We start from the raw sequence: 55554 nt of genomic DNA, 5'->3' as shown, positions 1-55554 counted from the left end.
GCGTCACCAGTGGTATTGACGAACGTCGACGCATCCTCGCTCAACAACACCTGATTGGCCTGAACGCCGTTCGTCCCGCCACCGACCAGCGGAATCAACCGTGACTGCTGCTCACTCGTAATCGGCAACGCACGACCAGAAACCACCGACAACTGCGCCTGACGCTCACTGATCCCCCACCGGTACGCCATGCACGTCACCGGCTGGCTTGCCGAATCAACGATCCGCAGCGGCGACTTCGGGTAGTAATCAACATCGAGCAAGTGCCGCACCGGAATATGCGCCAGCCGATCGGGCGACACCTTCGGCGGCACCGCGAACCCGAACGAGTTCGTCTGCCGCAGCATCGAAGCAACCACCGGCGAAATCTCCTGCACCCCATCACCGATCGCCACATAAAACTTGTCAGTGTTGGAGGACACATCGTGGCTAGCCACCACCGCCCCCACCACAACACCCGGCCCGAGCTCCGGCCGCCCTGGCGCACCAGCATTCGGCACCACCGGCACCACCACCGGCCCCCCGGCGGGCAACGCATCAAACAGCGCCCGCGACATCGGCACCGGCTGAGCCGTCGACGCGATCCCCAACGCCGAGGTGATCACACCGTTGCCCAAATCCACCGGCATACGCATCCCGCCATTAACGAGATAGGCCTGATGGTCATACGACAACAGCACCCCGTCACCCACGCCGACCGGAGCGGCCACCGACCCGAACGTCAACGCCCCGTCGATACCGGTAATCACCGGTTCGCCACCAATCGTGCCCGATGCCGTGTCACACACCGCCCACCGCACCACATCAGGGGACTGCACAGCGGGCCGCTCCACCGGGGCACCGATGATCCCCACCGCCGGACCCATCGGCTGCTTGGCAATATCGTCCGACGATACGAACACCGGCGCGTCAGGCTGGCCCGCGATCAACTGTGCCGACACCAAATTCAGCGCAGGATGCAGGCGGTCGCCGACCTTGACATACAGGGTGCCCAACTTGCGGTCCGCGACGATCTTCGACTCACCAACCGTCCCGGTCGGCCGCAGCCACCCCAAAGCCAACGCCCCGACAACGGCCGTGGCACCGATAATCGCCGAGACCACCAACAAGGTGCGCTGCATCTGCGCAGGGTTGAAATCCATCCGCACCGAACGCCGCGCCAGCGCGAAAGCCAGCCGCCGCCGCACGAAAAAATGCCCACTCACTTGGGTCTTCGACGCTAATTTTAGTGGCACAACCGCACCGTACCCGCGACCACAACGCAGAAGCCAGCATCGCGTCCAAATCCGAACGAAACGAATTCACGCTAAGTTCGCAGACGCCAGAAAGACTGCACCAGAAGCAATTTCCCGACACGCCCATCACACAACGCGCGGTAATCCTATGCCAACCACAGGCACCACGCTCGATCACCAAACACAGGTGCCACACCCGAGAGTGCGCAGTGCTACACTTGGCGGTATGCCCACCGCGCGGCCACGCCACCCCATCACCGAGACCGAGGACATTGCCCGAGCCCTCGACACCGCGCGCCGCGTCTGGCCCGAAATGTCCGACAAACCTGCCGCACTCCTGCGCCTACTGATCCTCGCCGGACAACAGAGCGTCGAAGACCGCGCAGCCCACCGGCGGCACGCCATCCAGGCCACCGCCGGCTCGCTAGCCGGCAGCTTCGGCCCCGACTACCTCCACGAACTGCGCGAAGACTGGCCAGCATGATCGTCCTCGACGCCAGCGTCCTGATCGCTCACTTCGAGCCCAGCGACGCACACCACGCCCGAGCCGGCAAGCTACTGCTCGACAACGCGGAACACGAATTCTGGGCTAACACAATCACTCTCGCAGAATTCCTCGTCGGCCCAACCAGATCAGGACTTGCCGACACCGCCCGCAAAGGAATCGCCGACCTGCAGATCACCGCGCACGAGATCAGCGCCGACAGCTGGCCATCGCTAGCGCTCCTGAGGACAAGCACCGGCCGCAAGATGCCAGACTGCTGCGTGCTGTATACGGCCGTCGAACTGGGCCCTGACGTCGCCAAGGTCGCCACCTTCGACGACGCACTGGCAGCGTCGGCGAAAAAACTGGGTATCGGCGTTGCCCGCTGACCGTCGTCCGCAACGCCTATAGATCCGATCCCCACCTCACCTGGGACCGCTGAGCTTCAAGCATCGCCCGCTCCCGCAACGGTTTGTCATGGTCATCGGGAAGCAGCAATGTGAATTCAAACGAACTGACCACTTCACGACCGTTGTACGCATCAGGTCCAACGCGCCACTCCCGGTATCCCGTACCGATAACGTCACCATCTGGCCGCACGTCCGGCGAGACCAGCGATTGACACCGTCCGCCCGACCGCTTCTTCTCCTGCTCGGCCCGAGCCGCAATCCACTCGCGGGCAACCTTATTCGCCGCACGCCGATCCAGGCCAACGCCACCCGCCACCACCTCCGGTTTGCCCTGGTCCACCTTGACAACAAGCACACCCACCGGAACCGGAGCAACGGACTCCCACACCCCCGCCGCGTAATAGGCTCGCTCAACCACTGAGCCGACTTCCTTACGAGACTCCGACCCACCGCTTGTCGGCGCATACACCGGGCAAACCAACTCGGCTAACAACCGGTCGTCAGAAAGAAACCGCACCCTCGAAAACTGAGCGACACCGCCATCTACGAAGCGCACCACAGCATCCGGCACCCAGTCCTGATCAACGTTGCCAAACAGTTGCGGCACGTTGTCTTCAAGAACCCCCATGGACCCCACTCAATTCTCTCAACACGCGACCATCCGGTCGTGCGGCACAACAAGATTCAGCTACCCGTGACTACGCTGCCATTTCGATCTGCCGGAGCGCCGGACCAACCCGCTGCGTGAAATCGCCATCGAAGGCCACAGCGATCGGATACAGCATGTCGGCCACCGACACCGGCCGGTACTGGAAACTGCGCAGCAACTCCATCGACCGAGCAATCAACCAGTGATGCTCGTAAACTTCCCGCGACGTTGGATCATCCTCAGGCGCAACATCTTTGAACCCCGGACGATACGCAGCCGCGCTGAAGTACTGCCTATTGGTGGCATCATTGAACGCCTGCCAATCCCCTGGACTCACCGCCCCGTTACCGGTGATCTGCTCCCACATCGCCCGCAGCTCCGGCGGATACGGCATCGTCGCACCAGAAACCCGAGTCATCATCTCCAACGACAACGGCTTAACCAACTCTTCAATCAGATCACGCCCCCGGTCGGCCAACAGCCGATCCACGCGCGCCGACACATCAGGAAAAGCAATCTCGAACCGGTCCACATGCACCGCATCGAGCGCCGGAGGCGTCAACACCACCGGAGTGTTATCACGCGGGCACAGAACATATTCCACACCTGCGGTCCGGAACGGCTCCACCCGATTCGTCGCGGCAGCGGCAACCAAACTCCCGCCCCCACGCTCCTGACGCAACGCCGCATACTCAGCCAAGACCCGCGCCGGATCGGACCAACCAGTCCACCGATTCTCAAAACCGCTGTGAACCAAAGGATCAGACGACAACAACCGAACACCACGAGGCAGATACACCCCACGCGGAATGTACCCGAAGCCCTCATTCGACATCACCACCGTCTCCGGCGCGACCGAACTATCGGAACGGAAAACACCGACCGCCCACTCAATGATCGGATAATTCACCGCATCCGAATCCCGCCGCAGCTGCGCAGCCAACGTCCGCGCCATCCGCAGCTCCGAAGACTCACTACGCCCCCCAGCGCCGACCGACGGAGTCGCCACCGGAGTAGGCACCATCGTCGTAGAACCAGAACCCGGCACCACACCAGAACCCGGGCCCGGGCCACCAGCGGCGCCAGCGGCGCCACTCGTGGAGGCCGGAACCACCGGCGCCCCACCAGAACCCGCCGCCGCGGCAGGGGCACCCATACCAGGTGGCGGAACCATCATCGCTGGCGCAGCCGCACCCGCAGCCGACGCCACACCAGCACCCGAAGGACTCGCCGCCGCGGCCGCAGGCGGAACATGCGCGCCCGCCGCACCAAGGCCCGACGACGGCGCAACGCTCGATGCGCCCGCGGCGGGCACTGCCTCCGCCGCGCCCATCGTCGACGCAGCCGAACTCACCCCCGTCGTCGTCGCAGGCGACACCGGAGCCACAGGCGCCCCACCACCACCAGCGCCCGAGGCAACCGACTTCGCGATCGCAGCGGCCGGAGACTGACCGATCTGCGCGGCCGCATTCTGCACACCGGCACTATTGGCCAAACTACTCAACCCAGCCGGAGCGCTACCCGGCTGCCCAAGACCAGAAGTCAACGAAGACAACGGATTCGACGAACCCAACCCACCAAGACCACCGCCACCAGAACCCAAACCACCACCAGGCATCCCACCACCGCCCGGAATACCCCCGAGCCCAGCCTCCCGGAAAAGGCCTCCGCTCGTGGACGGGGCGACCGGCTCTCGAGTACCGGGCATCGGAGTTATCGGCGTCTGTGGAGCAGCGGCGGCCGCCGCATTATCGGCGGCGGATCGCTCCGCTCCTCCTTCTAGGCCCGTGTGAGCACCTGACTTCGCCCCTGACTGAGCCGCAGCATCTTTGGCTGTGTTCGTCGGGTCGGTGCTCTTGTCGGGACCGTCTCCCTGGTCTAGATCATCGACTTTTCGCGTTGAAGCCGGCACCGCGATGCCGTCGCCTTTCTGGGGGCTTGCCGGCGGCATCACGGGGGCTTGTGGCGCTGTCGCTATCTTCGAGCTGAACTCCACGACCGTCGGGCCGTACTCGCTATGGAACCTCGTCATCTTGGCCATCGCCGAGGCGACACCGGACGTGGCCAGCCCTCGCGCCCAGGCGTGGTGCGTCGCGGCAATCGCGGGATGCCCAACAGGGGGTGTCGACTCCATCTCGCGGTCAGCGGAGTTCATGACATTGTCATGTCCCGCACTCACATCGCGGTACACCCCGGCAACCGAGGTATACGTCTCGGACAGGGCGCTGTACCACCCGCCGGCACGTGCAACCATGCTGGCGTATTCCAGGTTGGCTTGGAAGGCTGCCTCGAAGCCGACGGACTTAGCGCTGTACTGGCGCTGCATGTTGGCGCTCATCAATTCCCGAGAGGCCTGCTGGAGCTCTTCGCCGCGCGCCTTGTAGATCTTCGCCTTCGCTTCCATGGGCGCAGGATCGGGCGGAACGATATCGGGCGTGATGATGTGAGAACGCCACCCACCACCCGCCGGTGTCACAGCCGACATGGTCGCCCCTCCCCGATTGCTTTGAAATCCCCTCTACGCGCCGGCTAGGTGCACGCTGCGTCCACCTTGTTGGCGGCGATGTTGCTGCGGCCGATTGCTTCGTGTCGGTTCGGCCCGTTGCGTCGCATAGTCCAGTGCTCCATGTCGAAGCTGGCCACGAGGTAGTCGTGGATCGGACCTGTCAGCTCCAATGGGGTGGCGTCACCAATTTGGGACCGCAGGTACGCACTCTCCGCAAGAGTTGTCCGCGCTTCCGCTGCGAGAGCGTTTTTAGTGTCAGGGTTGCTCCAGTTCGGCGGCGCATCAGCTGCGGCGTTACTCGCCCCGGCCATCTGTGCGGACGCGGTCTTCCACGCGGCGCAGGTCTGTTGCTTAGCGGCAGCGACCTGGTCGGTGGTGTAGGTGGCCGGACCGGCGGGCACGACGGTGGTGTGCACGGGCGCGGCCTGAGGCGTAGACAGGTTCACAGCGCTCACCGCCACCGCGGCCGCCGCAGCGGCGACCGCTACCCAGGCAGCGACAACACCACGACGCCGACCGCCAGTTCGCAGCGGACGCGGCGGCAGGCCGCCACCCGGCGGGGTGGTCTGCCAGTACGCCGGGGTCTGGTCGGGAGCGAGAACCGGGGGCGGCGCATAGGTGGTCATAGGTCGATCACCTCCGGGTGCGACGTAAGAGCTTGGCGGTTCTGTTCGTTGGTGTTGATCACGCTGGTCAGCGCTTGGTGGTTGGCGCCGCTGAGCTTCGCGCCCGCGGACGCGAGCACGGTTTCGATCGTCGGCACCTGCCCGTCGGCCATCGCGCTCGACCCGCCAACGGGAGCCCACACCGAAGCCGCCGTCTGTACCGCGTGTGCGGCACCGGCGGCGGTCGCTGTCGCGGAAGCGGTTGCACCCGTAGCCATTTCAGCCACCGCCGACGACGTGCGGGTGTTGGCTGTGGCCGTACCGATGTGGTCGACTTCAAGAAGGTCTGTGGACGGCATCGTGATTACTCCTCGCAGACCTTGGTTACCTGGGCGCCGGTGGCCTTGTACTTGTCGATCAAAATGTTGGCTTGATCGTCGGAGACGCCACGGGTGTTGCCGTCGACAAGCGCGGCGAGCGCGCCGAGGTCAGCATTGATAGCGTCCGCGACCGCAGGAGGGGTCGCCGGGGTCAGATGTCCCCTGGTGTACTCGGCCTCCACGGCACTTACCGTCTGCCAATTCGACAGCATCTGCTGATACTGCGGCGAATTCCGATCAAGGCGGGCAGCATAAAAATCTCGCTGCGACGATGTGATCGGCCCGTCCGCAGTGTCCACGGCATCGCATGCCTGCTTCTTGGCCGCCGCCACCTGATCCGGTGTAAATGTCGGCCCGACGGGTGCGGCGGTCACGGTCGTTGTCGTGGCCACGGGTGCCGGCTCGGCGAGCTTGACCACGCTCATGACCACCGCTGCTGTCGCCAGCACGAGCGCCAGGCTGATCGGTGCGATCAGTTTCCAATCCAGACCGCGGCGCTGGTTGTCGGCGGGCGGTGGTGGTGGCGGCGGTGCGGGTGCCTGTAGGGACTGTGGCGGCGTCAGGAGCGCCTGCGGGGGTGGGCCGGTGGTTGCGCCTGTACGCGCCCATGCCACATCAGGGGGTGTCATTGTGACGCCCCCCGGCTGCTGCTGCGGCTGCCCCATGCATCAACACTAACTCTGGCCACCGACATCGGGCCAGCACAGCGGGCAAATCACGCTGATTTCCAGATGTACGAATTTGGGTCGGACAGGGCGGCGACGACGTTATCGAGATCGGCTTCGTCCTGTGCACCGGTGAGCTCGGCGGTTGCTGCGGTGACAGAGTCCACCGCTTTGGCCACGGTCTCGTTGATTTCTGTCTCAAAAGCGAGGTTGTCGTAGGTAGCCAAGCAGCCGTGCGCGATGATCAATTCGCGCAGGGAGCCTTCGTGATTGACTCGCACCTTGACGTCGCCGTTGTCGTTTTCGGCGAACCCTTCGAGGTCTTTGAGTTCGTCGACGAATTTGTTGAGCATGGCCTGCACTCGCTCAACTCGGGCAATGACCGACTGGGTGCGGTCGACGTCCTCTTGATACGTCGGGTACTCGTAGACGGTCATTTGTCACCTTTCAGTTGTTGGCGTAGCCGGCGCGAGCCCACGCCTACGGTCGGTTTCGGCTTGTCGTTTTCGTCGTTGTCGAGCGGATCGTCGGCGGTGGCGACCACCTGGCGGCGCAGCACCTCACCCTTGACTGGCTCGCTGTTGGCCGCCTTGAGCGCCTTGATCAACTTGTCGGGTTCTTTCATCGGCCGCGCGCCCGACCCGGCGGCGCCCATGCCGCCACCGGCGCCCATGGGAGGCATCATCATCGGCGCCCCGCCTGGGCCGGCGGACACCGGCTCCACCCGCGCCCCGGAAGTCATCGCCGGGCCGGCGGCTGGGCTGCTGCTCGCGCTGGACAACATGCTGGTGCCCGACCCGGCCGGGGGAAGATCGGAGGCGCTGGCCGCAGGTGCGGTACTCGGTTCGCCTCCCCCGCCTCCGCCACCGCCCAGTCCGCTGGGGTCAAAGCCAGGCAAGGACGGTCCGTCACCGAGGGACGGGGTGTCCAGTCCGTCTTTGCCGGCCAGGCCCTTGCTGAGGCCTGACATGCCCTCCATCGCTTGCGATGCCAAACTTTGCGCTTGCTGGGCAGCGCCCTGCGGTATCGCGGTGACCGCGCCGACGAGCCCGCCGAGCACCCCGGTCAATAGGGCGGGCATGGTCGAGGCCATTTCGGACGCGCCGCCCCCGGCGCCCAGAGGGCTGGCGCCGAGCTGGTCGAGCCCGTCGCCGCCGGTTCCGAGTTCTGCCCCGGCATCGTCCGCCGCTGCGGCGGCGTCATCGGCCGGCGCTCCCGGATGCTTCTCTTCGGCCACGTGACGGCCAGGTGCCGGTTGGCCAGCAGACGCCGAATCATTCTGTGCCGGAGCCGGTTCCACAATGTGCACCGCCGGTGGCGGTGGCGGCGGGGCCTGCGGAAACTCCCCGGTGTGATAGCCCGCCATCGACACCGTGGTGCGTTGATTCAAATCCATGTAGTCGTTTTGCGCTTGCACCATCGCCGGCACACCCATGCCCGGATGGGAGGCGTTAATCGCCTGCGCTTTGGCGAACCTCTGTTGCACGGACTCGTAATCCGTTGGCGTGGGTGTGGCGCGCTGGACTTGGGTGAACCTCGTGGCATGGCTGCTGGCCGACTGGGCCACTGTGTCGGCGTGCGTACCCATGTGAGTGGACCAGTCCCCAAAGCTCATGAGCGCCTGGTGGATTCGAGGCCCGGCCGCGCCGGTCAGGTGATCGTTGACCAGCCCGGCGGCCGAGTGCGCCGACGATGCGGCGTCGCGGAACGATCCGCCAATAGCGTTGCAGTTCTTGATGAATGCTTGCCCGGAGCTAGGTGTGCCCGCCTTCATCATGGCGGCGGTGACCTCACCGGGTCGCGGCGCAGACGGCAGCACCGGGACGTCGATCGGCTGCACGTTGGCGGTCACCGCCGGCGGCGCTGTCGGGGTCGGCGCGATCGGGTTACCGGTCAGCGCGACGACCGAGACGTTGGCCGTGTCCACGGCCGTGTAGGTGCCCGTGGCCTGATAGAGCGCTGCTGCGGCTGCTTGCAGGACCGCGGCCCCGTCTCCGGCCCGCGAGGCCAGGACCGCGCCGTGTTCGGTGAGCCGTGCGGCCGCACTCACCGAGGTCTCGTCGTTACCCAACGGCGGGTGCGCGACCGGCACCGCGTGCGCGGCCAGTTTGGTGGCCGCAGCTTCGAGCATCCCTGCGACCGCGTGAATGCCGCCGACGTTGACATGCAGCGTCGGCCCAGCGCCGCCGTTTCCCCCGTGTGTTGTCCCCCTGCTGTCCACTGTCCAGTCCTAGAACTCAATCATCTCTTCGTAGGCCGCGACCTGCTCAGCGGTCGGCAACGACCGTGACACCGTGAACCCGGCCGCCTCCATCTCCTGACGGCGAGCCAGCTGAGACCGCAAGTGCGCCAACGTGTTCAACTTGATCACCCGATACGCCAGATCAGCCTCGGTCAGCTTCATCGCCGCATCCTCCAGCTGCACACCGAGGGTCTGTCCACGCCGGCCCACCACCGCGATGATCGACTCATCGCGGCTGGCGGCCTCGTAGACCTCCACCTCCACGGTGTCGGCGGTCTCCTGATCAACCATGTCCACGCTCAACTTTGCGACAGCCGCAAGTTACGGGCGTTTTCATCATTTGTGGCCTGCATTACCGCAGCGCCACGCTTCAACGTGAGCGCCATTTCCCGATGCCGGTTCTCCTGCTCGATCAACGCGGCCTCACGTGCATTGACCGCATCGACGGCCGCCTTGCGGGCGTCGGCGAACATCGGCCCCCACGACGCGGCGGCCGCGATCGTGCGGGGATGTTCTTTGCGGGCGGCAGCGCAACGCTCAGCAGCCAGCTCGTGCTGCCGTGCCCACTCCACCATCTTGGTGGGGTCGACCTGCGTGACGTCGTTACTCATAGCCATGACGGTACTCCCTGTCTTTGCCGGTTGTCGCAGCTCAATGCGGCTGCTGGGGGGTTGTGGACGAGGTCAGCGTCGCGCTCGAAACGGGCTGCGGCGCGGCAACCGGCGGCGCCGCCACCGGGGCGACCGGTTGCTGGGCAGGAGTCGTCAACCGATGCCAGCCCAGGAAATTCGGGCCGGTCTGCAGATGACTCAACGGCACAACCTGGCCGTCGTTCCACACCGTGCCTTGCCCGAGAGCCATGACCCGGTGATCGGTGAACTCGCCCATGTCGCCGAACTGCAGGCTGCCCGGCGACACCTGGTTGTTGGTGACCGGCGACCCGATCGGCGGCAGCACGATGCCGTGCGACGGAAACGCCTCGTCGATCGACTTGCCGGCCAGCACGTCGCGGCCCGCGCCGTTCAGCGCCTGGTCGTTCACCGTGCGCGTGGTGTCCCCCGGCAGCTTGACCGTGGGATCAAACGGCGGCGGAGCCGGGACCTGTCCTGGAGCACCTGGAGCGCCCGCTGGGGGTGCTCCAGGACCGGCCGCAGCAGGCCCCTGGTTGTTGTTGCCCGCAGGTTCAGTCTGCGGACTCTTCGGGCCAGTCGGGTCCTGCGGCTTGTTCTCCTGGCCAGGGTCTTTGAGCGGGTCGGGATGCTGTTTCTCGGTCGGATCAGGATTGTCCGAATGACTGTTCGCGTCATGGATAGCCCCGCCGATCGCCGAACCAAGATCACCCAACCCACCGCCACCGCCACCGAGACCGCCGCCGGGCATCATCGAGCCCAGCGCGCCCGGCAGCCCGCCGAGAGCGCCCATGGCCGGGCCCAATGCACCCAGACCCGCCATCATCGGGTCAGAGGGCAGTCCACCGTCGAGCAGCGGGTCGCTCCCCGGCAGCCCGCCAGTGCCGGCGGGGCCTGCCGGCGGAGCATCAGGGGCCGGAGCGGCCGGGCCGCCCGGAGCCGGCGCTCCCGGCGCCGCCGGGGCCTGCGGATCGTCCTTGCCGCCCTTGCCGTCGTCAGGTCCGGAGCCCTTGCCGTCTTTGACCGCTTTGTACTGCGCGGCCAGCGCATCCAGAATCGCCGAATGGGCCTGCGAATCCAGGCCGGTGTCCTTGAGCACCTTGCTGATGTCGTCGGCCTTGCCCTGCAGAAATTCGGCCAACTGCTGCTGGCCCGCCGGAGTATCCAACGTCGGCTTGAGCTTGTCGACCTTGTCGATGATGTCCTGCTGCAACGCCTTGAGCTTCTGCTGCCCATCCTGGCTGGACGTCGTGGCCTTCAAAATCGCCTCGGACAGCTGATCATCGGCATCATTGATCGCCGAATGCTGCTTCTGCAACGCCGAATTCAGCGCCTTGGCCGCATCAGCAGCAGGGCCGCTCATCCCGTCCGGGGGCGGTGTACCCGGGGCGGGCGGAGTCGCCGGCCCGGGCGGAGGCGGAGGCGGCGCAGCGGCCGGAACCGTCGGAGCCTTGGGACCGAGCTCGAGAACCCGGTTGATCTCATCGAGAGACGCAGTATCAGGGTCGACACCCATGTACTTCAACGCGGCACGCTGAGACATCGACAGATCACCCCGGTCAGTGATCGCCGCCCCGGGACCCTGCCCGCCGTTGGGCGACAACGGAATCGGCTTGCCCAGCACTTCGGACACGCCGCCCAGCAATCCGCCAATGGCCACGTCAGCCCAAGTAGTCATGCTGCGCACGTTAGGACCGAAACGGCTCCGACTTCCAGCAACGTAGCCACATTCGTTTGAGACGGAATGCAACGGGATGCAACCACTGAGACGCAGTGAAACGCCGGAGACAGATATCGCCGGGTTTCACGCGCGGCGCTAGGAGGGGTCGGGGTCGTCGTCGGGAATATCGAAGTGTCCGACTTCTTGTTGAGCGGTCGCCGCCATCAGCAACCAATTCGCGGCAGACACCTCCGGATAGGTGTGCCCCTCGTTGGTGTACTGCACAACTTTGATTTCCCAAGCCTTCTGCGCGTTCTCCCACGTCCGCGCGGTCACGTTGAGTGGCCCGCCGGCCATGGTCGCCAGGAGCTGCCGCACGAATCGCCGCTCTGCCGGGTCCCGGCTATCCCAATAGTCCCTTAATCGGCGCACGGTGCCCTGCCTATTTTCCGAACAGCTTGGCGAGCAGGCCCGGCTCAGGAAGTCCTTTGAGCTTGCGTAGCGCAGCCTCATCCGCGCGGCGCTTCGCCCGCGGCGAGACACTGCTGTGGGCGACGTAGGCTGCCGCCGCCAGGGCACCCAGGGTTGGCGGAGCCAGGAAGTATCCGAAGATCGACAGCAGTAGCTCAGCGGTACCCAAGTTCGGCCCGATGGGCGACTGGCGTTGGGTGAGCGTGTCGTAGGCGAATCCCGCGTTGTGGCGGCTCGTCACCCACAGGTAGAGGCCAACGCCTACGCCGCCGACGAGGATCACCCACAGCGCGAACACGAGCTCGCCACGGGTCAGCCCACTGACGCGGGCACGCAGACCTTGCTTCGAACGTGTAGCCGGGCCTGCCATGCCCGCGTAGGGATCGTCGGCACTTGCGGAAGTCGTGGATGCGGTTTCGGTGGTGACTGTTTGATCGTCTGGTGGCTGTGGGGATGCTTGCGCCGGGTGGTCTTGGCCCGAATCATGTTGTGGGCGTGGTCGTTCCGGTTCAGGCGTAGAAGGTGGGAGGCTCATGCTCGCCGCCGTGCCGAAGTCCCGGCAAAACCTTCCGCAGCAGATGACTGATCGGCCCGCCGACGAGTCCGCCGGAACTAGAGCCACCCGGGACGGGCGCCGGACCAACCAGATGCGCGACGGCGACGCCGGTCACCATGGCGTTGAGGAGCATGTCGTCTGTGAGCGTCGGCTTATCGCCGGACAACTCGAGTCCCCCATGAACCAGCTCCGCGGCAGCGTGCAGCTTCGAATCGGGCGCCCACGGGAACAATGCAGCTAAGTCCCGCTCAACGGCGTCCGGTTCGGAAAGGTCGTACCGACCAGGCATGGCGTCAACGGTACCCAAAATGCGCGGTTGGCGAGCGCCGTTGAGAAAGTGCGGCCCTTACCAGCTGCCGTCAGACTCGATGGCCTCGATTACCGCGCCGATCGCCTCCCATAGAGCGATCGTCGTGCGGACGTAGTACACGCGCCGCGAATCCGGTGGCCGCTCGATGTCGAGCATCCCCAGCTGCACCAGACGCTGAAACTCATCGGTGATGTTGCTTTGGGAGGCGTGTTCGATCTGACCCGCGGCCTCGGATTGAAAGAACCGTCCTTTGGGGTGCTGCAGGACCCATGCGGCGACCGCCAGTCGGCACTTGCGGCCGAACAGCAGCTCACTGACCTCACTGAGGCGTGTCGGATCCATTGTCTCTACTATCCAGTATCTACTATCTAGAATCTAGATAGTAGGTATTGACGTCCTCTCCCGGGTTAGGCCAGGGGATTCCAACCCGCAATCCTACGTGGCAGGAGTGCTGAGTTGAGGTTCACGGTTCACAGACCGACTGATGTCGAGGTCTCCCCGTGCGGTCACCGCCCGTCCGGCGGCGATGTTGCGTGCGGCGTTCACGTCGGCATTGCACGGCCCGGCCTTGCAGGCGACGCACCTGAAAACCGCTTGGCTCTTGCGATTCTCAGGTGCAACATGCCCGCATGCAGAGCATCGTTGCGACGTGTACGCGGCCGGGACCTGTTCGACCCGGCCAAATGCCTTGTGTTGCAGTCTCGTGACGAGTTTGCCCCACCCGCTGCCAAGGATCGCACGGTTGAGTCCCCGCTTCTGAGCGACCCTGCGACCTGGACGTTCGGCCGTTCCTCGTGCACTGCGGGTCATACACCGAATATCGAGAGCTTCGATTCGAATCGTGTCGAATCGACCGGCGATGTCGGTGCTGGTCTTTTCCACCCAGTCCTTCCGACGGTCGGTCTCGCGCGCCCGCAGTTTAGCGATGGCCAGCTTCGTTCTGGCACGACGGTTCGACCCCTTCTTGGCGCGAGAAAGTCCACGCTGCAGCACTTTCAACCGGCGTGCCTCCCCGGCACTCAAATGCGGTACGTGCATCAGTTCGCCCGTCGACAGCGCCGCCGAAACAGCAACGCCACGGTCTATGCCTACGACGCTTCCGTCACCGGGGCCGGGGATCGTCTCGGGTATGTGCGCGAAGGAAATATGCCAGCGGCCGGACCGGTCAAGGGTCACCCTGTAAGACTTCACCGATTCGGGCACGTCCCGGGTGAGCCGGAATCGCACCCACCCAACCTTGGGTACAAGAACCTGGCCGTAGCGCCGGTTCAACCTTTGTACGTGTGCGGATTTGACCCCTACCTGGCGGAATCCTTCATGAACGCCGGCTTTGCGCCACGTAGGTCGTCGGTGGGTGCCGTTGAAGAAGTTGCGCATCGCCTGGGCGAAATCCCTAAGCGCTTGCTGCTGCAGAGTCGCAGAACCGGCGGCGAGCCAGTCGAATTCGGTGCGCGCATCGGTCAGCTGAGCACATTGCTCGGCAAAGCTCGGCGATCGACGGCCTGGACGCCAGTAATTCTGCTGCTCAACAGCCAAATTCCATACGTATCGGGCTTGTCGGCAGTGCCCACGCAGCGCAACGGCCTGTTCCTGGGACGGAAGGAGGCGGTATCGGGACACACCCGCAACATAGCGTCAACCACCGACAACAACGCCGAACGGAGATGCGTGGCGTTGCCGCGCTCGGGTTGCATCAATGACCGGCACGGCGTGCCAACATCATGGAGATCGCAGACATGACTGAACGTCGCAAGAACACATCCGGGTCCGAAACACGGCAGCGCGACAAGCGGATTGACGTCCGCTGCGACGATCCCGAACGCGATCTGGTGCTGCGCGCCGCCGCCCGACTTGGAGTTAAACCGGCGACGTTCCTGCGTGACGCCGGTCTGGAAAGGGCTGCCGCGGTTCTCGCGAGCTGACCTTTACGCGGTCCCACCGCGTGTCGGTCACGGCTACAGCGCCGCGACCGTGCCACGATCGCCACATGAGTCACACGAGTGACAACAAACTTTTCGCCCGATCGCGGCGTGTTGATGGCTTTTTCTGTAAAGAGCCCGGCAGGATCGCCGTATGACTGGAACCACCCGTGGGCGACCATCGCTCGGCCGCCGCGCCGCAGTGACCGCCAAACTGCCGGTCACTGTCCGCGACGTCGCCGCAGCCCGCGCCAAAGAGCACGGCACCGATCTCTCGCCGTTCCTCTCTGACGTGCTGTGCTTCCACTACGGCCGGCCCGACCTGATGCGTCACCTGACCCAAGGGCTGCTCGACGAGCACTACCCCGTGTCCCCGCTGCGCACCGACGCGCTCGGACCTCACCAGATGATCCGTGTCCCCCAGCCTGTGGGTGACCTCATCGAAGACGACTTCCGCGACCGCAACATCGACAACAGATCAACGATGCTGGCCGACATCATCTGTCTGCACCTGGGATTTCCCGGCCTGATTCGCGCCCTGGACATGGAGGTGATGCCGCTAGCGATGTGACCTCCCCGCCCCACCGATCGGGGCGCCAGGCCAACTCAATAGCGCAGAAGCACACCTAGTCCGAAAATGCGGAAACCCCCGGCTACCCGAGGGTTTCCGAGGGCTGGTCTGAGGTCGAGCGGCAACTCGCCTCGCCGTGCTTTCCGCACATTCAGGTCCCTCGAAAGGAACCCGTGTTGCTCACAACCAACAGGGTTCACGGTAACTCATCACTGGCTGCAGGTCTACCCAGTACGCACCGTGTTCCCCACAATTCGCCACCCCATGTGGACACCCCGGCGGCCCTGCCCAGCGCACCACGATGCGTGCAGACGAGCCCACGCCGGCACTCACCCTTGCTCGCCGCCACCTGGCGCGCGATCCCACCCCGGCACGTATTCGCTGGAGGTGATGCCTAAACCCCTTGCGCCGCAACAACTCCATACCCGTTGTGCGTAGGACCGTCCGGCCCCAGAAACGCGAAACCCCCGGTAGCAGCCGGGGGAAATCGCTTCTGAAGTTGGACCCGAGGTTTCAGCTCGGGCGTATCGGCGCTTACGCACCACCCCACGAAAGGGTTTTGCTCCTGTGCCAACAGGCAAGACTCACGGTAGCGCACACCCTCAAGCAGGTCCAGAGGGGCGCGCTCATCGTGATCAACACGTTTCCACACCCCATGGAGACATTCACCGGGCAGGACTGCACCCGCAGACCAGCAGCCCCGCACCGGCCCTCGCCACCACCGGCGACACCCACGCCCGCACCCGCGGTGCGCGCTCATGACCGGCACCCTCGCCGCGCCGACGGCCTCGATTTCCGAGCGCCCCGAACGGGTCTGGAAAGCCTTAGCCCCGTTGCTGAGCGCGCCCGGGCGGCGGACGATGCGCGTCTACAACGCCGACACCGGAAAATTCAGCGACAACGCCCGGCTGACCATGTCTCTGCCGTCCCGGCCCGCAGCGCCCTACCTGTACACCACAGCCGGCCGCACCCACATGATCGGCCTCGACTTCGACGACAAGCGCGGCGGTCGCGCCGCCGTTGATGCCGACCTGGCCACGGCGGCCGAATGGATCGTCCGGTGCGGTGGGGTCATCGTGACCGACCATTCCCCCACCGGCCGTCACCTGCTAGTGCCCCTGGCGATCGGCACCACCGCGTCTGCGACCGAAATGACCCACCTGGTGCGGCTCTTGGGTGCCCGATTGCCCACCCTCGACATCACCCCGAACACCAACGCCGCGTCGGGCTGCCTCAGCGCCCCCGGAACACCCCTGAAAACCGGTGTGGGCTACCGACAACTGGACGGCCCGCTCGCGGCCGCCGTCAATGCGTTCACCACCCGCTCGGCACCGAGTCTGCTGCCCCGGCTCTACGAGCTGCTCGGCGCACTCAAACCCCGCACCCGGACCGACGACGTCCCTGCACAGGATGGTCAGTCACCCCAGATCGGCGCCGGCGCATTCTGCACAGGCCAGGGCGATCAGCAGTGCCTGGCGCCGGCGTACGTGCGCGATGACCCCATGCACCCCGACATCACGGCCTACGCCCAGCGCGGCGTCATGCCCACCGGACAGCGCCAGTGGGCGTCGCATTCGGAAGCCCGTCAGTCGGTGCTCACCGCCGCGATTGCGCGCGGGCACAGCCTGGCCACCATCACCACGCTCATGGCCCCTGGCGGCCCCTGGCAGCACGGACTCGGACAGGCCTACAGCCGCTACGGACACGCCGCCGGAAAAGCCCTCCACCGGGACTTTCACCGCGCGCTGGACTGGCTCTGCACCAACACCCTCCAATGCCGTCCCCCGCAGCACGAGAGTAAGTACACACAGGGGGGAAATAACCCCACCGGGTTTCGCGGCCCGGAAAGTCTGCGGGTGTGGCTGACGAACGCCCTGGCCTGGGCCGACCGCGAATACGCCGGCAAGCGCTACAGATGGACGGTCCACGCGGTGCTCCAGACCCTCGCCTGGCATGCCTACACAGCCGGAGAACAGATCACCGGAACGTGGGTGGTGGCAGTAGGCGGGCGCAGCCTTTCGTTGGGCACAGGGCTACTGAGCGAGGACGCGGTATGGCGAGTGCTGCGCGACCTTCGGGACCGCCCGGGCGCACCGCTGATCCTGACCCGACGCGGCGCAGGAGTCGAGGCAGACGCCTACGCCCTGACCGTGCAGAACACCGTTGCCGGGACCGCGATCACAGCCGATCGCGTCCGGGTCGAGCCGGTACACGATGCCTGGTCTGTCGCCGGCCATCACCTGCGCAGAATCTACGAATTGATTGCCTACCACGGGTTGACCAGCAGATCCGATGTGTACGCGGCCGCGGCCGTCTCGCGCACCGCCGGCGATGAAGCCGTGATCGCCCTGGAAGTGCTCGGCCTCATCCGCCGCACCGGACGCGGCACCGTAGCCGTCGGCGCTGTCACCCTCGCCGACCTGGCCACCGCCCACCAGACCGACGACGTCCGCGAAGAACGCATCACGCGCTACCGCACCGAACGCAGCCAATGGCGCCAATGGCTCGACAGCCGCGACCAGGCCCGCACCGAGGCCGAGATGACCGCTCTCGACCAGCTCAAACCGTTCGAGCACGCCGACGTCGATCGCACGTTCTGGGACGCCGTCATGGCCAACGGCCCACCGCCCAGCAATGAGATTGACCCCGAGCGCGAAGCGATCGACCTTGTCGCAGACCTGCTCGGCGGCCGGATCATCACCGCCGGTTGACCGCGCCAATGTGGAGACTTCCGGCGCTATTCCGGCGGCTCGTAGCGAACGATTACAGGCACGCGAAGAATGCGGCGAATTCTTGCTAATATGATGCTACACAATGGCTTTCGTACGTCCTTTGTTCTCGTTTTTGGTATAGTTGGCAACGTGACGCGCAGATATGCGGTAATGGTCGACTTCGACGGTCTGCTCATCGACATGTCGTCGTACGAGCACGAGTTGGACGACCCGCAGCCGCGCAAATGGCGCCGGTTTCTCGCCCACACACCCACCGCGCCACCGATGGCTACCGGTATCACGCTCCTGGAGCAGCTCGCCGGCCTCGGGTGGCCCTACAGCGTGTCCACAACACGGCCGGGCTGGGCACTCGATGGCGTACAAAACTGGCTTGCCCACCACGCACCGGAAGCCCCGCAGGCGACCTACGCGCGGCTCTCCCCCACCGTGGACCCGGTCACTTGTAAGCGCACCCACTATTTCAGCGCCCGGTATCACCGCGACAGCCCCGCGATCTGCACACTGTTCGTCGACGACGAACTGCCGGTCGTGCACGAGCTCGCCGCGGCGACGGTCCCGGCCATGCACATCAGCGAATTCGCCACGCTCACCGAACGCGACATCCTCACCATGCTCCGGCGCAGCCGCCGCGCACTGTACGGCCAGGCGACGGACAGCCCGGCCGCCAATCTGATTGGCATGCGGAGATAGTGGCGCTTCTGGCGTGGCGTTGGGTGCGCTGGCGCAGCCGATCAGGAAAAGTGCATGACCATGACCGCCGCCACCACTTCCGCTGCGATGCTGATCCGACCGAGGGCCCGGTACACCAGTACCGACGCTCAGTTTGGCGCCATGACGAGGTGGCGTGCTGAGCTGGAGCTGAGCTACCTCGACGAGTACGGCGACGAGGTGGAAGAGAACCCGGACGTCGTCGGCGGGTGCGCCGAGTTTGTGGTCATCAACGTCGGGCAGCACCCGATCGCCGACCTGCTGGACGCGCTCCCGCAGGACACCGCGCAATTCGTGGGCCTGTTCGAGGGCGATGACGTCGCCCCGGCGGTACAGGCACAGTTCGAGGATGCGCCGATCAACCGGATTCTGCTGGTCACGCTGGTCGAGGTTGCCGCCCCACTACGCGGCAACGGCCTCGGTGCGTGGATCGTGTCCGAACTCGTCGACCGGATGGCCAGCCCGACCGACACCCTGGTCCTGCTGCACCCGTCCCCTGCAGCACCGCAACCCAGCAAGAGCGCCGAGCTCGCCGCGCGCACGGCGCTGTCGCAGTACTGGCAGAGGTTCGGGCTGGCGCCGATCGAGCATGAGCCCGAGATTCTTGGCGCAGCCACCGCCTACGGTCATCTGTCGCGGGCGCGCGCTGCGCTGCGTTCGCTTGAGAATGTCGTACTGCCGGTGCCGCAGTCGCTGATCCGCGTCGAACCGCCGACAGAACTTCGACACACCGTCACCTCGGACGAGCCGGAACCCGTGGGCTTGAGATTGGTCCGCAGTTAGATTGCCGGCTCAACGTCGGGCTCGGGCTTGGCCAGCTGGTTTTCGATTTCGGTGAGAAACGTTGGGAACGCGCTGTTTTCGAGCGCATCCGGCTGAAACACAAGCTTATGCGGCGCGGCGCCCTGCTCCTGGTATTTGTAGACGCGGCCATCGGACTGGCGGCGGTAATCCGAGATGACATCGATGAGCCCTAGGTACTCGAGGACGCGATGGGCCTCGAAGGCATCCGGGCCCACGCCATAGTGAACGGTCCGGACGCCACCGGAGAACGTGAGTTCCTCATCGCCATGCAAGTATCGGCTGCGCATGGTGATCAGTAGCAGCACGAGCTCGGTGTCCTCGAGCACGTAAATCCAGCCGTTCGTGAACAACGTCAAGGGCACGGTGAAGTACGACCCGTCGTGCTCGGGGACCCGATACAGATCGTTGGTACGCCGTCTGCGCTCGTCCTCCATCGTCAGCAGGAAGCCCTCGAACTTCCCGCGTGGCGCAGCGGCATTCGGGCAGTCAATCAGGTTCTCGTACCGGAGCCGCTTCAATGCGGAATGGATTTGCCGGAGCTTTTTGTCCACCACGCTCGACCGAGACCGGCCGCTGCCAGAGCTCTCCGCGCTAGTGGCCACCAGATGGGTCCAGCCCGGCTTTTTGGAACCAAGCCCCTTGAGCGGCAAGGGGCTCGGCCCCGGCTTCATGCCGGGTTTCGTGCGGGCCTGCGCCTCCAGCAGTGCGATGAGATGGAACGGCAGGGCGATACCGTTCGGCGACAGCAGGCGGGTCGCGGACGGTCGATGCTCGCGCGGAGGGGCCGACCGATCCGAGGCGTTGTCGGCGGCCGGTGATGTTTCCTGCCGTACGAACCCGTGCCGCAGCCGGAGCGCGTCGATGCTGCCGGCCGCGATGAGTTCCTGGAGCTGCTCGGTTGCCTCGTCCGCAGAGGCTTGCATCTGTCGCAGACGTTCAACTCGGTTGGCGAGGACGGTCCGCTCACGGCCCCTCGGTGGTCGGGAAATGCTCGGCCGGAACAGGTGGTAGCGGTGACCACTCAGCTCCATGATGTGATCTCCATCACTTCGGCCCAAAAACTTCTACGTCTTTTCCTGTACGCCTTAACCCGTCAGAAAAACGGGTCGCTCGACGTATCACGCTGTCTTTCCGCCGGGTTAAGGCGTGAAACCACGGTACCAGATTCGTCGCCACGAACGGCGTACAACTGAATTACCGCAGGTCAGAACGGTTCACACAATCTGGGCTGATCGCCGGTGAACACGGCCCGCGGGGATTCCCGCCCCCGCAGGCCGCATCGTTGCCATCAGTTACTCGTGGAGAGGAACGACAGTGCCCAAAGTAGCGCGTCGTAACAACAACCGCCCGCCCAACCGGTCCACCCCCGATCGCCTGCCGCTGCGGTGGGTGCTCATCGGCATGCTCACGGCGGCAGGTGGCGCCGCAGGATTCGTGTCGTCCGGTCCGGTTGCAGGCCCGGTGACCGCCATCGTGACCGGCTGCGCCGTCGCTACCGCGGCGCACCGGCTCATCGCCTGATGGCCGGGTTGGCGGGGGCTGTCGGCGCGCGGCGGCCCCCATCACCCCCGCTGGGCGGATTCGTCCGGGACGTGAGAGCTGAGTTCTTCGAGGGCATACCGCAGTTCGTGACCGCCCACCGTGACAACCAACTCCGCTTCGGCGCCGGCGGCATGGATATAGCTGGCGAGAGTCGACAGCAACAAATCGTGCTGGCGCTCCAGCTTGGACACGGCCGCTTGCCCCTTGCCCAAACGGGCTGCCAGGTCCTCCTGTGTGAGTTGAGCCGCCTTGCGGATCATCGCCAAATTCATGGCGTACGAGCGGTCCATTTCGCGCATGCCCTCGCGAATGTCGCCGATCTGCTCGGCGTAGGCCGGATCGGCGAGCTTACGGCGCAGCCGCTGGCCACCCTTGTCTTCAAGTTTCATCGTCGGCGCCCCTCTCCTGTAGCCACTGGTCGATCGCCGCATCTGCGCGGGATGCAGCGCTCAGATAGAAGGCGTCGCCGATCTTCTTCTTGTCGCCGCCGAACGCCACGATCACACCAGCGGACTGCCCCTCGGGGAACCAGACGATCAGGCGCACAGCGACGTCGTTGTCGAACGGATGCGACACCCGCCAGATCGGATAGCGGCCGCGTTGCCGCACCCGCATCAGAACCGCACTGTCCTCGGTGGGCGGTTCCGTCAAGCCGGTCAGCACCGATATGCCCGCATCGGCATACGCCACCCGCTTACGTGCGACCTCATCGCCGGCGTCCGCTTTCGCGTCCAGACCGTCCAGCCACCGCTGGAACTCCCCGGTCCAGTCCGTGATCACACCAGCAATACTACTCCAAATGCATATTCACTGGAAGTAGTATTGCGTATTCGGCGCGGCGGCAGCGCATCCGCCCCCGGGTGGCGCATGTCTGGATTTGTCCGGGAGCTCTACGTCGGCCAATGGCGTCGACGACCGCGGGCGACGAAGCTACCACCGCGCTGCGACATTTCCGAGGGGAAACAAAGCGCACACCCACCTGGTTTGACCTGGGGATAGACGCTGATCGCCACGCTGGCGGCCAAATAGGGCCCTGGTCGATAGCCGGTGCCCGGGAAGGGCCTCGGGGCGCCACGATTGAGCTGAGTGCCGTTTCCTGGCGTTGGTCCACTCCCCCGCTGCCGCAGCAGTCGCATTTCCGCAGGTCAGCGCTTGCCGCCGCCCCGTTTCCAAGCCTTGCGGCGGACCTGTCCACGCGGGCGCGATGGGCCCCAACACGGCCGGAAAAGTCCGCAATAAACCGGCGGCTGGGCATGTGCGGCCGCCCCGGGTGTTTGCCACGTCGGCGCTGAAGGCCTCAGTGCCCCAACCGGTTCGGGCCGTGATGCGCCGATTTCGCCTCACCGGGTTCGAGGCGGATGCCGTTCCGTGAGTCTCGAACCGCGGTGTCACCGACATGTCGCGGATTCGTGGCCGACAGACCAATCAAAGCCATAACCCCACGTGAGATGAAAAACGCGGCATCGCCGTGCAAGTCCCGGGTGAGATGAGCTGATTCCGCTACGTTGGCTGTCCTGTCATCGGTGGTCAACCAACTACGATTTGGAACGCGCACTATAGCCAGCCCTCTAAGCGGAGAGCTACCGACTAGCCTTCCGATTGGGATCGCGAGCCCCCACCGGGCCGGTGCACTCTGCTACAGGAGGCGACGCTGTTTGATCCAGGTGGCCTGTCCTTCCAGTGCTGCGAACACCCGCAAAATCGCGGCCGCCGGTGTAGCCAAACCCTGGTGGATCGACCGGCCCAATCTCAACCGCAGAGCCTGGCACCGGCGCGTCACGCGCGGGCAGCTACTTTTGCGACATTGAGCGTCATCTGTCGATCAATCACTAGCCGTTCGTCACTGAATTGTGGCTCGCGAAGAGAAGCGAAGTAGCGGGGGAGTGCCTTCTCCATGGGATACCATTTCGGGTATGTCCTGGATTGGCGATGACACGAAGATGACGAGGAATCAGCGCTCGTCTATCGCCGCGCATGGAACCGCCGTTGATTATGAACTAAAAGCTGCATATGCGCAGGTAGCCGAGCTCAGTCGCGCTTGCATGCGCGTGTATGATTGCGCTCTATTGCGCGTTGGTAGCTACGCCAAACTGAGCGTGGCTGTCGGGCCTAATGGAGCGCCCAAGAGTGCGCATGACATGACGCCGCGATCGCGCACTAACAGCGTTCTGCAACGCGCACCTAAGACCGCGCGATCATGCGCGCGTCACTCGCTTGAGACAGCGCGCGTATGCAGCCCGCAAAGGGGCGAGATGACGGGCGTAGCAGCATGCGCGGGTATCAGCGCCAATACGCGCGCAGTACTGAGCCCGCGACAGCGCGTATTACAACGCGGAAGCATGCGCCCGTATAGGTGCTGTGGTGCACGCGTATCACAGGGCGGGGCTGCACGCGGAGCACGTGGCGGACGCCAAGGCGCAGTAAGGCGCGTGCTGACACGCGGAAACACTGGCGTGGCACAGGGCGGGGTAGAGCGCGGAGTACAGCGCGCAGCAGACAGCGTTGTCAGACGCGGAGTAGCGCGCGCTGGCGGGGGCGGATATGAGCGCCCTGTCATACGCGAACAGTCGCGCGGGCCTTTGCGTGTGGCGACACGCCCGACTAGCGCGACGAGTCGCGCGGATATTTCAGCGGGATGCGCGCGCATGTTCGGGCGTTGAACTGCGCCTTCATCGCGCGTATGACAACGCGTTATCAAGGCGTGACGTGGCGCGCGCTGCGGGGCGCGTAGCGGGGCGGTAATCTCAACGCCAATCGCGCGCTCATGCAAGCGCGACATCGCGCGATACCAAGCGCCCCCTCGCGGGCGTAATGCCTTGGGAGGGTACAGAAATGACGACTGAGACGACGGCACTCGCTTACGCACTTTCGCCGGCTGTCCGCACGCCACAGCGGGTGATCGCATTCGTCAATGGCAAGGGCGGAGTCGGAAAGACCAGCTGCACTGCAAACCTGTCCGGCCTGTACGGCCTGGCTGGCTATCGCGTACTGCTGGTGGAGCTGGACCCGCAAGGCAACTGCGCGCGCGACTTCGGACTCCCAGTCGAAGAGTACGAGTCGATCAAGGACCTGATCGACTCCAATGGCGAGCAACACGCCGCGTCGCTGATGCTGAAGTCCGACAGCGCAAAGCCGCCGCTGTACGAAAATGTTCGGCCCGGCGTCGACTTGATCGCTGGAGGCGGCGCCTTGCAGCGGATTTACAACTATTTCGCGGTCAACAACAAAGACAAACTCGACGAGGCGATCCAGCGCGAAATCCTCGGACTCGGCAAAACGTACGACTTGATCCTGATTGACGCACCGCCCATCGATCTCACAGCCCTCGACGCGGTCCTACGGGTAGCCGGCACGATCGTGATTCCGGTGCGGGCGGATGAAGGAAGCATCGACGGACTGTCGATCATCGCCGACCTGTTTGGACCTGCGATGGCAGTCAACCCGGCATTGCGCCTCGGGGGAGTCGTACGGTTCGGTGTCGGCAGCTCGGCGACCCGTATCAGTAAGAACGTGCGCGACACCATCGACGAGATCCTTGGTGGGGCAGCTCCAATCTTCGACGCCGTGATCCGGCACTCGGATGCCGCGGCCTACGAGACCCGTCGGCACGGCCTGCTCGCACATGAACTCGAATCAGCCAGTAGCGCCGAGGGCCGAAGTATTCTCGCGGCGCTGCGCAGCGGCATAAAGCTCGGCAGCGACGAGATCGGTACGGGGGCCAAGACAAGCAAGGGGCTGGCCGAGGACTACGAGAACCTGTCCGCCGAAATCCTTGTTCGCGTGAATGAACTCGAAAACGTGAACGAACTCGAAAACCTCTAGGGGGGACTGAATATGGCAACCAAGGCATCTCACAAGAACCTGTCCGGTGCGTTCAGCCCATCGCAGCCGGATCGCGGCTCTAAGCTGGCGGGACTGCTCGCCCCTGGGCGGGCTCCGGCACCTGCGCCCGAGGCCCCGCCCGAGCAGGACGGGTCGGCTGAAGTTCAGCCGACATCGGTCACAACCCGGGCCGCCGGGGTGCCAGAGGCACCCGCGCCTGCGCCCGCAGTGCAGGCCGCTTCGCCCGCTGCGGCAGCGGTCACTACTCCGGTGCGGTCCCGGCCGACACGCATTCCGCGCCTCAAGGGCGCGCGCGTGCCGGCTGCGTCGGTGTACCTGTCGCAGGAGGCCTACAAGCGACTGCAGGCCACCAAAAGCAAGAAGATCAAAGGCTACGCCGAGATTGTGCAGGATGCGTTCGCGCACATCGCCAAGGAGGCTGCCGATAAGAACGTAAGCCCAGACATCGTGTTGGCTGAACTTTTCGCTAAGCCCACCGTCGACGACGACTGGCTGATGCCATCGTCGCCGACCCGGGCCAAATCCGCCACTCCGTTGACTGAGGCCCGAATCAGCTTCAGTGCGCAGCAACGAGACTGGATCGAAGCCAAGATGAACGCTGTCGACGTGGGCACACTGTCGGAGTTCATCGCGCGCGTTCTGGAGTACTACCTGCTGCCCGCGAAGGGCGGCAAGTAGCCCTGGCGACAGCTCGCCGAGCAGTGGAAGCGCCCCGAGCCGTTCCGAACTGGCCTAGGTCGTTGCACTGAACATGTACCTGGGGCCTGCTCGCCACGTCCCCCGCGGCTGAACACCCAACACCGCCCGACGGCGAAGCCCCCCACCACCGCGAATGTGGTGGTGTTGATGGATTGTGTGGTTGGTGGTGGGTGATACTGCCGCCATGTCGCTGCATGCTTTGGTGGCCGAGGCCGGCCAGGCGCTCAATGCGGCGCGTGGGCTGTTTGGTCCGGCGCCGCAGGGTCCGGTGTGGTCGAGCACGTCGGGGCTGGCCCAGGGGCGTCAAGGCGTCACGGATGTGGGCCAGTTGGCGTCGCAGTCCTGGTTGGGTGCTGGAGGTAAGCAGTTCGTCGCCTCGAATGCGGCTCAGGCTGCGGGTCTGGATGCAATCACCGATGCCGATGGTGCGACCGCCCCGGGTATGCCGGCCGGGGCCAAGGCCGCCGGCGCCGGGGGAGCGGGGATGGACGGGGTCATTGACAACACCCGTTCGGGTGTGGCGGCGATCGCGCCGTCGACCGGGACCCCGGCAGGCAAGGTGGAGCTGGTCAATCATTTGCAGGGCCAGCTCGATCGGGCCAAAGCACTCCTGAAAGCCTCCCAACAGCGCAGCGTCGAACTGAGCGCCTTGCTACGACGCGGCGCGGGTGGCTACGGAATGGGCGGTGGCAGACCCGGCGCCATGGGCGGTATGCCTATGGGCATGCCCGGCGGCGGTATCGGCATGCCCTCACTCGGCGGCATGACGCGCCCGGACCTCAGCGCACTGACGAGCCTGATGCGTCCACGCAAGGGCGAGCGGCCAGAACCCCGCTCCGGCTTGACGATGCACGAGCCCCTCCCGTCCGGGCCCGGCCCTGAACGGGTGCGCGCCGCAATCCGCAACGCCCTGACCGCCAAAGGCATCACCGATCCCGCGGCCCGGGCCCGCTGGGAAGCCGGCATGATGACCGTCGTCTCGCGCGAATCCAACTTCAACCCCAACGCAGTCAACCGCAGCGACAGCAACGCCCAACGCGGCGATCCGAGCAGCGGAAGTTTCCAGTTCACCGGGGCCACATTTCGCGCCCACCATGAACCGGGCACATCGAACGACCCCAGAGATGAACAGGCGGCCGCGGCCGCGTTCATCAACTACGCCCGCTCCCGCTACGGGGTCGCCTGGGACGGATCGAATCTCGCGCGGAACATCCAGCAAGCCGATCCCACACGCCCGCCACACGGCTACTGACCGCGCGCACGCTCCGGCAACGTTTCTTCTCAGGCGTGCCGCACTGACCACCTCACGACCTAAAGCCGCTGCGAATCGGCGAGGAGGGAGGCTGAGCTGCGGAAGCAGAAACCCCCCCACGGCGAAACCGGTGTGCGGGTGGCCTGATGTGTGGGGGGGAGTTCGATCAACATTCTACCGGCCGGTGAACATTGGGCGCCGGTACTTGGTGACGAACACCAGATGGACGTGCAACGCCGGTCATCGAGACGTGCAACGCCGGTCATCGAACTGCGGCTGCGCCCAGGAGGCGACCCCGAATTCCTCACCGCGAATGTGGTGGTGTTGATGGATTGTGTGGTTGGTGGTGGGTGATACTGCCGCCATGTCGCTGCATGCTTTGGTGGCCGAGGCCGGCCAGGCGCTCAATGCGGCGCGTGGGCTGTTTGGTCCGGCGCCGCAGGGTCCGGTGTGGTCGAGCACGTCGGGGCTGGCCCAGGGGCGTCAAGGCGTCACGGATGTGGGCCAGTTGGCGTCGCAGTCCTGGTTGGGTGCTGGAGGTAAGCAGTTCGTCGCCTCGAATGCGGCTCAGGCTGCGGGTCTGGATGCAATCACCGATGCCGATGGTGCGACCGCCCCGGGTATGCCGGCCGGGGCCAAGGCCGCCGGCGCCGGGGGAGCGGGGATGGACGGGGTCATTGACAACACCCGTTCGGGTGTGGCGGCGATCGCGCCGTCGACCGGGACCCCGGCAGGCAAGGTGGAGCTGGTCAATCATTTGCAGGGCCAGCTCGATCGGGCCAAAGCACTCCTGAAAGCCTCTGAACGCCGCAATATCGCGCTCGCACAAATGCTGCGCGGCGGGGCCGCCGGATACGGTGGCGGTGCCGGTGGCGGCTCACCCATGGGAGGTATGTCCCCGATGGGCGGGGGAGGAGGCGGCGGCATGGGCCGTGGCGGCGGCATGGGAATGCCGGACTTTTCGGGGTTCGCTGCACTCGGTCGCCGCGGTAGCGAAGGACAGCACGACCTCGGCGATCCGCAGTTTCCATGGAGCCAACCGCAGGGTCCAACAGGCACCGCCGACATGGCCGTCAAAGCCGCTATGACGAAACTCGGAAAGCCCTACGTATGGGGTGCCAAGGGCCCCAACGCATTTGACTGCTCCGGGCTGGTGCACTGGTCGTACGGGCAGGCCGGTGTCACGGTCGGTGGCGACACCTACTCACTTATCAAAGAAGGCACACCCGTCGCCCCTGGGGACGTCCGCAGAGGCGATGCGATCTTCCCGTCCTCATCATTCGGGGAAATGGGTAAGGCCGGCCCAGGCCATGTGATGCTCGCTATTTCGCCGACGCAGGTGATCGAGGCCCAACAAACGGGTGTGCCCATCAAGATTTCCCCTATGCCCAAATCGTTCGTCGCTCGCCGTCTCGCCGGCTGAGGCCTATTCGTGTCGTCGCGGGTCCAGCGCTCGGCGCTAAAGCGCCCCGGCGGCAACCGAATTCGTTAGAAGTTCGCCGCGAGGTCGCGCACGGCGATGCGCTGATCGTGTACAGCTTTCATGGCCGCCAAGACTTCGTCCATAGCGACGTTGTCGCTGTCAAGGAACAATGCCGTGATCAGTGATTCCAGCCGGAACAAGTGCTCGGAGAGCATGTTGATGCCTGCTTTGGCCTGACTGGTGCCCGGGCCGGATTCAACGAGAATCCCCGCGCACACGCTGGCGAGTTCGGCGGCGACGGTAGCGATCGCCAGCACATCGGTTTTACTCGTGCCTGATACCGCGGCAGTGCTCGGTGGTAGCGGGGGAGCGGTGGCGGTGCCGCGCTCCTCCGGAAGGGGCAGGTTGTCGCGGATCGCGCGGAGTGTGCCTGGCGGCACCGCGAGAGCGGCTTCGAACTTGGCCAGGTTGACCGACCTTGGGAAGGTCTTACCCCGCTCCAGGAGCGCGGCCGTGCTCAAGGTGACTTCGGCTGCATCGGCTAGCTCCTGCTGGCTGGCGAAGCCTCGCTCACGCCGCCGGCGCTTGACGAACTGCCCGACGCGCAGGAGCGCCTCGGTCGGTGTCGTGTCTGCGTCTGCTGTCACTGGTTCCTGGCCGTTGTTGTCGCGATGCCACCCGAAATGGCTGGCATTTTCACTATAGAAGTCAACCACAGCCCTTCACTGACGGTCACGTATCACACGCAAACACCCATGAAGCGGCCCCTGATGGGTGATTAGGTGTGTTTGCAGGTGGGTCAATCGCGGAATTTCAGGTGACTGTGACGTGGCCTCGCCACCAGCTCGGGCGATATCGGCAGGTCATGCCGTTGATTCGGCATGAATCCGCGTAAGTGTAGACATGAGTGAGAATGGGTGACATAGTGACTAAATAAGTGATTCAACAAGTGATTTTGAGAGTTGGAGGAAGCGATGGGAACTCGCCGCCCGACTGGCCCACTCACCGCAGACATCGGTCTGTGCGCCTACGAAGACCCAGAAATCTTCCACAAGCAGACATGCGACCTCGCCGCCCGCATCTGCGCGAACTGCCCGGTGATCGTCGGCTGCGGCGAAGCGGCCATCAAGATGGGCGTCACCGAAGGCTTCTTCGCCGGAGTCAAACTCCCCGGTGAACGCTACGACGGCTCGTTGGAAAAGGCGTACGCAGAGATCGCCGCCATCATCGAGAAACGCCGCCACGATCCCCCCGCCGTGCGCCGGCACAAAGAACTCCTGCGCGCCGCCGCCCACTACGCCGCCTCGCTGCCCACCGGCGAACTCGAGGACGCGGTCGAGGGCCACCAGGGCACCGACGCCCAGCGCCGCGCCGCCCTCTCACGACGCGCGGCCAAGTTCGTGCCGAAACTGCCCAATCGAGAAGACCTCTCCCGGCACGCCGCAATGTTCGCGCCGGACCAACCCGGCCAAGCCAGTGCCTAGCCCCAGCGCCGCCAGCCGCCTGCTGCGCAACGATCTGCTCGCCCAACTGCGCACCGCAGGAACGGGACTGAGCACAACCCACCTACGCCAGCACGCGCCGCGCTGCGCCCTACCGGGCACCTCTGCGGCCCTGCCGCCGGTGCAGGAGCAGATCTATCGGGTGCTCCGCCAACTCGCCAAAGACGGCCTGATCAAGGCAAGCACCGCTCACGGCCGCACCGTCAGCTGGATCGCTCTGCCGTCCGCAGCAGACGACGAAATCCGCGCCCTGGAAGCGGCTTTCGCCTCCACCGTCCCGGGCCGGCATTCCAACGTTCTCGACGCCTGATCGGAGACACTGCCGTGACCACGACCGTCGACCACACCAATGACACCCAATCCGGCTCACTGCTCGAAGCCCTCACCACCCGTGTCCCCGAAATCGCCTACGGCTTCGTCGACATCGCCGCGATCGCGGCCGAACCGGGCATCGGCACCAAAATCGCCGTCCGCGCCACCATCGCCGGGGTTGATCCTGTCGGAGCCTGCATCGGGCGAGCTGGACTACGCATACGAGACGTCGAACGCGAACTCGGCGAACACATCACCATCGTCGCCCATCACAGCCAGCCGCTGCTTTTCATCCAAAACGCCGTCGGAGTCCCCGTCGTCGCAGCCGACATCACCGACCCCATCCGCCGCCACATCACCCTCACCATCGCGCCCGGCGTCTACTCCCGAGCCATGGGCCGCGCCGGCGGCAACCTGCGCCTGGCCCGGGCCTTGACCGGCTGGTCCATCCGCCTGCTGCCCGCCACAAGGCCAGAACTGATGTGCCACAACACTGCTCGAACCGACAAGGAATCCGCATGACCGCCAACGCCACCGGCACCCAGGCCCACGTGATCACCATCGCGATCGACGAAATCGACGACCTACCCGACGAACTCGTCGAGAACCCGCCCCCGACAACAGCAGCCGGACGACCGAACGTGTGGCGGACCTGGCGGAGCGTTGTGGGCAACCCGCAGCTGCGGCGCGTCCTTTTCCGCGATCTCATCAAACCCGCACTGCTGTCCACACTCGCCGCAGCCTTCACCGTGGAGCTCGCGCGGCACACGGTGCAACTCGCCGCCACGATGGGCACGGTTGACACGCACGCCAACCCCGGTCACACCGTCATCCGGGCCGCAGCATCTGTCGCCCTGTCCTCGCGAGCACTGCTGACCGCGCTCACCCACACCAACGCCCCGGCAACCTTACTCATCGTCGTTGTAGTGACCGGACTGATTCGCGCACTGATGTCGGGGGAATTCAGTGCGGCACAAGCTATCCGCAGCACCGCCCGCCTGATCATGCCCGTGTCCTTTTCGCTGGACCTGATCACGCTGAGCGCGAACCTGACCCTGCCAACGGCAGTGTGGGCCGCACCGTGGCTCGCCTACATCGCGATGTTCGCAATTCTGTTGGCACCGTGCGTGATCAACGCCAGACGCGTCACGCTGTACGGCACCGACGCCGTTCTCATGCCCTGGACTGGCGTGCGATGAGCGCCACCGTCAGCATCCCCGCCGCGCGGCCCTGGCTGCCGCAGCTGCTGTCCGGCCAACCGCACCAAGTGGTCGGCCCCACCGACAAGCCCTATCTGAAACGCTGGTACCTCTGGCCCCAAAATCGTTGGTGCAACGGATATCTACACGCATTCTTGCGCTCGGATGACGACCCGGAAATGCACGATCACCCCTGGGATTTTCTCACCCTGATCCTCAAAGGCCGGTACACCGAAATCACCCCCACCACGATGGTCGTCCGGCGGGCTGGGGCGATCGCGTACCGCCGCGCGACCTGGCGACACCGCGTAGAGCTGCACACCGACCGCCGTGACTGGACCTGGCAGATTTTCAGCGACGGCCGCCCCACCGAGCGGCCCTGCTACACCCTGGTCATCACCGGGCCTCGGCGCCGGCCGTGGGGATTCTGGTGCGCCAACGGACAATTCATCCCCTGGCAGCAATTCGGACCCGGTAGCTGCGGAGCATCGGCCACCGGCGAGGCCAAATCATGACCGCCGCCCTGCTGGCCCCCACACCAGCACCGCGCACCAAGCCGATCACCGCCGCGCCCGCGACGCGTGAACTGATCGTGCTCACCGACGACGGCACCCGACTCGCCGTGCGCGACTACCACCCGGCCAACGCCGAAGTCGCGGTGGTTCTCACGCACGGCTGGTGCCTGTCCCGAGAAAGCTGGGATCGCCAGCGCCGCTACCTGATCGACCAATGGGGCCACCGCGCCCGGGTCATCGACTACGACCACCGCGGCCACGGCCGATCCGATGCCGCAACCGTCGCCACCGCCACCCCCGCGCAGCTCGCCGACGACCTGGCCACCGTCATCACCGCCCTCAACGTCACCACGCCCCTGGTCCTAGCCGGCCACTCGATGGGCGCGATGTCCGTCCTGGAGTTCATGGCCCGAGACCACCGCCCCGTCGAGCCCGGCGGCCTGGTCCTCGTGGCCACAGCCGCCCACCACGTCGCCGAACACGGCCTCGGCCGAATGCTCGCCACCCCGGCCACCGGCACCCTGCACCACCTGGTGCCCTACCTTCCCGACCACATCCTGCGGCGCCTGGTCGGCCCCGTATGCGCCGCCGTCGGACGCTGCGTGCACTGCGGCGGCGACGAACAGGCCACCCTGTGCACGCTCGCTGCCTCCGCGATCGCCCGCACCCCACTGTCGACCGCCGTGGGCTTCCTGCCCGGCCTGCGCAGCTACGACGCCTACCGGGCACTGAGCACCATCACCGCCCACACCGTCGTGGTCTCGGGCGGATTGGACCTGCTCACCCCCGCTGTCCACGCCCACGAAATGGTCGCCGCCATCGACGGCGCCGAGCACATTCACCTGCCTCACGTCGGGCACATGGTGCTGACCGAGGCCGCCACCGCCGTCAACGACGCACTCGGGCGCGTCCTGCACAAATGCCTCCGGAGCAACCCATGACACCACGACCGCCGCTGGACGTGACAGCCAACCTCCCCGCGCTGCTGCTCGGACTGCGCTGGCTCTACGACACCGAACAGCCCGCCACCGCAACCCAGAACCCTCGCGGACAACACCTGCACACTCCCGCCGGCCGCACGCTGCATTTCATCCCCGCCGGCACCGCCGGACACGCACTCCTGGTCATCGTCGCCGATGCACTCGAAGCCGCACCAAACGGTCACCCCGCGGCCAACACCCTGTCGCCGGGGGAGCTGGCCGCGTTCGCGGACCTGCTCGAGGATTTGGGCGAACCCGTGCTGTCCACCTACAACGGATACCCCGGAACGACTGCCGCGCTGGCGCTGAGCCGACCCGCACACCCCACTCTGCTCGCCGCGGTCACACGATTCACCGACCGCCCGCACCTGCACCACCTCGACGACGCCTGCTTCTGCTTCTGGTACCTGGGCCAGACCGAGGGAACGGTCGGATTAGCCGAACTGAGCCAACATGCGCACGCTTACCGCTCCGAGACCACTGCCCTGACCGCCGCCGCACGCAACTACCTCACGACCAGCGGACCCGCCCCAAATGCACAGGGCCCCAGCAGAGTTGCCCGACAGCGCCGCCGACATTCCATCCGCCGCACATCGCACGATGGCCCAACAACACAGCGGAGCGACCGTACCTGCCACCGAAATCCACCATCGAGCGGACAACGCAACTGTCCTGACTCACCTCGAAAGGAGCAGAGCTGATGAGCGCGCAACAGCGGGCCAGGGGAAAAGACATGCGCAAGCTGTTCAAAAGCCTCCAATCCCACGGCCTCACGATCCAGTGCAACAAAGCGCACTGGCTCATCTACGACGCCAACGGCACGTATCTCGTCTCCACGTCGGGCACACCGAAGGACGAGCACAACGCATGCCGCCAGATCGTGCGCAGCCTAAGGCGCTACCACGGCATCGAGATCGAAATATGAACGCGCCCAAGCCCATGCGCACACGCACCTGAGCCGAACAACAACGAGCACCACTGAACCGAACCGCGACACCAGCCCGCACCCATCAACGAACCCCAGGAGACCACATGTCCAATCACCATCGCCGCCGCAGCAACGCCATCCCGGTGCGCCAATTCCTGGCCACCGGCAGCACCATCGCCCGCTCCGACAACCCGGCCCGGTACGGCAGCGCCGCCACCGCCCTGACCGCCGCCACCGCCGTGGCACTGGCATTCACCCCAGCCATCGCCCACAACAGCCCACCGGCCCTGCACATGCCCACCATCACCGCGCCCGCCATCCACTTGAGTGCGCTGGTGGACCCCGCCGCCATCACGACGCTGCAGAACGCGATCACCGCCCAGCTCGCCAACCTGGACTCCACGATCGCGACGGTCGTCGCCGTACCCGGTCAGACGCTGGCCGCGGCCACAGCGGCGGCAGCATCCCTGAACACCACGTTCTTCCATGCTCTCGCCGCCGCCGCAGGAAACAACCCCCTGCTGGCACAGGCCGTGACCTCGCTGGGCAACCTCACCGGAGGCGGCCTGACCGCGCTGGCAGGCACCGTCACCATCGCCGACAACACCGTCGTCCTGAGCACCGAGCAAGTCTCGACCCTTCTGACCACCACCCTGACCGGCGCGGCCGCCACCGCCGCACTCGCGCTCTCGGGCGCGGCCGCCAACCCCTTGTCGCTGGCCGGCCTCGCGGCCGTCGCTGACGCCCCGTTCACCATCGCCGGGCAAGCCCTCAGCGCGGTCATCACCGCCGCCGCCGACCTCGGCGCCAACGCGATCGGCTTCGCCGCGAGCCTTGTCACCACCGCCACCTCCCAGATCAACACCGTGCTGACCACCGTCAACAACCTCGTCTCGGCGGCAGGGCAGGCCAGCGGCAGCAACATCGTCGACGGGGTCCTCACCGCGGTCCAGGCCGTCGTTTCCGCCCCCATCAGCGCTCTGCTGGCCGGAGTCAGCGGCGGCGCCACCACCCTCGCCGACGCGGCGACCACCGTCGTCAGCACCCTCGGCGGCGCCGCCCAAGACCTCAACAACATCTGGCTGGGCGGCCGCACCGGCAACGGCGCTATCCAGGCAATCATCAACGAAATCGCCTCCGGGCCGGTAGATATCGGCACCTACGTCGCTGCCCTCACCACACTCACCCAAGCAGCCGTCACCACCATCACCAAACCTGTCACCACCCTGTTCGCCGGAACCGCGACGTTGCCGTTCACGATCGGCGCCGACCTCGTGAACACCGGCGCACACATCGCCACCGCACTCGTCAACGGGGTCGCAGGACTGGCCGCCGGCGTCGGTCAAGCCATCGGTCTGCCCCCCGGTTTGGTCGGCACCATCTACACCATCGGCAAGGCCGTCAACGCCAGCATCAACCTGGCCGCGTCCGTGGTCACCGCCGGTCTGAACACCGCCGCCACCCTGCTCGGCGGCCTCACCCACGCCACCGGGTTGATCACCCCGGCCGCCGCCGTACCGGCCACCAACACCACGCTGCTGACCGTCCCCGCACCCAAGACCACCACCGCAGCGTCCGCGCCGACACAGGCCACCAAGGGAGCCAAGGCCACCACCTCGCCATCGCCCACCGCTACGCCGACGTCCACCGCCGCGACCGTCGACGAGCCGACCACGACCACCGCAAAGTCCACCCCCGCAAAGAAGGCCACCACCACGGCCACGCCCGGAACCTCCAGCGCCGCACCAACACCGGCCACCTCGGCCGCGCCGAACGACACCGACGCACCAGGCACCCGACCCACCAAGGCCACCGCGAAGCCGACCAAGAAGGACACCTCCGACACCACCGCGCCCACGGGTAAGCACGCCAGCGGCGCCACCGCACAGCCCAGCAACGGCAAAGGGACCGGCAAGCACGCCGCCGCATCCACCGGTAACCACGGAGGCGGGAATGCCTGAGCACGCAGAATCCACACCCGTTTGGGCACAACCACTTCCAATGGCGATCTCAACGGCCTGCACCGACTCTCCCCTGATCGCCACCGGCGAACAGGGGAGAGGGCGCGCACACTCCCGCAAGAGCGCCGCCGCCGCCGCCGAGCTCCGCCGGCAAGGCGCGGGGTCGGCCGCCAACGCCCTCGTGGGAACAGTGTCGGTTCAACGTCAGTACCCGCGCGGCCACCAAGCGGTGTGCACCAACCGCATAGCCACCCGACGGCGGCTGCTGCGCGGATTCGCCGTCGCCGACGCGTACCACCACGCCTCCCAAACCGGTTGTGTCCCTGCCACACCGCTCTTCCCGCCACGTATCACCACCGCCTAACCACGCTGAAGGCACTCAAGTGACCCCGCCAACCTTGCTCGCTCTCACCGCCCCCCTGCCGCTACACCCGGCTCACGCAACCCACGCCGGCAGCGGCGGGGGACTGGTCCAGCACTTTGAGCACACGTTCGTCAGTGCCCTCGGCTGGTACAGCGGACGGGCCCTCGTCGAGCAGCTCGGCCTGGCCGCCATCGTCATCCTCGGCTGCGGCTATCTAGCTTGGCGATTCACCAAGGGCCGCAACAACACCCGCTCCACGAAGACACGCCCATGACCACCACGTTGGCCCGCGCCAGCCTCGACGCCGCTCTATCGGCCGGCCTGCGCTGGCTCTACCTCACCGAGCAAAGCGACGACGCCCTCGTCGAGCATCGTGGCGCCCGCATCGCGGCGGTGGGCAGGCACTTACGATTCCTGCCCACCGCCGCCGACGGCCGCCCCCTCATCGTGGTGGACGCCGACCTGCCACGCTGGGCAACCACGACAACTCACCGGCCTGCGAACCCCCTGACGGACGACGAATTAGCCACCATCGCAGACGAATTGACAGACGTCGGCGTCCACCCCGGTGAATGGCACTGCCACACGATCACCTCCACGATCGTTCTCGGCACCCCCGCACACCACTCTCTGCGCGCGGCCGTCGCCCGCTACGCCAACGGCTGTCCGTATCACCACGACCTGGTCTGCGACGCCCCGATCAAAGACGGAGGGCAGGCCTGCCCCTGGCACACCCGAGGTCACCAGGCGGCCATCTGGCCGACACTCACCGACGCCGACCTCGCGGCCGCCGCACTGTCCCCACACCCCAACCTGTTCACCCGACCCGCACCGGAGGACAACTGATGATCAGCTTGCCCGCAACCCAACCACTGATCCCGGTGACCGACCGCGCGAACTTCCTGCTCGACGGCATCATCGGAGGGCAGTGGTTACTAGACGAAGCCCGGTACCGCACCACCATCCACAACGGGACCGCGCTGATCGCGGAGCTGCTGTGCGACGATCCTGGCGAACGCTCAACTCGCACAGCGCAATTCCTCGTTGCCGCACCGGAGTTGGTCCGTGAGCTTCTCCACGCGCTCGGGCGGGCGCAGGCACTCAACGGCCGAGTCCGCGCCGTGGCCGAACACTGGAAAGACATGCAGTGCGCGGAATTCCGGTACGCGGCCGCCGAACTCTTCACCACGCTCGACGAATTCGGCGACCGGACCACAGAAACGATGCCATGACAGCGCCGCCGTCGGCCACTGAGCGCGAGAACGGCCACCACCGACTGTCTCGCCCTACATCGACACCTAGTGGTTCCGCCGGCCCGCACTGGCTCGCGCCCGTAGCGCATGACCGATCGGCCGGAGGGCCCCTATGACCGTGCACTTCCAAGACAGCACTGTCACTCTTCACTGCGGACGTGCCCTGGACAGCGCCCGAGACCTGCCCGACGAATCGGTCAACTGCATCGTCACCAGTCCGCCGTACTACAACCTGCGCGACTACGGAATTGACGGCCAGTACGGAATGGAACGCACGCCAGGGGAGTACGTCGAGAACCTCCGCACCCTGTTCACCGAACTGCACCGTGTCCTGTCGCGGGACGGAACGCTGTGGCTCAACCTCGGCGACACCTACTCCGCTCGCGCTGACGCCTCAGCCGGGCCCACTGCAGGCCGGGGACGCCCCCGCGTCATGCCGGGCCGGTCCAATACGACCGCCGGCATCGGTCCCAAGCAGAAGCTCGGCCTGCCCTGGCGTGTGGCACTCGCGCTGCAGGACACCGGGTGGATTCTGCGCAACGACATCGTGTGGCACAAGACCAACGCGCTGCCCGAGTCGGTGAGCGACCGCCTCGCTAGCCGCCACGAGTACCTGTTCCTGTTTGCCAAATCGCCGCGCTACTGGTTCGACCTCGATGCTATTCGCCAGCCGCAGCAGTCCCTTCATGAACGACACGAAGGACGCAGCGGATACCGCGAGGACCACCCCAGTGCCGGCGGTATCGAGACCCGCTCCCTGCACCCGCTTGGCGGCAATCCCGGCGACGTGTGGGACATCCCCGCAGGGAAGTTCCCCGGAAAGCACTTTGCCGTGTATCCCGTTGCCCTACCCCAAAAATGCATCCTGGCCGGCTGCAAACCAGGCGGCACCGTGCTCGACCCATTCAGCGGCAGCGGCACCACCGGACTAGCAGCCCAGCGAACCGGACGTCGCTACATCGGCATCGACATCAACGCCGACTACCTCGAAATGTCGCTGCGTACTCGGCTTCGCGACGCCCCGATCGACTTCGACGCCGAACACTCCCTCGCGGGACCCACCACCGGGCGGCGACCCGCATGAGCCCCTCGGACGCCGCCCGGGCCGCACGCCGGCAACAAGCCAGCGCCGACCGGCGCTGGCGCAACTTGTGCCGCGCCTTGGGCTACCCCGACCCCGACACCATCACCCAGGAGAGAACAATATGGTCAAGCGCACAGATCCCAACCAGACGGATCTTTTTGACTTATTCAACGGGGACGGTGACGGTGACGAGCCCAGAGATAGCGCAGATCGTGGCGCAGACCTACGACGGCCCGCTCCAACTGCCACCGGAATGGAAGCCGCAGCAACGCCAGAACTTCCTGGACGAGGAAGCGAGCCGGATCAGCGTCCAGGTGGACGACCTGGCAGCGGAGCTGGCCGCGGCCACGATCAAACAATGGACCCAGGACAAGGGCCAACACCCGGACTATATGACCACCGTGGGGATGCACAACACAGCACGCCTGCAGGCGAAGGAAATCGTGCTGAGCCAGGAGCTTTACAGCCTGATCCCGGAGGAGCCCGACGAGCCGCCGACACTACTGGGCCAGGACTACACGCCGCCGGTGCCGCGCAGTCAACTGCCGTGGGATCAACGATGGACCCGGCCGGACTATCGCACCGAGCCGACCGAGGACCTCGAGGAACTGACCGCCCACCTGTGGCCGGACCCGGCGTACTCGGCGGTGTTCCGCATCAAAGCCGCCTACCTGCTGGCCAGCCGAGCCGAGGACGGACTGGCACCGCCGACCGACCCGGACAGCCCCCAAGCCCACGAGCTGGCGCAGCTGGTGTATCGCGACCTACGCGAGGACGGCCTGCCCGAGCGGTAGAGGCCCAGCGGTCCCTGTTCGACGACCTGGACCAGCCCACCGACCCGCGCACCATCGACCCCGGCGGCACCCCGCTACCACCAGCGCAACGCGACGCGCCCGCCGCCGCATCCGTCGACACCCCCGCCGGCGAGACGACCCCGGCCGCCGCTGTCGAGGAACTCGCCGCCGAGTCGGCCACCGTAGCCGAGGCCGAACCGGCACCCGCTCCCGCGGCTGAAGAATTCCTCACCCCCACCGACTTTCCCGCCAGCACCGAAACCCTCGTCCCGTCCGGGCCGAAAGCCCGCGTGCGCGCCAACATCGCAGCTCTTGAGCTCCTGCACACTCTGCAGGCCGCCGCACGTCCAGCCACGCTGCCCGAACAGCGTGTCCTGGCCGCCTGGTCCGGGTGGGGCGCTTTACCGCAGGTTTTCGACCTCCGCAACGACGACTTCGCCGCCGAGCGCGAACAACTGCAGAAGTCGCTGACCAAAGAGCAGTACCGCAGCGCCGAAGCTTCGATTCTCAACGCCCACTACACCGACCCCGCGCTGTCTCAGGTCATCTGGCAAGCGCTGCAGCAAGCAGGTTTCTCCGGCGGACGCGTCCTCGAACCCGGCTGCGGCAGCGGCAATTTCATCGCCCATGCACCCGACGATGCGGTGATGGTCGGCGTGGAAAGCGATCCGATCACCGCCGGCATCGCTGCGCTGCTCTACCCGTCAGCGCAGGTGCGAAGCGAAGGTTTCGAAACGACCCGCGTCCCGGAGGCCTCGTTCACCGCGACCGTCGGCAATGTCCCGTTCGGCCGCTACGCCCTCACCGACCCGGCCCACAACCCGGCACGCCTGAACATCCACAACCATTTCATCGTCAAATCGCTCGCGCTCACCGCTCCAGGCGGGTACGTCGCGGTCCTGACCTCGCGGTACACGATGGATGCGGCCAATACCACCGCACGCAAGATCATCGCCGAATACGCCGACCTGATCACCGCGGTACGCCTGCCCTCAAACGCGTTTTCCCGCGTCGCCGGCACCCAAGTCGTCACCGACCTGCTCGTGCTGCGCCGCCAAGACCCCGACGCCCCACCCCGCACCGAGCTACCGACATGGGTCAACACCGTCGACCACGACCTGATCGACGACACCACCGACGCCGCCGAGACCGTGCCGCTCAACAGCTTCTTCGCTTCGCACCCCGATCACGTCCTGGGCAGTATCGAACTGGGACGAGGGCTACACGGGTCGCCGTCGATGACCGTGCGCCCCACCCCGGGCGTCGACCTCGTCGACGCGCTCGCCGAGCGCCTGCACGCCGCGATCGGGGCCGCGGTGCAGCGCGGCTACGGCCTGACCGCCACCGCCGCCGACCTCACCGACGTCTCGCCCGAGGTCTTCGATCCCGGTTTGATCACCGAGGCCAACAGGAAACGCGAGCCCGACCTTTACACGCTGCGGTACAACGAGGCCGATCAGCGCATCGAGCATTGGACCGGTGACCGCTGGGAGCCCGCCAAGACCCCCAAGACCCTCGTGGCAGAAACGCGCGAGCTGATCGGGCTGCGCGATGTCGCCGTCAGCCTCAACGCCGCCCAACGTGACGGCCGCTCGGCCGCCGACCGGGCCGTGCTGCGCGGGCACCTCAACACCCTGTACGACAACTACGTTCGCCGTCACGGCCCGATCAACCGGTTCACCCTCGTACAGCGCACCCTCACCCAAAAGCAACACGATGACCGCCTCGCCAAGCTGGAAAAAGAGTGGCGCGAAGACGAAGGCACCCCCGGGCGCCCCTACCGCGGCGCGGTCCCCGAGGACCTTGCCGCCCAATGGGAAGAACAGGCCTCCAAACCGCTCAGCCCGGTCATGCGCCGCCGCCACCTCGATGGCGGCATGCGATACGACCCCGGATGGGGACGCGTTGCCTCCCTGGAGATTTTCGACGAGGACACCGGCACCGCCACCAAAGCCGCCATCTTCTCCACCGATGTCCTGATCGCCCCGATCGAGCGCACCACCGCCGATACGCCCGAAGAGGCGCTCGCGATGAGCATGGACCGCACCCAGCGCGTCGACGTCGAACTGATCGCCTCGCTGCTGGGCGTGGACATCGCCGATGCCCGCGACCTACTCCACGGACTGGTCTACCCGAGCGTGCACGACCCCGAGGAATTGGTGCCGGCGACCACCGCCCTGTCGGGCAACGTGCGCACCAAGCTCACCGCGGCGCTCGCGGCCGCCGAAACCAACCCCGCCTACAACGGCTACGTCCGCGCGCTCCAGGCGGCCATGCCGCCGCAGCGCCAGGCCGAAGACATCAGCGTCCGGGCCGGAGCGCCATGGATACCGGCGGCGCTGGTGGCCGCGTTCGCGGAGAAAACCTTCGGCGTCACCGACGTCACGGCCGAACACCTCGGCGGCCGCTGGGTGGTCGAAGTCCCGTCGCACAAGCGCCACGGCCGGTTGATGTGCGACGAATTCGGCTTGGACCAAAAAGGATTCGACGCGGTCAGCCTCCTGGAGGCGGCGTGCAACTCCAAGTCGGTCGTCGTCACCGATGACGATGGTGTCCTGGTGCCCCAGGCGACGTTCGCCGCCCAGGCCAAGATGACCCGGATCAACGAAGAATTCGCCCGCTGGCTCTGGAGCGACCCGCAGCGCACCGACCATCTCGTGGCCGAATACAACCGACGGTTCAACTCGCTGCGGGCACCGGTCTATGACGGCTCGCACCTGCAATTCCCCGGCATGTCCAATCGGTACACCCCGCACTACTATCAGCGAAATGCCGTGGCCCGCATCGTCTCCGAGCCATCGACGCTCATCTCGCATGTTGTCGGTGCCGGAAAATCCGGGACCATGTTCGCCGCCGCGATGGAGCTGCGCCGCCTCGGCCTTACCCGCCAGCCCTGGCTGGTAGTGCCCAACTCCATCATCGAGCAAGCCGGTCGCGAAGCCCTGCAGTGGTATCCGGCCGCCCGAGTGCTGGTCGGCGCGGCCGCGACCACCGAAGACGGACGCCGCCGCTTCATCGCCCAAACCGCCTCCAGCGAATGGGACTTGGTGATCATCCCCGAATCGGCCTTCGTCAAGATCAACGTCTCCAAAGAGATGCGCCTGGACTACATCGAAAACCAACTCGATGCACTGCGCACCCAACTCGACCACGCCACCAGCGACCGCAGCAAAAAACGTATCGAACTGGCCATCAAGAACGCCCGCACCCGCCTGGAGAACCTGCAGGCAGCCGCATCCAAAGACCGGGGCATGCGGTTCGAGGAAACCGGGTGCGACTACTTGCTAGTGGACGAGGCGCACAACTACAAAAACCTTGCCCGCCAATGCAATATCGAAGAACTGTCGTACGCCAAAGGTTCGCAGAGATCCGAAGACCTGGCCCTCAAACTGCTGATGCTGCGGCAACGCCGCCACGATGAGGCCCTGTCCAAAGGCATCCCCGAACATCGCGTCGTGGAACGCGTCGCCAGCTTCGCGACCGGAACCCCGATCGCCAACAGCTTGGGCGAATTGTGGGTCATGCAGCAGTATTTGAGGCCCGACATCCTCAAAGACGCTGGTGTCTACGACCTGGGGGACTGGGGAGCGGCGTTCACCACCACCACAACCAGCATCGAAGTCAACACCACGGCCACCCGCATGCGACCGGTCACCCGAGTCGGGAAATTCACCAATCTCCCTGAACTGGTTGCCTTGTCATCGACGTTCACCGACGTCGTGACCCGCGACATGGTGCCCGTCCAACTGCCTCCGCTGATCACCGGTCAGCGGCAGGTCATCAAGCTCGAACCCGACCTCGAAGTCAAAGACTTCATCGCCGACCTCGGGCACCGACTGGAAAGCCTCGACCCGCGCAACCCGCGCCGAGACAACCCGCTCAAAATCAGCACCGATGGCCGCAACGTCTCCCTCGATCCCCGGCTGGCGCACCTGCCCGCGCCCAAACGCAGCCGCTCGGCCGCCGCCGCCGAACTCATGATCGACATCGACCGCCGCTACGCCGACCGCGAATACACCCACCCCGAGACCGGGCTGCCCGCAGGCACAGGCGCACTGCAGATCGTGTTCTGCGACCGCGGCACCCCGTCCCAAAAACCTGGCCAATTCACCATCTACCAGAGCCTCAAAGACGAACTCATCGCCCGGGGCATGCCCGCCGACAGAATCCGGTTCGTGCACGAAGCCCGCAACCCGCAAGAGATGAAATCCCTTTTCGCGCAATGCAATAGGGGCGATGTCTCCGTATTGGTTGGTAGCACCGAGAAGATGGGCACCGGCGTGAACATCCAAGCGCGCGCCGCCGCGCTCTACCACCTCGATGTCCCTCACCGGCCGTGTGATTTGGAACAGCGCGAAGGACGCATCCGCCGCCAGGGTAACCAAAACCTGGACGGCATCAGCATTTTCACGTTCGTCACCGAATCGACCTACGACACGGTCATGTGGCAGCGCATCCAAGCCAAGGCCCTGTTCATCGAGCAGATGCAGCGCAACGATGTCACCGACACCGAAATCGACGACATCGAAGACCACCCCGGAGGAGACATCGGTAGCGCCGCCGCCGAAACCAAAGCCATCGCCACCGGAGACCCACGATACGTCCGTCAAGTCGAGCTCGACGACAAGGTCAAACGCCTCAGCGCCCTGCAACGCGCCCACGACCAATCGACCCGCAGCCGCGACTGGCAGGTGCGCACCCTCGAAAGCTCAATCCCCAAGACCCAGAAGGCCATCGAAGACCTCGCACCGATCGCTGCCGCCGCAGACAAGCGCATCGAAGCCGGCGGCCCGCCACGCATCCAGATCGGTACCAACACCTACACCGAACGGCCCCCGGCCGCCCAAGCCCTTGCCGAAGCGTGCCGCCGCGCCTACGCGGCAGGAAAAGACCGCGGCGCCAGCCGTTACGAACCACTCGGGGTCAGCATCAACGGCCTCGAACTCCTCACCGCCCGCGACCTGGCCAACGACCAACTGCTCATCCGCCTCGCCGTTGCTTCCCGCACCACCGACATCGACGGCCTCGAACTGATGTCCACCGGATCAGGACTCGGCGCCGACGTCAACGGCCCCAAGCAACTCGGACTGCTACGCAGGGTCGAAAACCTCTACAACGGCCTGCCCGAGCACCAGCTGCGCATCCAACGTGACCTGGCCCGCGACCAAGCCGTCCTCGAGGACCTGCTCGACAACCCACCGCAGCCCTTCGAGCACGCGGCCGAACTTAGCGACGCCAAAGCCGAACTCAGCACCCTCACCCTTGAGCTGCGCATGGCAGCCGACTCACCGGAGGCCAAGGCACGCGCGGCGGCAGCCCAACAGCGCATGGAGGCACGTGGCCGCAAACCCGGCTGGTCCCTGTTGCTCAACCCGACACCAGAAGTGCTGGAGGAAAGCGGTTTCCCCACCGCCGACGCACTGCGCCGCGCCATCAGAACCAGGGAACGGATGCGCCTTGAAACCCGCGACCACGACCTTGGTCGTGGCCCGGAAACGCCCGGCCATGACCTCTAAACCGGTGTGGTGGTGTGGTGTTGCGGGGTAAAAATTCTCCCCGCAACACCACACCACTCACTGCGTTCTGTGCTGCGGATGCCAGCGTGTCGTGTGCGGCGGCAGGCCGGAACATCGCTGCCGGGCAGCCCGCTTAGACCTCGTAGCCGCCGGCTGCCGCGTCCAACGAGGCCGCCGAGGACTGTGCCGACTGCTGCGCTTGCCGCGCAATGGCCAGTACCTCGCTGGCCTTCCCGTGAACGAACTCTGCCATCTGCTCCTGGCCCGACGCGCTCTTCAAGCCGGGCGCCAGCGCACGCACCCCGTCCTGAAGCTGTGCCCTCACGGTCCGCAGCTTCATATGGGCCTCCTGCGCTGAGGTGTGAGCCTGCGTCACCGTCCTGAGCACCGCGTCGTCGGCTCTGACCCGCTTGTCGTGAGCGGCGCGCAGGCGAGCGTCAGCTTCCGTTGCGGCCGTGGCCGCCGCGCCGCGTTGATCGCCCGCAGGAAGTACGGTTCCAGGGGCGTAGTGCTGCCCGTCCACGCTGTTGTGTGGGACCCACACGCCGGGAGCGATCTCGTCGTATCCGTACGGCCCCAGCGCACCCGGCGGCCTCAGCTCAGGCATCGGATGCGGGGCGTCGGAAGTCCCGTGCAGGTCGTCGAGGGCACCACGGCTCAATGAACCGTCGGCGTTCGGTGGTGGTGTCGGCTTGGGGGGCTCATAACCCAGCGGGGGAGGGCCAAGCTGATCTGACGGCACCGGCGCCGGGCTCGGGCCGGGCGCGCCGCCCCCTGGGCGGTCCTCACCCAGCAATACGCCGATGCCGCGTGATAACTCGGCCACCTGGTCTTCCCAGAACCCCACAACCCGACGATAGTGCGCAACTCACGCGGTCGCCAAGCGGCGTACCCAACTACCTCGCGGTATGAGTCGCCGCGCAAAGCGGGCATATGTCGCCGGCGGCGGGGCAGTCCCAGCCGAGGGACTCCAGGTAGGTGGTCAGCAGTGCGTCGCACTCGCTATCGGCGATCGGCTCGTCAGCAATCAGCCGAAGCGGCACGGCCGATGGACAGGTTTCGCAACGGGCGGTCACAGCGCGGCTGAACTCACCGGCGATCACCACCACACCGTCCGTGTGCTGGATGTGCTCACCTTCGCGCACGATCTTGGCACTCATGCTTTCGAAACCCCTGTCCGCGAGCCTTATTGGACACCGCCCTAAACGGCGGCGGTCACCAGATGCGGTCGGGGAGTGGGCGGATTGAGGACACCGGACACCGCGTCCAGAATTGCTCCGACGTCGGAGCGGTAGACCTCGCTTTGAGCCCGGAAACGCAGTTGGCTGCCCGCACGCGCCAGCAGATACGCCCTCCAGCCTGCGATGGCATCAGCTGTCGACGCGGTGGGCCGGCCCGCGGTATCGAGTGCGCAGACGCCGATCATGTCGCCGCTACTCAACTGCGCGCGCAGAACCCCTGGACCGGCGACCTCGACAGGCGTCCCGATAAACGCCTCGAGTGTCGCTCGGCACCGGTCGTCCGAGCCGACGGCACCACCGAATGCCATGGTCATCTGCGGCCCCCATCCCAACATCATTTGTGATCAATCGATGCGTGTGACGTTAGAAGCACGCCAGGCCTGCGGTCCATCAACGCAGCCACATTCACCCATGGCACCGTTGGTTCCCGCGGCGGCAGCGCGTGCTGACTTGTGGTGAATCCACCTGTGTTGATGGATATTTCAATGCGGCGACCGCTATGCATGTGCCTATGACATCGCCTGAATCGTTCTCTGACTCATTGGACGCGGCTCGCGGCGCAATCACGCGGGCGCTGTCCGCTGGGCCGCAGGACCGTGACCGCTACGCCGCCAGTGCCCGCGACAAGGCCCTCGCCGTCCTGACCAACCCGGACAGCACACCCGAGCAAAAATCGCTGGCACGGCAGTGCATCAGGCAAGCCCGCTCGATCACCGGAGACCTGCAACGGTCACTGCCCAAGCCCTCACGTGACCAGTCTCTTGCCGAAGGCCACGAGCTGCCCGGGCTCTGAACAGCACTCGCAGACCGGTTCGGCCATCATTGCGCCGCAACCAGATTCGCGCAATCCTAGTTAGCTTTTCCCTGAGCGAGCCCGGCACGGCCCACGAGGTCTTCGACAACCCCCTGCAAGACCCTATGGATCGAAAGCTCCGCAGTCGCGAGCTGGCCGTAGTCCTGATTGAACAAACGCTGGGATGCGATCCGCTGCAAAACGTCGTCGATGCGCACGGCCGGGAGCGCGACGCGCAATCGCCGCGCGGAGAGCTCGACTCGATCTATATCTCGCTCAGTTCGACTGATTCTGTCCATGTTTCAAGCGTATTGGCACACGCGAGTGCTCTGAACACTATTTTGGACCGGCCGTGGCCCCGGCCCGGGCACGCATCGCATCACGACGCAGGGCCGCCGAAAGACCGGGGCTGTCTGTCAGATCAGCCACCGTATTCAGCGTTCGCGCGATCCGGGACAGCAGCGCTGGGGGAGCGGCGATCGGCCCGGCCGTGTGGTCGGCCTGAATGAGGCCGGCCAATGACAGAAGCTGGGCGACCTCGCTAATCCGTGACTGTCGGTCGGCCTCGTCGATCGGTGCGTAGCTTCCGAAAAACTGGATCGCTTCGCCGAGCGCCGCGATCAGACGACCGAAACTTGCAACGCTGATGCGCGCGGTCCGCGCGAGGTCGAATAGGTTCTCCCCGGGTGCCTCATCGGCGAAGGTGGCGACCAGGTGGTCGGCGAGCTCGTCGAGCGCGTCGCTGTCGAGAAACTTCTGCGCCGTGCGCTCGGTGACACCGATCTGCTTGGCGGCGGCCTGGTGACGTTCAGCCACATAGGCCTCTGCCGCGGTGACCGTCAAGGACATGCCACGGTCTCGTACACGGGCCACCAAGCCCTCGGCCGATTTGCGCAGCCACGCGGAATTCATTCTCGAGTCCTCATCGCTTCGGCCCGCTCCAGCGGGGTGCTCGGAAGCGTATCGGGCGTGGCGACCCGGGCGATTCCCTCGGCGATCGCCGTGTCGATCGCGCCGACAGCCCACCCCCGCAAGATGCTCTCGGGTGCCTTGTCCCATGGGGTGTCCAGGTCGACCGTCACGATCACCGGCACGGGCAGCGCAAGGGCCTCCAGCTGCTCCCTGACCGCAACAGCAAGCCGCTCGCCATATTCGGCAAGTTCCTGCCGCTGAAGGGCTTCGAGCTGGGCCCTGAGGGCCTCGATCGCATCGAGCGCCTCTTGTTCGGCCGGGTCCGCCGCGAACGCGAACCCGTCAGGATCGTCGCGGGCTGCAGCGAACGCCGCCTCAATCTCTTCAGCCGTCGGTTCTGGCGGGGGAGGACCGTCAATGACCTCGACACCCCGGTCCAGGTAGTAGCGTCGCATCTCCTCGGACAGTTCGTGACCGGGGTAGCTGTAGACGTGTCCCGGATTGATCGCGTCTTCTCGCCGCGAAAGTTCCGCCTCGGCGGCGTCGAGGTCGTCAAACCACGACGACGAGTCCGTGTCAAACAGAATGCGTTCGGGATTCAGGGTCACCTTGACCGGCTCGGTCCGGTGCCGCCACAGATTCCATTCGTCCGGGCCCACCGTGGCCGTCAGTGCCTGCCGGATCACGTCGGCCTCCCATGAGCCGGGGCGTCCCGCGAGAATCCGTTCCGTGCCACCAACGTTCGCCGCGGCGCCGGCCAGGGCGTGAGTGACGAACTCCGCCCAGTCGATCGCCAGGGCGGCCCGGGGATCCGGGTTCGGTTCCCAATCGCCCGAACTCGTTTGCCGCATAGGCTGATTCGTCAAATGCGCGGCCTCGGTCAAAACTGCGATGGCATCCTGCAGCACTTCGCTGTAGGGTCGCGGATCGCCGATGTTGGTCTCAGTCAGATACCCGCTGTCGAATAGTGCGGCCGACAGGACGTTCCGGTACGGCTGCCCGGTGACCCTCGCGATGGCAGTGAGGTTGTCGAGGTCCGGCAAGTTCCGCAACGTCTCGGTGCGCCAGTTGTTCAACCCGCGCCGGGTGACGCCGATGCGCCGCGCCAATTCGGTATCAGCGACACCGTGCGCGGCTTTGTATCGGTCGATGAGGGCACCGAGGCGGGTTGTGGTGGTGGCCATGCCGCCAGTATGGCGCTTACCTCAAGCTGTGTCTACTAACAGTTCCCACTACTGTAAACTAATAGTTTACCGTCGCGCTTTGTTGGCGAACTCGTTGGCGCACCAAACCCTTCGAGATTTCATCCCCGTACTGAACGCTTCACTGCCGATGTCCACGCCGCGAAAAACGTTGACCCGTCGTTGAACTGGCCGCTCATAGGGCGTCGCGCTCAATACTCGCGACGATGCGATCGGCAAGGGCTGCCGCGCTCATCCCCGATTCGGCGTGGTGGGTCGTGGCTCCAATGACCCACGAGGCGGGTTCGAACGTATCGAAGAACACGTTGAGGTCGACAGCGCGGCCGTGCTCGTCTTCGTCAATCTCACACACCCCGGCATAGCCGTTCTCGTCAGCGGCATCGTCATTCGCGTGGGCCGTCCACCCCCGTGAATAGAGTTCGGCGGCAAGAGATTCGGCTGTTGCGTGCAGCTCGCTCATGGTTGTGGACTTTCTTTTCAAGCGTGAAAGGTGGGGGTGAGGGCGGCGGCGATGATCTTGCTGTCGCGGGTGGCGATACTGAGATTGCGGCGCAGCGCCTGGGCGACGATGACGCGGTCGAAAGGGTCCCGGTGGGCCCAGGGGAGTCTGCCGGCCAAGATAGCGTCAGCTGCGTCGATCGGTAGCTCGGTGATGCTCATGTTGGTCATGATCTCTGACCAGGCCGACAGAAGGGGTTCACCGGCGATCTTGCCGAGCCGGGTCTTGATCGCGATTTCCCAGGCTGAGGCAGCGGTCACGTGCACCGTAGTGTCCGGGTCGGACAGTACTTCCAGTGCTGATGGGTCGACCTGCTTGGGTGAGCTCACCAGCCAGAGCAGCGTATGGGTGTCAACCAGCACGTTCACGAGGCGGAGCCGTCCCATGCGTCCAGCTCGGAATCAGGCAGAGCATCGTCAAAGTCGTCCGGTATCAGCATATTTGGCAATTGGCCGAAGGTGCGTGCGACCGGATTGATGGGCACCAGCTTTGCGACGGGACGGCCGTGGTTGGTGATGATCACCGACTCGCCGGTGCGTGTGACATCACCGAGGATCGCGTTGAACCTGTTCTTGGCTTCCGTGCTGCTGACGGCGTTGTCCATGCCGTCAGGCTAGCACAGGGCGCGCTATTCACGCTAGACGGACTAGCGCCGCTAGCGGAAGGCGACATAATATCTATTATCGGTAGCTGAGCTAACTAGTTAACTGACAACGCAGGCGCCGCATGTAATACCTAGACGCCACTGTCGTTTCTCAATTTATCGAGCACCTTCTCAATTTGCGGGTGCCTGCTCGGGAGCTGCTGTCGAGTTGGCTCGCGCCTGAACCGAGCACCGCGTCGTGTCCGCATATCTAGATTTTGGGCCCACAGTCGTTCTGGGCACCTGTCTCGTGGTGAGATTCGTTCCGTCGACCGGATGGCAGCCCAGCCATCCGCACCGCCGCGACTAACCCTCAACTGTCCGTTCTCATTGAATCTGGGGCACATTTACTAGTCTGACCTGCATTGCCCCAGATTGGATGAGAATTTCGATCGCGACGTTTCTCATTGAATCTGGGGCTACCCTGCTTCCGCGCCCGGCTGCGAGCGCAGCAGGGTAGCCGGAATGGTCTCCTGTCGATTCCGTTGGCTCGGGTACGTCTTCGGTATAACTACTGTGATCGTGTCTCTCGTGACACACGATCATGATTCTGTGGTGCGCTCGCTCGTGTTGGTAGTTCGGGTGCCGGCTGCGGCCTTTGAGCACCTTGGCCACCGCCCGTTTTAGATTGTCATAGCGGATACGGGCCGGGACATCACCAAAGTGGTTGAACGCCAACACATGCCGATGCAGGAGCGCCTCCTGGCCCTGAGTGGTGAAGTTGCTCCGAGCTAGAGGGCGAACGCTCCGCCTTTGATGAGGATGAGGGCCCCGATTGTGATCAGTGCAACGGGCAGAACGATGTGGCCCCAGCGTGAGAGTGCTTTGGCGATGATCGGGTGGGAGGCGAAATATCGGCCGGCCGCGCACCAGATGGCCACACCGATGAGGAACACGATGATGTAAACACCGATGGTGGCGATCGTTGAGACGGCGAAGATCGGAACGTACACGCCGATGTTGTCGCCGCCGTTGGCGAAGGTGATGACTGCGACCTGCCAGGTGCCAGGCGTCAACAGTGTTGCGGGATCATCGGTCGGCGCCGGTTGGGTGCGGCGATCCCGCCAGGCCAGCCATGCCGCCCGCAGCCCCAACACGATGGGCAGCAGCCCGAAGTACGGCAGTGCGGCTGGAGGAAGCAGCGTGGCACCCAGGAGTGCGCCGCCGACCGAAACTGCCAAGATGGCGGTGAAGCCGAGGTACTGACCGGCGGTCACTCGGATGGCTGCGCCACGATGACCGGGCGCCTGGCCGAACATCACCGCGAGGACCACGATGTCGTCGATATTGGTGATGGCGAAGGTGGCGATCGCCTGAACGAGTGTGGCTGGGCTCAGCACGGCCAATGCGACCAGCTTCGAGTGAAATCCCACCGCATCGGGTGAGCCTACTGCTCAGCAGGCCCCGCGCTCCCGCGCACCAACGACCTCCAGTGGGGCGGAAATTCATGACGACTGCCGGGGTCAACGGACTTGACGAAATACATGCCTCCGGTGCCACGGAGGTGGCTCCTAGAGGTATCGACATACGTCATCGGCGCTGCATGATTCCGGGTCGACGCTTTCGGCGCCCTGCCGCAGCCGGGCGATGGTCTCGCGCAGTGCCACCAGTGCGCTGATCTGCTCGTCGAGGTCGGTCAGTCGGATGTCGAGCAGGTCGCGCACGTGCGTGCACGGCGCGTGGCCGCTGTCACGGATGTCGAGGATCTGCCGAATCTGGGCGAGGCTGAACCCGGCGGCCTGTCCCCGTCGGATGAAGCCGACCCGGGCGATCGTGTCGGCGGCATAGTCGCGATACCCCGCCGGGGAACGTTCGGCGGGCGGGAGCAGGCCTTCGTCTTCGTAGTAGCGCAGCGTCGCGGTGGTGGCCCCGGTCGCCTCGGCGAGCTTCCCGATTCTCACGATGTCTCCTCAGAACACTTGACCTTCAAGCCTACTTGAAGGTCAAGGATGGGTGCATGAGTCAGGGATTGGACCTCGCGGTCATCGGTTCCGGCGGCGCGGCGATGGCCGCGGCGATCCGCGCTACCGCGCTCGGCAAGTCCGTCGTCATGATCGAGCGCGGCATCTTCGGTGGCACGTGTGTCAACACCGGCTGCGTGCCGTCAAAGGCCCTGATCGCAGCGGCCGAGGCCCGGCATACCGCAGCCGACACTGCCCGGTTCCCGGGGATCGCCACCACGGCCGGCCCGGTGGACATGGCGGCCCTGATCGCCGGCACGCACGATCTGGTGGAGTCGCTGCGCTCAGAGAAGTACCTCAACGTGGCCGAATCGTATGGCTGGCAGCGCATTCAGGGCCAAGCGCGGTTCGCCGGAACCCCGGACGCGCCCGTCATCGAGGTCGGCGATGCCACCATCGAGGCCGAGCACTACCTGATCGCCACCGGCGCGAACCCAGTCATCCCGCCCGCATTCGAGGGCGTCGCCTACCTGACCTCGACCACCGCGATGGAAGTCACCGAGGTCCCGGAGTCGCTGCTGGTGATCGGCGGCGGCTACGTCGCGTTGGAGCAGGCGCAACTGTTCGCCCGGCTCGGGTCAACGGTGACGGTGCTGGTCCGCTCCACGCTGGCATCGAAGGAAGAGCCGGAAGTCGGCATGGCGCTGCTGGAGGTGTTCGCCGACGACGGCATCCGGGTGGTGCGCCGCGCCACGGTGAGCGAGGTCGAGCAGGCCGACGATCAGGTCACGGTCACCGCGACCATCACCGGCGGAACGCAGCAGTTCCGTGCCGCGAAAGTCCTCGTCGCCACCGGCCGCCGTCCGAACACCGACGGCCTGAATCTCGAAGCGGTGCAGGTCAAAACCGGCGAGAACAACGAGGTCGTGGTGAGCGACGGGCTGCAGTCGTCGAACCCACGGATCTGGGCGGCCGGCGACGTGACCGGGCACCGCGAGTTCGTCTACGTCGCCGCCCATCACGGCGCGATGGTCGCCGACAACATCTTCACCGACGCCGGCCGCAGGGTCGACTACCGCCATCTGCCCCGCGTGACGTTCACCAGCCCCGCGGTCGGTGCGGCCGGGACGACCGAGGCCGAGCTCCTCGCCGCCGGGACACGGTGCGACTGCCGGGTGCTGCCGCTAAAACATGTGCCGCGTGCGGTGGTCAACCGAGACACCCGCGGTTTCATCAAACTCGTCGCCGACGCCGGCACCGGCCGCATCCACGGCATCACCGCCGTCGCCAAGGATGCTGGCGAGATCGCCGCCGCCGCGGTCTACATCCTCGACGCCGCGATGACCGTCGACCAGGTCGCCGGGTCCTGGGCCCCGTATCTGACCATGGCCGAAGGCATCAAAATCGCCGCCCAGTCCTTCAGCGCCGATATGTCCCGACTGTCCTGCTGCGCATCCTGACGCATGGCTCACTCGAAAGGTTCCTGATGCCCAATTTCCTTGACCGCCTGACCATTCCGGAAGAGTCCGGGCTCGACCCGACGATGCTGGTGCCGTTGCTGCGGCTGCTCGCCGCCGGCGAGCCGGTCACCGTGGAGGCGCTCGCCGCGGCCGTCGGCCTCCCGGTTGACGAGGTGACCCGGCGTCTGGCCGCGGTACCCGACACCGAATACGACGAGCAGGGCCGCATCGTCGGCCAGGGCCTGACCCTGCGCCCGACCCGCCACCGATTCACCGTGGCCGGCCAAGAGCTCTACACCTGGTGCGCCCTGGACACCCTCATCTTTCCCACCATCCTGGACCGGCCCGCCAGCATCGAATCCGAATCACCCGTCAGCGGGCACCCGATCAGGGTCTCGGTCGGCGAAAACGGTGTCACCAGCGTGCAGCCCGAGACCGCGGTGGTCTCGCTGGTCAACCCCGACGACCTCACCTCGATCCGGTCCTCATTCTGCAACCAGGTGCACTACTTCACCTGCGCGCAGGACGCCGCGCCGTGGCTCGCCGAGCACCCCGAAGGTCAGATCGTCAGCGTCGCTGAGGCCCACCAACTCGGCGCAGCCCTGACCACACAAATCCTTACCCAGCTCCATACCCCGCCAACTGCCCACCCCGGCTGCTGCAGCTGACCAGCCGCACCCAACCTGATGAGGAGAAATCAATGAATCAACGTCCACGAAGAAATCCCGTGCTGCTGGGTGCGGCAGCGGTGCTGGTGACGGCCCTGTGTTGCGCCGCGCCAGTCCTGATCGCCGGCGGCGCGCTCGCCGCCGTGTGTGGACTGCTCGAGAATCCATGGGTCATCGGGGCAGCCGTCGCGCTGCTGCTGGCGGCTGTGGTCGCCTTCGCCCGCCGCGGTCAACGCGGCGATCACTGCTGTCCCGCCGACAGCCATTCACCCGCGACGCACACGCTCGACGACCTGACGAAAGGAAGCATCGACAATGTCTGAAACGCGTTCGTTTACACCCCACAGGTGGGCGGGCGTTACGGCTGTGATGCTGGCAGCGGGCGCGCTGACCGCGTGCGGCCAATCGGCCCCACGTTTATCTGGGGTTAAATTCTAAATATTCGCCATTTATGCGTGTTGATCTGCGCAAATATCCAAGGGGACATGTACCCTTTTAGGGTATGAGGGCCAGAAAATCGTATGGTTTCTTGCGGCGTGGCGCGAAGTTGAGTGTTGTGCACCGGGGTAAATCTTTACCCCATGAAGCAACACGACGATCCTCAGGCCTTGGTCGAGGAGCTTGTCGCGCAACATGCACTGGTGTTGGGCGAATCGCACGGCGATTTGGCTGCTCGCCACGTGGAGGTTCCGGACCGTTTCGGCGATCAGGGCAGCAATGTGCGGTCGATTACCACGTCGTGCTCTGTGCTGGAGACTTTTTTGATGTCGAGACTTCGGCGACAACGACCCGATTCGACGTTGAAGGTCAAGGCGGGCAACGGAATGGGTGTGCTCCTTCTGGACGGGAAGGGGTCGCGGATCTATGTGCGCAAGCATCCCCGCAAGTACGACGGCAGCTTGATCGAGCCGGTGAAGTATGTACCCGGCGGGGAGCAGCTGAGCCTGGAAGAGGAACTTGGCCATCCGATCGGCGGCGAGGACGGCATCCCCGAGCCGCAGGGGTATCGCGAGTACCTGTTGTGGTGGCCGGACAGCCGAGGGTTCTTCGGCGGGCGGCGTTGGCTGCTGGCCTGTTGCTGGACAACATTCAGGTGCTGTACGGCAGGACGCCGCTGCCGGCAGCGATCTTCGAGGAACGCAGCACCACGGTGGGCTTGGGTCAGCCCAGTGGCGGTTCGCAGGGGTCGACGAGGCTGGCGAAGCGGCGCCGCGACGAGGATTTCACCGAGGTCGACGAGAATCCCGCGTTCGACGAGGAGGATGGCACCCCGCCGGAGTTGTCGTAGCTATCAGGCACAGTGTTGGGTGCTTGCCGGTATCCCAACCCGGTGACGTTGAATTGAGCGCACGATGATTGAGGTTTTTGGTGTCCGGGTCCGACAGGCCCGGTTGTTGCGACGAATGACAGCAAAGACGGTGGCCGAAGCCGCCGGGTGGAGCCCTGCCCGGCAGTCCCAGATCGAAAAAACGCAGATCATCCGACTCGATGACGCCGATGTCGAGCTGCTGGCGGGGTTGTTCCGTTTCCCT

At 65.5% G+C, this 55554-nt stretch carries 66 protein-coding genes (2 of these 66 running past the window's edge); 35 read left to right on the top strand and 31 right to left on the bottom strand.

Features of this window, described 5'->3' with window-relative positions; genetic code table 11:
- Positions 1-1235, bottom strand: partial view of a type VII secretion protein EccB gene (gene eccB, locus G6N59_RS30015; protein WP_138233394.1) — the 5' portion only. Its footprint begins 253 nt before the window's first position; only the first 1235 of its 1488 coding nucleotides appear in the window; its start codon is at positions 1233-1235; its stop codon lies beyond the left edge, outside the window.
- A gap of 226 nt (positions 1236-1461) precedes the next feature.
- On the opposite strand from eccB, the gene G6N59_RS30010 reads away from it, so the two are divergent.
- Together G6N59_RS30010 and G6N59_RS30005 are read left to right on the top strand one after the other, a co-directional pair.
- Entirely contained in the window at positions 1462-1719 is a 258-nt protein-coding gene (locus tag G6N59_RS30010; protein WP_138233393.1) for a hypothetical protein, read from the top strand.
- Positions 1716-2108: a type II toxin-antitoxin system VapC family toxin gene (locus tag G6N59_RS30005; RefSeq protein WP_138233392.1), complete on the top strand. Its 393-nt coding sequence runs from the start codon at positions 1716-1718 to the stop codon at positions 2106-2108. The genes G6N59_RS30010 and G6N59_RS30005 overlap by 4 nt, the downstream gene beginning before the upstream one ends.
- A gap of 16 nt (positions 2109-2124) precedes the next feature.
- Here the strand turns inward: G6N59_RS30005 and G6N59_RS30000 are convergent, their stop codons facing one another.
- On the bottom strand, positions 2125-2757 hold the full coding sequence (locus tag G6N59_RS30000; protein ID WP_138233391.1) for a hypothetical protein: 633 nt from the start codon (positions 2755-2757) through the stop codon (positions 2125-2127).
- A 70-nt stretch (positions 2758-2827) separates the two neighbouring features.
- A complete protein-coding gene (locus G6N59_RS29995; protein ID WP_170212476.1) occupies positions 2828-3733 on the bottom strand; it encodes an EspK C-terminal domain-containing protein in 906 nt (301 codons plus the stop codon).
- A 142-nt stretch (positions 3734-3875) separates the two neighbouring features.
- On the opposite strand from G6N59_RS29995, the gene G6N59_RS29990 reads away from it, so the two are divergent.
- Entirely contained in the window at positions 3876-4229 is a 354-nt protein-coding gene (locus tag G6N59_RS29990) for a hypothetical protein (protein ID WP_138233389.1), read from the top strand.
- Between the two features lie 1078 nt (positions 4230-5307).
- On the opposite strand, the gene G6N59_RS29985 is transcribed toward G6N59_RS29990, so the two are convergent.
- From G6N59_RS29985 to G6N59_RS29925, 13 genes are all read right to left on the bottom strand, one after another.
- On the bottom strand, positions 5308-5910 hold the full coding sequence (locus G6N59_RS29985; RefSeq protein ID WP_138233388.1) for a hypothetical protein: 603 nt from the start codon (positions 5908-5910) through the stop codon (positions 5308-5310).
- Positions 5907-6248 (bottom strand): hypothetical protein, encoded by a 342-nt coding sequence (locus tag G6N59_RS29980; RefSeq protein WP_138233387.1) that lies wholly within the window; start codon positions 6246-6248, stop codon positions 5907-5909. Before G6N59_RS29980 ends, G6N59_RS29985 begins: the two co-directional genes overlap by 4 nt.
- A 5-nt stretch (positions 6249-6253) precedes the next feature.
- Complete coding sequence (locus G6N59_RS29975; protein ID WP_138233386.1) at positions 6254-6694, bottom strand: hypothetical protein; 441 nt, start codon at positions 6692-6694, stop codon at positions 6254-6256.
- A gap of 290 nt (positions 6695-6984) precedes the next feature.
- Positions 6985-7371, bottom strand: a complete 387-nt coding sequence (locus G6N59_RS29970; RefSeq protein WP_138233385.1) for a YbaB/EbfC family nucleoid-associated protein — start codon at positions 7369-7371, stop codon at positions 6985-6987.
- Positions 7368-9155 (bottom strand): PPE domain-containing protein, encoded by a 1788-nt coding sequence (locus G6N59_RS29965; protein ID WP_138233384.1) that lies wholly within the window; start codon positions 9153-9155, stop codon positions 7368-7370. Before G6N59_RS29965 ends, G6N59_RS29970 begins: the two co-directional genes overlap by 4 nt.
- A 9-nt stretch (positions 9156-9164) precedes the next feature.
- Positions 9165-9467: a DUF2694 family protein gene (locus tag G6N59_RS29960; RefSeq protein ID WP_138233383.1), complete on the bottom strand. Its 303-nt coding sequence runs from the start codon at positions 9465-9467 to the stop codon at positions 9165-9167.
- 8 nt (positions 9468-9475) lie between these two features.
- Positions 9476-9787, bottom strand: coding sequence for a type VII secretion target (locus G6N59_RS29955; RefSeq protein WP_138233382.1), 312 nt, complete (start codon positions 9785-9787; stop codon positions 9476-9478).
- 40 nt (positions 9788-9827) lie between these two features.
- Complete coding sequence (locus G6N59_RS29950) at positions 9828-11483, bottom strand: DUF4226 domain-containing protein (protein WP_138233381.1); 1656 nt, start codon at positions 11481-11483, stop codon at positions 9828-9830.
- Positions 11484-11621: 138 nt separating this feature from the next.
- A complete protein-coding gene (locus G6N59_RS29945) occupies positions 11622-11843 on the bottom strand; it encodes a hypothetical protein (protein WP_138233380.1) in 222 nt (73 codons plus the stop codon).
- A gap of 64 nt (positions 11844-11907) precedes the next feature.
- Positions 11908-12306: a hypothetical protein gene (locus tag G6N59_RS29940; RefSeq protein ID WP_138233379.1), complete on the bottom strand. Its 399-nt coding sequence runs from the start codon at positions 12304-12306 to the stop codon at positions 11908-11910.
- 139 nt (positions 12307-12445) lie between these two features.
- Positions 12446-12781: a hypothetical protein gene (locus G6N59_RS29935; protein WP_138233378.1), complete on the bottom strand. Its 336-nt coding sequence runs from the start codon at positions 12779-12781 to the stop codon at positions 12446-12448.
- 57 nt (positions 12782-12838) lie between these two features.
- Positions 12839-13144, bottom strand: a complete 306-nt coding sequence (locus G6N59_RS29930) for a hypothetical protein (protein WP_138233377.1) — start codon at positions 13142-13144, stop codon at positions 12839-12841.
- A gap of 93 nt (positions 13145-13237) precedes the next feature.
- Entirely contained in the window at positions 13238-14422 is a 1185-nt protein-coding gene (locus tag G6N59_RS29925) for an RNA-guided endonuclease InsQ/TnpB family protein (protein ID WP_138233376.1), read from the bottom strand.
- A gap of 101 nt (positions 14423-14523) precedes the next feature.
- Between G6N59_RS29925 and G6N59_RS29920 the strand changes: the two genes are divergently transcribed.
- The 5 genes from G6N59_RS29920 (at position 14524) to G6N59_RS29900 (ending at position 19515) form a co-directional block, all read left to right on the top strand.
- Positions 14524-14724 (top strand): plasmid mobilization protein, encoded by a 201-nt coding sequence (locus G6N59_RS29920; RefSeq protein WP_138233375.1) that lies wholly within the window; start codon positions 14524-14526, stop codon positions 14722-14724.
- Between the two features lie 151 nt (positions 14725-14875).
- Positions 14876-15292 carry a hypothetical protein gene (locus G6N59_RS29915; RefSeq protein ID WP_234884472.1) on the top strand — a complete coding sequence of 139 codons (417 nt, stop codon included), beginning with the start codon at positions 14876-14878 and terminating at the stop codon, positions 15290-15292.
- 758 nt (positions 15293-16050) lie between these two features.
- Positions 16051-18003, top strand: a complete 1953-nt coding sequence (locus tag G6N59_RS29910) for a hypothetical protein (protein WP_138233374.1) — start codon at positions 16051-16053, stop codon at positions 18001-18003.
- 150 nt (positions 18004-18153) lie between these two features.
- Positions 18154-18714, top strand: coding sequence for an HAD family hydrolase (locus tag G6N59_RS29905; RefSeq protein WP_138233373.1), 561 nt, complete (start codon positions 18154-18156; stop codon positions 18712-18714).
- 54 nt (positions 18715-18768) lie between these two features.
- Positions 18769-19515: a hypothetical protein gene (locus tag G6N59_RS29900; RefSeq protein ID WP_138233372.1), complete on the top strand. Its 747-nt coding sequence runs from the start codon at positions 18769-18771 to the stop codon at positions 19513-19515.
- On the opposite strand, the gene G6N59_RS29895 is transcribed toward G6N59_RS29900, so the two are convergent.
- Positions 19512-20567 carry a hypothetical protein gene (locus G6N59_RS29895; RefSeq protein ID WP_138233371.1) on the bottom strand — a complete coding sequence of 352 codons (1056 nt, stop codon included), beginning with the start codon at positions 20565-20567 and terminating at the stop codon, positions 19512-19514. The genes G6N59_RS29900 and G6N59_RS29895 overlap by 4 nt on opposite strands.
- A gap of 283 nt (positions 20568-20850) precedes the next feature.
- Here G6N59_RS29895 and G6N59_RS29890 point away from each other — a divergent pair, with 283 nt between their 5' ends.
- Positions 20851-21057, top strand: coding sequence for a hypothetical protein (locus G6N59_RS29890; RefSeq protein ID WP_138233370.1), 207 nt, complete (start codon positions 20851-20853; stop codon positions 21055-21057).
- Positions 21058-21098: 41 nt separating this feature from the next.
- Here G6N59_RS29890 and G6N59_RS29885 read toward each other — a convergent pair whose 3' ends face one another.
- Positions 21099-21467: a type II toxin-antitoxin system RelB family anti-toxin gene (locus tag G6N59_RS29885; protein ID WP_138233369.1), complete on the bottom strand. Its 369-nt coding sequence runs from the start codon at positions 21465-21467 to the stop codon at positions 21099-21101.
- On the bottom strand, positions 21457-21858 hold the full coding sequence (locus G6N59_RS29880) for a hypothetical protein (RefSeq protein WP_138233368.1): 402 nt from the start codon (positions 21856-21858) through the stop codon (positions 21457-21459). The genes G6N59_RS29885 and G6N59_RS29880 overlap by 11 nt, the downstream gene beginning before the upstream one ends.
- Positions 21859-23973: 2115 nt before the next feature.
- Here G6N59_RS29880 and G6N59_RS29875 point away from each other — a divergent pair.
- From G6N59_RS29875 to G6N59_RS29860, 4 genes are all read left to right on the top strand, one after another.
- Complete coding sequence (locus G6N59_RS29875) at positions 23974-24900, top strand: ParA family protein (RefSeq protein ID WP_163912266.1); 927 nt, start codon at positions 23974-23976, stop codon at positions 24898-24900.
- Between the two features lie 12 nt (positions 24901-24912).
- Positions 24913-25599, top strand: a complete 687-nt coding sequence (locus tag G6N59_RS29870) for a hypothetical protein (protein ID WP_138233366.1) — start codon at positions 24913-24915, stop codon at positions 25597-25599.
- Positions 25600-25804: 205 nt separating this feature from the next.
- Entirely contained in the window at positions 25805-26872 is a 1068-nt protein-coding gene (locus G6N59_RS31415) for a transglycosylase SLT domain-containing protein (RefSeq protein ID WP_235678765.1), read from the top strand.
- Between the two features lie 364 nt (positions 26873-27236).
- Positions 27237-28295 (top strand): C40 family peptidase, encoded by a 1059-nt coding sequence (locus G6N59_RS29860; RefSeq protein ID WP_163912263.1) that lies wholly within the window; start codon positions 27237-27239, stop codon positions 28293-28295.
- Positions 28296-28360: 65 nt separating this feature from the next.
- Here the strand turns inward: G6N59_RS29860 and G6N59_RS29855 are convergent, their stop codons facing one another.
- On the bottom strand, positions 28361-28942 hold the full coding sequence (locus G6N59_RS29855) for a helix-turn-helix domain-containing protein (protein ID WP_163912260.1): 582 nt from the start codon (positions 28940-28942) through the stop codon (positions 28361-28363).
- A 327-nt stretch (positions 28943-29269) separates the two neighbouring features.
- Here G6N59_RS29855 and G6N59_RS29850 point away from each other — a divergent pair, with 327 nt between their 5' ends.
- The 16 genes from G6N59_RS29850 to G6N59_RS29775 all read left to right on the top strand — a co-directional run bounded on the left by G6N59_RS29850 (position 29270) and on the right by G6N59_RS29775 (position 44703).
- Entirely contained in the window at positions 29270-29779 is a 510-nt protein-coding gene (locus G6N59_RS29850; RefSeq protein ID WP_138230787.1) for a WhiB family transcriptional regulator, read from the top strand.
- Positions 29772-30107 (top strand): hypothetical protein, encoded by a 336-nt coding sequence (locus tag G6N59_RS29845; protein WP_163912257.1) that lies wholly within the window; start codon positions 29772-29774, stop codon positions 30105-30107. The genes G6N59_RS29850 and G6N59_RS29845 overlap by 8 nt, the downstream gene beginning before the upstream one ends.
- A gap of 14 nt (positions 30108-30121) precedes the next feature.
- Positions 30122-30631: a nucleic acid-binding protein gene (locus G6N59_RS29840; protein ID WP_163912254.1), complete on the top strand. Its 510-nt coding sequence runs from the start codon at positions 30122-30124 to the stop codon at positions 30629-30631.
- Complete coding sequence (locus G6N59_RS29835; RefSeq protein ID WP_138230785.1) at positions 30628-31308, top strand: hypothetical protein; 681 nt, start codon at positions 30628-30630, stop codon at positions 31306-31308. Before G6N59_RS29840 ends, G6N59_RS29835 begins: the two co-directional genes overlap by 4 nt.
- Positions 31305-31823: a hypothetical protein gene (locus G6N59_RS29830; protein ID WP_138230784.1), complete on the top strand. Its 519-nt coding sequence runs from the start codon at positions 31305-31307 to the stop codon at positions 31821-31823. Before G6N59_RS29835 ends, G6N59_RS29830 begins: the two co-directional genes overlap by 4 nt.
- Entirely contained in the window at positions 31820-32764 is a 945-nt protein-coding gene (locus tag G6N59_RS29825; protein ID WP_138230783.1) for an alpha/beta fold hydrolase, read from the top strand. Before G6N59_RS29830 ends, G6N59_RS29825 begins: the two co-directional genes overlap by 4 nt.
- Positions 32761-33504, top strand: a complete 744-nt coding sequence (locus G6N59_RS29820) for a hypothetical protein (protein ID WP_138230782.1) — start codon at positions 32761-32763, stop codon at positions 33502-33504. Before G6N59_RS29825 ends, G6N59_RS29820 begins: the two co-directional genes overlap by 4 nt.
- A complete protein-coding gene (locus G6N59_RS29815; protein ID WP_138230781.1) occupies positions 33504-33728 on the top strand; it encodes a hypothetical protein in 225 nt (74 codons plus the stop codon). The genes G6N59_RS29820 and G6N59_RS29815 overlap by 1 nt, the downstream gene beginning before the upstream one ends.
- 107 nt (positions 33729-33835) lie before the next feature.
- Positions 33836-35692: a hypothetical protein gene (locus G6N59_RS29810; protein ID WP_138230780.1), complete on the top strand. Its 1857-nt coding sequence runs from the start codon at positions 33836-33838 to the stop codon at positions 35690-35692.
- Positions 35693-35732: 40 nt separating this feature from the next.
- Positions 35733-36056 carry a hypothetical protein gene (locus tag G6N59_RS29805; RefSeq protein ID WP_138230779.1) on the top strand — a complete coding sequence of 108 codons (324 nt, stop codon included), beginning with the start codon at positions 35733-35735 and terminating at the stop codon, positions 36054-36056.
- A 19-nt stretch (positions 36057-36075) separates the two neighbouring features.
- Positions 36076-36330 (top strand): hypothetical protein, encoded by a 255-nt coding sequence (locus tag G6N59_RS29800; protein ID WP_138230778.1) that lies wholly within the window; start codon positions 36076-36078, stop codon positions 36328-36330.
- Positions 36327-36902 carry a hypothetical protein gene (locus G6N59_RS29795; protein WP_138230777.1) on the top strand — a complete coding sequence of 192 codons (576 nt, stop codon included), beginning with the start codon at positions 36327-36329 and terminating at the stop codon, positions 36900-36902. The genes G6N59_RS29800 and G6N59_RS29795 overlap by 4 nt, the downstream gene beginning before the upstream one ends.
- Complete coding sequence (locus G6N59_RS29790; RefSeq protein WP_138230776.1) at positions 36902-37288, top strand: hypothetical protein; 387 nt, start codon at positions 36902-36904, stop codon at positions 37286-37288. Before G6N59_RS29795 ends, G6N59_RS29790 begins: the two co-directional genes overlap by 1 nt.
- A gap of 133 nt (positions 37289-37421) precedes the next feature.
- Positions 37422-38393, top strand: coding sequence for a DNA-methyltransferase (locus tag G6N59_RS29785; protein WP_138230775.1), 972 nt, complete (start codon positions 37422-37424; stop codon positions 38391-38393).
- Between the two features lie 185 nt (positions 38394-38578).
- Positions 38579-39187, top strand: a complete 609-nt coding sequence (locus tag G6N59_RS29780) for a hypothetical protein (RefSeq protein ID WP_138230774.1) — start codon at positions 38579-38581, stop codon at positions 39185-39187.
- 290 nt (positions 39188-39477) lie between these two features.
- The gene (locus G6N59_RS29775) at positions 39478-44703 is read left to right on the top strand and encodes a helicase-like domain-containing protein (RefSeq protein ID WP_234884253.1); all 5226 of its coding nucleotides are present in this window, start codon (positions 39478-39480) and stop codon (positions 44701-44703) included.
- Positions 44704-44836: 133 nt separating this feature from the next.
- On the opposite strand, the gene G6N59_RS29770 is transcribed toward G6N59_RS29775, so the two are convergent.
- The 3 genes from G6N59_RS29770 to G6N59_RS29760 are packed head-to-tail and all read right to left on the bottom strand — an operon-like array spanning position 44837 to position 46258.
- On the bottom strand, positions 44837-45550 hold the full coding sequence (locus G6N59_RS29770) for a DUF4226 domain-containing protein (protein WP_138230773.1): 714 nt from the start codon (positions 45548-45550) through the stop codon (positions 44837-44839).
- A 49-nt stretch (positions 45551-45599) separates the two neighbouring features.
- The gene (locus tag G6N59_RS29765; protein WP_138230772.1) at positions 45600-45863 is read right to left on the bottom strand and encodes a hypothetical protein; all 264 of its coding nucleotides are present in this window, start codon (positions 45861-45863) and stop codon (positions 45600-45602) included.
- A 41-nt stretch (positions 45864-45904) separates the two neighbouring features.
- A complete protein-coding gene (locus G6N59_RS29760; protein ID WP_138230771.1) occupies positions 45905-46258 on the bottom strand; it encodes a hypothetical protein in 354 nt (117 codons plus the stop codon).
- A gap of 197 nt (positions 46259-46455) precedes the next feature.
- Here G6N59_RS29760 and G6N59_RS29755 point away from each other — a divergent pair, with 197 nt between their 5' ends.
- A complete protein-coding gene (locus G6N59_RS29755) occupies positions 46456-46737 on the top strand; it encodes a hypothetical protein (protein ID WP_138230770.1) in 282 nt (93 codons plus the stop codon).
- A gap of 56 nt (positions 46738-46793) precedes the next feature.
- Here G6N59_RS29755 and G6N59_RS29750 read toward each other — a convergent pair whose 3' ends face one another.
- The 8 genes from G6N59_RS29750 to G6N59_RS29715 all read right to left on the bottom strand — a co-directional run bounded on the left by G6N59_RS29750 (position 46794) and on the right by G6N59_RS29715 (position 51894).
- Positions 46794-47036 carry a hypothetical protein gene (locus G6N59_RS29750; protein ID WP_138230769.1) on the bottom strand — a complete coding sequence of 81 codons (243 nt, stop codon included), beginning with the start codon at positions 47034-47036 and terminating at the stop codon, positions 46794-46796.
- Between the two features lie 37 nt (positions 47037-47073).
- Complete coding sequence (locus G6N59_RS29745) at positions 47074-47649, bottom strand: hypothetical protein (protein ID WP_234884251.1); 576 nt, start codon at positions 47647-47649, stop codon at positions 47074-47076.
- A complete protein-coding gene (locus G6N59_RS29740; RefSeq protein WP_138230768.1) occupies positions 47646-48833 on the bottom strand; it encodes a helix-turn-helix domain-containing protein in 1188 nt (395 codons plus the stop codon). Before G6N59_RS29740 ends, G6N59_RS29745 begins: the two co-directional genes overlap by 4 nt.
- Before the next feature lie 193 nt (positions 48834-49026).
- Entirely contained in the window at positions 49027-49311 is a 285-nt protein-coding gene (locus tag G6N59_RS29735; RefSeq protein WP_138230767.1) for a hypothetical protein, read from the bottom strand.
- Between the two features lie 17 nt (positions 49312-49328).
- Positions 49329-49718, bottom strand: a complete 390-nt coding sequence (locus tag G6N59_RS29730; RefSeq protein ID WP_138230766.1) for a type II toxin-antitoxin system VapC family toxin — start codon at positions 49716-49718, stop codon at positions 49329-49331.
- A complete protein-coding gene (locus G6N59_RS29725) occupies positions 49715-49954 on the bottom strand; it encodes a type II toxin-antitoxin system Phd/YefM family antitoxin (protein ID WP_138230765.1) in 240 nt (79 codons plus the stop codon). Before G6N59_RS29725 ends, G6N59_RS29730 begins: the two co-directional genes overlap by 4 nt.
- A gap of 770 nt (positions 49955-50724) precedes the next feature.
- Positions 50725-51366, bottom strand: coding sequence for a cadmium resistance transporter (locus G6N59_RS29720; RefSeq protein ID WP_079481877.1), 642 nt, complete (start codon positions 51364-51366; stop codon positions 50725-50727).
- Between the two features lie 138 nt (positions 51367-51504).
- Positions 51505-51894 (bottom strand): heavy metal-responsive transcriptional regulator, encoded by a 390-nt coding sequence (locus G6N59_RS29715; protein WP_005148625.1) that lies wholly within the window; start codon positions 51892-51894, stop codon positions 51505-51507.
- A 56-nt stretch (positions 51895-51950) separates the two neighbouring features.
- Here G6N59_RS29715 and merA point away from each other — a divergent pair, with 56 nt between their 5' ends.
- From merA to G6N59_RS29685, 5 genes are all read left to right on the top strand, one after another.
- The gene (merA, locus tag G6N59_RS29710) at positions 51951-53354 is read left to right on the top strand and encodes a mercury(II) reductase (protein ID WP_005148655.1); all 1404 of its coding nucleotides are present in this window, start codon (positions 51951-51953) and stop codon (positions 53352-53354) included.
- Between the two features lie 26 nt (positions 53355-53380).
- Positions 53381-54022: an organomercurial lyase MerB gene (gene merB / locus G6N59_RS29705; RefSeq protein ID WP_005148656.1), complete on the top strand. Its 642-nt coding sequence runs from the start codon at positions 53381-53383 to the stop codon at positions 54020-54022.
- Between the two features lie 32 nt (positions 54023-54054).
- A complete protein-coding gene (locus tag G6N59_RS29700) occupies positions 54055-54345 on the top strand; it encodes a mercuric ion transporter MerT (protein ID WP_005148657.1) in 291 nt (96 codons plus the stop codon).
- Positions 54346-55046: 701 nt separating this feature from the next.
- Positions 55047-55310 carry a hypothetical protein gene (locus tag G6N59_RS29690; protein ID WP_220099702.1) on the top strand — a complete coding sequence of 88 codons (264 nt, stop codon included), beginning with the start codon at positions 55047-55049 and terminating at the stop codon, positions 55308-55310.
- A 64-nt stretch (positions 55311-55374) separates the two neighbouring features.
- A protein-coding gene (locus G6N59_RS29685; RefSeq protein WP_163912248.1) for a helix-turn-helix domain-containing protein crosses the window boundary here: on the top strand, positions 55375-55554 show its start. 1050 nt of this gene lie beyond the right edge of the window; only the first 180 of its 1230 coding nucleotides appear in the window; its start codon is at positions 55375-55377; its stop codon lies beyond the right edge, outside the window.

The sequence above is a fragment of the Mycolicibacterium aubagnense genome (genome assembly GCF_010730955.1).
GTDB classification, from domain to species: Bacteria; Actinomycetota; Actinomycetes; order Mycobacteriales; family Mycobacteriaceae; genus Mycobacterium; species Mycobacterium aubagnense.
This window is presented reverse-complemented; position numbering and strand designations above follow the sequence as displayed.

Excerpts from the sequence above, each read along its gene's own strand:
- G6N59_RS29955 (WP_138233382.1), bottom strand. The coding sequence starts at position 9,787 with ATGAGTAACGACGTCACGCAGGTCGACCCCACCAAGATGGTGGAGTGG.
- G6N59_RS29910 (WP_138233374.1), top strand. The coding sequence starts at position 16,051 with ATGACCGGCACCCTCGCCGCGCCGACGGCCTCGATTTCCGAGCGCCCC.
- G6N59_RS29820 (WP_138230782.1), top strand. The coding sequence starts at position 32,761 with ATGACACCACGACCGCCGCTGGACGTGACAGCCAACCTCCCCGCGCTG.
- G6N59_RS31415 (WP_235678765.1), top strand. The coding sequence starts at position 25,805 with ATGTCGCTGCATGCTTTGGTGGCCGAGGCCGGCCAGGCGCTCAATGCG.
- G6N59_RS30005 (WP_138233392.1), top strand. The coding sequence starts at position 1,716 with ATGATCGTCCTCGACGCCAGCGTCCTGATCGCTCACTTCGAGCCCAGC.
- G6N59_RS29860 (WP_163912263.1), top strand. The coding sequence starts at position 27,237 with ATGTCGCTGCATGCTTTGGTGGCCGAGGCCGGCCAGGCGCTCAATGCG.
- G6N59_RS29950 (WP_138233381.1), bottom strand. The coding sequence starts at position 11,483 with ATGACTACTTGGGCTGACGTGGCCATTGGCGGATTGCTGGGCGGCGTG.
- G6N59_RS29700 (WP_005148657.1), top strand. The coding sequence starts at position 54,055 with ATGAATCAACGTCCACGAAGAAATCCCGTGCTGCTGGGTGCGGCAGCG.
- G6N59_RS29885 (WP_138233369.1), bottom strand. The coding sequence starts at position 21,467 with ATGAAACTTGAAGACAAGGGTGGCCAGCGGCTGCGCCGTAAGCTCGCC.
- G6N59_RS29895 (WP_138233371.1), bottom strand. The coding sequence starts at position 20,567 with ATGGAGCTGAGTGGTCACCGCTACCACCTGTTCCGGCCGAGCATTTCC.
- G6N59_RS29810 (WP_138230780.1), top strand. The coding sequence starts at position 33,836 with ATGTCCAATCACCATCGCCGCCGCAGCAACGCCATCCCGGTGCGCCAA.
- G6N59_RS29870 (WP_138233366.1), top strand. The coding sequence starts at position 24,913 with ATGGCAACCAAGGCATCTCACAAGAACCTGTCCGGTGCGTTCAGCCCA.
- G6N59_RS29920 (WP_138233375.1), top strand. The coding sequence starts at position 14,524 with ATGGAGATCGCAGACATGACTGAACGTCGCAAGAACACATCCGGGTCC.
- G6N59_RS30010 (WP_138233393.1), top strand. The coding sequence starts at position 1,462 with ATGCCCACCGCGCGGCCACGCCACCCCATCACCGAGACCGAGGACATT.
- G6N59_RS29765 (WP_138230772.1), bottom strand. The coding sequence starts at position 45,863 with ATGAGTGCCAAGATCGTGCGCGAAGGTGAGCACATCCAGCACACGGAC.
- G6N59_RS29725 (WP_138230765.1), bottom strand. The coding sequence starts at position 49,954 with ATGGACAACGCCGTCAGCAGCACGGAAGCCAAGAACAGGTTCAACGCG.
- G6N59_RS29900 (WP_138233372.1), top strand. The coding sequence starts at position 18,769 with ATGACCATGACCGCCGCCACCACTTCCGCTGCGATGCTGATCCGACCG.
- G6N59_RS29785 (WP_138230775.1), top strand. The coding sequence starts at position 37,422 with ATGACCGTGCACTTCCAAGACAGCACTGTCACTCTTCACTGCGGACGT.
- G6N59_RS29915 (WP_234884472.1), top strand. The coding sequence starts at position 14,876 with ATGACTGGAACCACCCGTGGGCGACCATCGCTCGGCCGCCGCGCCGCA.
- G6N59_RS29815 (WP_138230781.1), top strand. The coding sequence starts at position 33,504 with ATGAGCGCGCAACAGCGGGCCAGGGGAAAAGACATGCGCAAGCTGTTC.
- G6N59_RS29750 (WP_138230769.1), bottom strand. The coding sequence starts at position 47,036 with ATGGACAGAATCAGTCGAACTGAGCGAGATATAGATCGAGTCGAGCTC.
- G6N59_RS29930 (WP_138233377.1), bottom strand. The coding sequence starts at position 13,144 with ATGGATCCGACACGCCTCAGTGAGGTCAGTGAGCTGCTGTTCGGCCGC.
- G6N59_RS29825 (WP_138230783.1), top strand. The coding sequence starts at position 31,820 with ATGACCGCCGCCCTGCTGGCCCCCACACCAGCACCGCGCACCAAGCCG.
- merB (WP_005148656.1), top strand. The coding sequence starts at position 53,381 with ATGCCCAATTTCCTTGACCGCCTGACCATTCCGGAAGAGTCCGGGCTC.
- G6N59_RS29935 (WP_138233378.1), bottom strand. The coding sequence starts at position 12,781 with ATGCCTGGTCGGTACGACCTTTCCGAACCGGACGCCGTTGAGCGGGAC.
- G6N59_RS29760 (WP_138230771.1), bottom strand. The coding sequence starts at position 46,258 with ATGACCATGGCATTCGGTGGTGCCGTCGGCTCGGACGACCGGTGCCGA.
- G6N59_RS29835 (WP_138230785.1), top strand. The coding sequence starts at position 30,628 with ATGACCGCCAACGCCACCGGCACCCAGGCCCACGTGATCACCATCGCG.
- G6N59_RS29970 (WP_138233385.1), bottom strand. The coding sequence starts at position 7,371 with ATGACCGTCTACGAGTACCCGACGTATCAAGAGGACGTCGACCGCACC.
- G6N59_RS29735 (WP_138230767.1), bottom strand. The coding sequence starts at position 49,311 with ATGAGCGAGCTGCACGCAACAGCCGAATCTCTTGCCGCCGAACTCTAT.
- merA (WP_005148655.1), top strand. The coding sequence starts at position 51,951 with ATGAGTCAGGGATTGGACCTCGCGGTCATCGGTTCCGGCGGCGCGGCG.
- G6N59_RS29790 (WP_138230776.1), top strand. The coding sequence starts at position 36,902 with ATGATCAGCTTGCCCGCAACCCAACCACTGATCCCGGTGACCGACCGC.
- G6N59_RS29755 (WP_138230770.1), top strand. The coding sequence starts at position 46,456 with ATGACATCGCCTGAATCGTTCTCTGACTCATTGGACGCGGCTCGCGGC.
- G6N59_RS29980 (WP_138233387.1), bottom strand. The coding sequence starts at position 6,248 with ATGCCGTCCACAGACCTTCTTGAAGTCGACCACATCGGTACGGCCACA.
- G6N59_RS29985 (WP_138233388.1), bottom strand. The coding sequence starts at position 5,910 with ATGACCACCTATGCGCCGCCCCCGGTTCTCGCTCCCGACCAGACCCCG.
- G6N59_RS29740 (WP_138230768.1), bottom strand. The coding sequence starts at position 48,833 with ATGGCCACCACCACAACCCGCCTCGGTGCCCTCATCGACCGATACAAA.
- G6N59_RS29795 (WP_138230777.1), top strand. The coding sequence starts at position 36,327 with ATGACCACCACGTTGGCCCGCGCCAGCCTCGACGCCGCTCTATCGGCC.
- G6N59_RS29745 (WP_234884251.1), bottom strand. The coding sequence starts at position 47,649 with ATGAATTCCGCGTGGCTGCGCAAATCGGCCGAGGGCTTGGTGGCCCGT.
- G6N59_RS29940 (WP_138233379.1), bottom strand. The coding sequence starts at position 12,306 with ATGGCAGGCCCGGCTACACGTTCGAAGCAAGGTCTGCGTGCCCGCGTC.
- G6N59_RS29850 (WP_138230787.1), top strand. The coding sequence starts at position 29,270 with ATGGGAACTCGCCGCCCGACTGGCCCACTCACCGCAGACATCGGTCTG.
- G6N59_RS29995 (WP_170212476.1), bottom strand. The coding sequence starts at position 3,733 with ATGGCGCGGACGTTGGCTGCGCAGCTGCGGCGGGATTCGGATGCGGTG.
- G6N59_RS30000 (WP_138233391.1), bottom strand. The coding sequence starts at position 2,757 with ATGGGGGTTCTTGAAGACAACGTGCCGCAACTGTTTGGCAACGTTGAT.
- G6N59_RS29805 (WP_138230779.1), top strand. The coding sequence starts at position 35,733 with ATGGCGATCTCAACGGCCTGCACCGACTCTCCCCTGATCGCCACCGGC.
- G6N59_RS29960 (WP_138233383.1), bottom strand. The coding sequence starts at position 9,467 with ATGGTTGATCAGGAGACCGCCGACACCGTGGAGGTGGAGGTCTACGAG.
- G6N59_RS29830 (WP_138230784.1), top strand. The coding sequence starts at position 31,305 with ATGAGCGCCACCGTCAGCATCCCCGCCGCGCGGCCCTGGCTGCCGCAG.
- G6N59_RS29975 (WP_138233386.1), bottom strand. The coding sequence starts at position 6,694 with ATGAGCGTGGTCAAGCTCGCCGAGCCGGCACCCGTGGCCACGACAACG.